We start from the raw sequence: 57,671 nt of genomic DNA, 5'->3' as shown, positions 1-57,671 counted from the left end.
TGTGATCGCATCCAATGTCTGCTTCAGCACGCGTCCGGATCGCGAGAACGTCGCAAAGGCCTTTTGTCCGGCCGAGAGCCGCTCGACGCGCCTCAGCAACTCCTCGTTGGTGAAGGCGTCGGCTGGAATGTCCACCGGCCTCACCAGGAATCCGGCGCGTCGCGCCAACAAGGATGATGCATCGCGGGCAAAATCAACCAGGATGCCGCTGTCGACGGAGGTGTCGCTTGCCTCGGAGCCGACCGGAGACAGCGATGCAAGCCATGGTTCGTCGGCAATGGTCCGATGCGCCGCCGCCAGTGCCTCAAGATCGCAGGCGAACTTGTCGGCGCCCTCCGGCTGGAGTTTCGCGACGGCCTGATGGGCCAGCTGGCCATCATCGCCGTCCTGGTCCGCTACCGCGGCCATCAACTGCAAATCCGCGTGCAGTCGCATCACCGCCGCTGCGTCAGGCAGCTGCGCGATGTCCGGCACTTGGTCATCGAGGTATTCGATGTCTCCGCCAAGCCGCGATCGCGCCGACCGCGCCTGGTCGACCGCGGCGACGATCAGATCGGTCTCGCTCAGAAATCGCAGCGGCCGATCAGTGAACCACGCATAGGCATCGCGATCAGCAATCATGGTTGCCAGCGCGTCGAGCGGCAAATCGGAAGTGCCGGATCGCAGCAGCGTACGGCCGGCGATGTCGGCGACCTCGTCATCGAGACGCGTTATTGCGTGGCTGGTCGCGATGATGTCCTGCTCGAGCCGGTTGACCTGTTCGGCCTGGGCGTGCAGGTCGGTCGTGTCCAGGATCGACAGCAGCCGGCGGACCACGCGCTCAGCGTGCTTCAACGCGTCCTTGTCGGATCCGGTCAGATCGACCGTGAGGTCGCGAACGGCGCGGGGCAGCTTTTCGGAGAGCGCCAAAAGTGCGGGTTTGCTGCGGGACACGACGAGGACCCGCAGGCCAAGCGCGAGATGGTGACAGACCACGTTGGCGATCGCAGCCGTCCGGTCGGGCGCAACTGCGCCCTTTACGACAAGGCCGTCCGATCGCTGGAGCTGGCGCACGATCTCCATCTGGTCGGAGTTGGTCGGCAGCGGAAAGAACAGATCGCCGCGATCTGCCGCGGATTGCTCGGCTGGCGTGGTGGCGATCGGGTCCCCGATCACGTTGGACAGCCGCCGGCGCGTGCCGTCATGGGGGGCGTGATCCACAGCCCCGAGCAAACAGTGCGCCAGCGCAGTGAGCCAGCCCTCGTTCGCCGGCATGTAGTCCAGCGCTCGCTGCAGGCGCTTGATGTCGCGCAGCAGGAGTCCGTTCGAGCGCGGCCGCGCAAAGATCACCCAGCGATCCGAGACGACCAGTTGCTCAGTTTCTTCGGCCGGCGGCAGCGCCGTATCCGGAAGCCCCGGGCAATACAGTCCGTCCGGGTCGAGCTGCGAGCCGATGGTGCTGAGGATAGGCTCGAAGGTGGCGGGCTCGAATGGCGAAAGCTCGACGCCGCGCGCGAGCCGCTGCTCGGCGGTGTGCTCGGCCAGCCTGGCAGCCGATGTGAGCGGTTCGAATGCGCGTAGGTTGACGGTCGCGCCGACCATGCGGGGACGGATCCTGATCTCGGCGTCCGAGCCTCCGCGAACCTCGATCTCGACCAGACGTTCGAGCAGCGGCAGCTCCAGCTCGCGGCCACCGCGACGCCAATGTGATAGGCCGACACCCCACACGATCTCGCAGCTCGCCTCGTTGTGCCCGGGCGCGGTCGCGCGGGCCATGTCGTGCAGCTTTTGGTACAGCGCGATGGTCCGGCGACGTGGACGCTCGGCCGCGGCCCAGGCGGCCCAGGAGCCGGCAAGATAGCGATCCAGACGTTCGACGACATCCGGGCGTTGCTCGAGGTGCAAGCGCACGCTCCAGAGCCCGGCCGACGCCGGCTGCCCGCTGGCCGGCGCGCAATGCTCGGTGCGGGCCTGCGCTGCCGCGATCAGCCGGTCCTTCTCTGCGGTCTGCACCGTGATTGTCACGCGCTGCCGAACCAGCGGACGCCGGTCCGGATCCGGGGAGACGTCGATCCACATCGCCAGATCGGTATCGACCGCCGGTGGGTCGGCCGGAAGCAGACGCTCGACAGCGAGCCAGATGGGGCCATGCGCATCGAAAGTATTGCAGCTAACGCCCGGCAAATCCTCCAGCTCGTGCTGCTGGAAGACGAAGCGATGTCCGCCCGCGAGTCGGTGGTCGGACACGCGATCGACCAATTGCGCGTCATGCAGGATGACTTCGGCCACATGATCGAGGACCTTCTGCAAAGGTCCGATCGTCGGCTGCAGTCGATGGACAGCGTTCATGTTGGCTCTCCGACAATGGCGGCGACGAAACGAAGCAAGCGGGTCACCTCCGCGTCTGGACTCCGGCGTCCATCCCACTTAGCGGCCAACGGCGGCAAGCGCAGCCGCGAGCATCAAAGCAAATGGACGCTCTTTGCGTCAGTGTCTTGGTGTGGCCAGCTGATGTTGTTCGTCCGCCGCTTTCGCGGAAATACTAACAAGCGTCGTGTAGGCCAAACTAATTGTCGGATTATAGGGGCACGCAATGCGGCGTAATGATGAGAGATCCGTATGCGACGTCTTGCCATAGAAAACTGCGTCAACTGATCTGTTATCACTTCGAGAACTGATGCCGTCGGCTGTCGCGAGTCCGTTTAGAATTTCTTTAAAGAGCCGAGGTCTCCATCCGCGCGGCCTGCCTTGATTGGTTGTGGGAGGTATTCGCGTGTGCCGGGACGTTTCCGGGGCGCGTGCAGCATGCGGTGCCTTGCCGCAATCAGCACGGCGTCAGCGTCCGCTTCGTCGCTGAAATCCCGCGCGCCGCCCAAGCGGCGCCGTGGCGAGGCCGCAATTTATCTCGGAGTGCGGCGTTGGCCGGCGATGTATGGCGTCACGCCATTCTGCGCGTTTTGGAGGAGCGAATACAGCTCAACGCTGTGACAACTTCCGTCTCGCGCTCTGAATGAAGATCTGACGACAATTAGCAGAAGCTGAAAGTACTTAGCTCGTTTGCTGCAATTGCCAAGGTCAGCGGGGTTGCTCGCAGTCGCGGTCTGGCGGAGCGGGCGCCGCCCAACTGATGACACGCCAGCATCTTCGACGAGCCCAAGTATCGACATTGCCGGCTTCTAGCGCGAATGGCTCGCACTCGCGCATGGCGTCGATGCTCACGGCGGCGGGTGAAGGGGATGCAAGTCCGCGCATCATCATGGGGAGGTTGGACTGATGATCTTGAATAGCTGCAGCGGGAGACGCGCGGATGATTCCGCGTCCTCACACGACGGCGCTTTGCACATTGGCTGGGGCGGTCGTCCGACCCGCGGTCGCGGCGGATTGCTGCCATCTCTGCTTGCCGCGGTGTCGACACTGGCGTTGAGCGCGGCAGCCGCACAGGCGGCCGACGATCGATCGTCGCAGCCGGCGGACGGGGCGGCGGTCAAGGCGCTGATGGCGAAGATCGAGTCCATGGAGCAGCGCATCAACACGCTTCAGGTCGAGCTCAAGGACGCCAAGGCGAAGAAGACGACCAGCGTCGGACAGTCGGCCTCGCAGGCCTCCAGGAATCCGTCCGGGCCGGTCGCTCTGATTGGTGCGAAGGACGCACATGGGAGCGCCTTGAAGGCGTCGGACAACGCGCAGGCCGCGTCCAAGTCGGTCGGCAACGCCATGGCGCTGGCCGGTTCGAAGGACGTCAAGAATGGGGGATCGACAACGGCCGATGCCGCGCCGCCGTCATCTCCCGCGTCCCGGCTCGCGGCTGCGTTCGCGGACGCCGATCCGAAGCCGAAATTCCTGCCCGCTGCCGATCTGAAGGCGCCTCCGCCGCCCGCCGGGAAGGATCTGTTCGGCGTGGCGCCCTCGCCAGTGCCCGGAATGCGGATCGGCATGTATGGCGAGATCAAGCTGGGCTCGATGCAGAATCCTGCCGCCAACGGCCAGTGGCAGAACGGTTTCGACATGGCGCGTCTGGTCCTGCTGCCGACCTATCAGGTCAACGATTATATCACCTTCAACGCGGAGCTGGAGTGGGAGCACGGCGGCACTGCGTTCGACAATGATGACAAGCTGCATGGCGCGGTCGAAGTCGAGCAGGCCTTCTTCGACGTCAAGTTCAACGATCATTTCACCCTGCGTTCGCCAGGTATCGACCTGATCCCGATCTCGTTTACAAATCTCTATCACGAGCCGACGCTGTTCTACTCGGTGCAGCGGCCGGAGCTTGCCAACGGCCTGATTCCGACGACCTGGTATGCGCCGGCGGCCGGCTTCTACGGCAAGATTGTCGACGGCTTGAATTATCAGTTCCAGATCAGCCAGAGCGCGGAAGATTTCGGCGACGACTTTGCTCATCGGGGTGACAATGGCCACATCAATTCAGGAGGTTATGCGGCTGGCATCAGCGGCTCGGAAGCGCTGGCGCTCTCTCGCGCGCCGATCGGCGACTTCCGGCAGCTGAGCAATGAGCTCGCTTATACCTTGCGTCTGAGCTACACGCCGTCGTTCCTGCCCGGCTTCGCCGGAAGCTCTGCGATCTATTATTCGCCGAACGTTACGCCGCGCGGTGCGTATGCCACGCAGCCTGACGGCACCGAGGTTCCGCTCGGCAAGAACGCGATGACGATCTTCAATACCGAAGCGCGCTACCGGGTGCCGAACACCGGGCTCGAGCTGCGAGCCGAATATGCCCATGTGAACTTCTCCAACCCGGAGAACCTGCGGGCCAATAATGATCTCGACGACACGAACAATGTCGGCAAGAACATGTGGGGCTATTCGGGCGAGATCGCCTATCACTTCAGAGCGCCGAATGATTACGACATTGTGCCGTTCTATCGCTACACACGGCAGAACTTCCAGACATCCGGCATGCTCGGCTCAGATCTGACCAACGGACTCAATAACATCACAGGGAGCGGTGACATGACGTTCCATGACGTCGGCGTCGCCGTGTTCCCCAATCCGAGCCTGGTCTACAAACTGAACTACACCAAGGTCATTGACCGTAGTCCGACCGGTGCGATGTCCGACCGGGTTCTCGCTGGGGTCGGCTGGCTCTGGTAGCCGGCCGCATGAGGAGAGGCCGCTGCCCTCTGGGCGGCGGCTGTCCTCCAGCAGGCGAGCTGAGGATCCAGGACGGAACGAGAGCTGTTCCGCCTCGGAGACTTGTAACTTGGAAGTACTCGGTAGATTGGGTGGGCGGGCGAGTGTTGGCGATTTCTGATGAGGGCCCTGGTTGGCGGCGATGCCGTGCGCTCGCCGCGCTGGTCATAGTGTCGATGGTGCTGGCGGGCTGCAATCCGGCGACGCTCGGGAGCGACAGTCGCGGCGACGACGTGATGGACAAGGTCGGGCGTCTCGACCTCTCGCCGCGCTATCCGCGACAGGTCATGCCGGAGCAGTCGCCGGCGGCGCGCCGTGCGCGGGCGGAGATCTACGGCGGCAATGACGATCCCAGGGACGCACGTGCGGAACTGCCGGCGGCGCCATCGCTTCCGGTGCAGGAGGCCGCAGCCCATTCGCAGGCGATCGGCAACGGCTTCGAGCTGAATTTCGAGAATTCGCCAATCGCGACCGTGGCCAAGGTCGTGCTCGGCGACGTGCTTGGTGTCGGCTACACCATCGATCCGCGGATCCAGGGGACCGTGAGCCTGTCGTCGGTGCGTCCGGTGCCGAAATCGGACGTGGTCTACGTGCTCGAGAACGCCCTGCGGCTGGCCGGGACGGCACTTGTACGTGATAATTCCGGCTATCGCCTGATTCCGCTCGGTGAGGCAGTCGGCGCGGGCAATGTGGATGCGCCCGGTGCTGCGGCCGAGCCCGGCTACGGCATCACGGTGCTTCCGCTGCAATATGTCTCGGCACCGACGCTGCTGAAGCTGCTCGACAGCTTCGCACTCAAGCCCGGCACGGTGCGCGCAGACCCGGGCCGCAACATGTTGTTAATCCAGGGCACCGGCTCCGAGCGACGCACGGCGGTCGATGCCGCGCTGAGCTTCGACGCAGACTGGATGAAAGGTCAATCGGTCGGGATCTTCCCGATCGCCAACGGCAATCCGGAGCCGATCGTCGCCGAGCTCGAGAAGATCATGGACACCGGCGACAGTGGGCTCGGTCAGAACATGGTCAAGTTCCAGACCATCAGCCGGATGAACGCGGTCATGGTCATCAGCCGCAAGCCGGCACTGCTGCGCACCGCCGAGACCTGGATCAAGCGGCTGGATGCCGGCAACACGCTCCGCAACAGCGTTCATGTCTACCGCGTCAAATACGGCGAAGCGCGGCAGATGGCGCGGGTGTTGAACGAGATGTTCACGGGAAATTCGGTCAGCGCCGACGCGTCGTCGACGGATCTCGCTCCGGGATCGGGCGCCGCATCGAGTTCGAGCAGCGAGCGGCTGTCGGCCGCGGGGACGGCGTCGACAGGCAGTCTCTCGGGTCAACAGCCCGGCAACAACGGTCTGGTCGCCAATCGTGGCTTCGGAGGTGGGCCGCCGCCGACCCAGACGAGCCTCGATTCGGCGCCGGAGTCGCGCGCGTCCGCCGGCGGCAGCAAGCCGCTGATGGACGGCGTGCGCATCACGCCCGACGTGGTCAACAACACGCTGCTGATCTATGCCGACCGGGAGAACTACCGCATCATCGAAGCCACCTTGCGACAGTGCGACCGGCCGCAGCTGCAGGTCGCGATTGATGCCACCATCGCCGAAGTGACGCTCAACGACAATCTGAACTACGGCGTGCAGGCCTATCTGACCAGCAAGAATCTTGGCCTGCGGCCAGATCAAGGCTCACTCCTCAACACCACCTCGACATCGGCGCCGGCGACGGTCGCCTCGGCCGCCGGGACGATCACCAACGCCTTCTTGAACCGTGCCTTTCCGGGCTTCAATTTTCTGATCGGGTCGGAATCGCAGCCGAGCGCCATCCTGAGCGCGTTGCACACGGTCACCGACGTCAAGGTGCTGTCCAATCCTTCGCTGGTGGTGATCGACAATCAAGCGGCGACATTGCAGGTCGGCGACCAGGTGCCGGTGTCGACCGGCAGCGCGACGGTGCTGACGACCAACAACACGGTCGTGAATACGATCGACTATCGCAATACCGGGATCATCCTGCGGGTGGCGCCGCGCGTCAACGAGAACGGCAATGTGCGGCTGGAGATCGAGCAGGAGATCAGCAACGTCTCGCCGCAGACCGCGAACAGCCTCACGCCGACGGTGGCGCAGCGCAAGGTCAAGAGCGCGGTCGCGGTCGCCAGCGGTCAGACCGTGCTGCTGGCTGGCCTCATCAGCGAAACCCATCAGGGTACGCGCAACGGTGTGCCCGGCGTCGACCAGATCCCGGTGCTGGGCGATCTGTTCAGCAACAACGATCGCACCCGCGGGCGGACCGAGCTGATCATCTTCATCCGCCCCCAGATCATCCGCGACGGCACCGATGCGCATTACGTCGCCGAGGAGCTGCGCTCCAAGCTGCGTGGCACGATCAGGCCGGTGTCGACGAGCGCCCTTCAGCCGCCGCGGGCCGGCCGATGAGGCGGGTGTCGACTATCGCGCTCGCCGCGCTGGCGCTGACCCTCGGACTTGCGGCGGCCGACGCCCGACCACGCGGAGACGGATGGGCGGCCTTCGCCCGCGGCGATTACGTCAGGGCCGTCGCGCTGCTCGCGCCGATGGCGCAGCGTGGGCACCCGCGCGCGATGACCGCGCTCGGCTACATGTATGAGAACGGCCTTGGCGTTCCGCAATCGTACGATGCCGCAGCCGAACTGTACACAGGAGCCGCCGAAGGCGGTGAGCCGGCGGCCCAGCATCTGCTCGGTCTGAGCTACGACAAGGGCCATGGCGTAAGCCAGGATCACGTGCTGGCCTACAAATGGTTGAGTCTGGCAGCCGCCGCGGCACCCGTTCGGCTCCGCGAGCCATACCTGCGACTCCGCAATGCAGTCGCCATCAAGATGTCGTTCGAGCAGGTGCTCGAAGGGCAGCGTCTGGCGATGGAATGGCATCAGGGACGGTCAGGTCGAACCGGACTGGCCGCGTCGGCGCCAGGTTTGTAGTTGTTCTAATCAGCTTATCTCATAAGCGTCATCTTTGACGCGGAGAACGATGCATTCGCCAAACGGCCCTCCGCAATGAGGTGATCGACAGGATCTGTCACGGGACGCGCCATGAGCTCGACTCCTCCTCCTGGATTTGCCGACGCCGTGCAAGGTGGCCATGCTCCGGTCCGATCCTTCGTGGGATCGGCAGCCGGAGCAGCGCTTGAACGGGGTGGGATGAGATCAACTGAGGTGACCGATCCTGCATCTCCGGGATTTGTCGACGAGATTGCGCGGCAGCTGGGATTGCCGCGCATCGCGCTGGCCGAGCTGTTGGCTGCGAAGCCGCTGGCGGAGCAGTTCTCACGGCGCTTTCTGCGCGAGACGATGGTCTTCCCGTTCCAATCCGCCGATCACAGGCCGTGTCTTGCCGCCGCGGATCCTCGCGACACCGCGACAGTGCGCGCGGCTGAACTGGTCTTCGGCGGCCCGATCGAGCTGGTGGTCGCCTCCGCCGAGGACATCGCGACAGCGCTCAATCGGCTGGCCGGCGATGATGAGGTCCCGGCTCGCACTGAGGCGGCGCAGCCGCAGCTGCGCGAAGACGACATCGAGAGCCTGCGCGACCTGGCCACCGGAGCTCCGGTGGTGCGGGCCGTCAACGACCTGTTCGAACAGGCGGTCGAGCTGCGCGCCAGCGATATCCATGTCGAGGCGATGCGCAGCGGTCTGTCGGTCCGGATGCGTGTCGACGGCTTGCTGAAGCCGGTTCCTGCGCCGTCGGGTGTGCTGCCCCAGGCGGTGATCTCGCGCATCAAGATTGTCGCCGGGCTGAACATCGCCGAACGGCGGCTGCCTCAGGACGGTGCCGCGCGGCTGCGCATCGGCCGTCTCGAACTCGATGTGCGCGTCGCCGTGATGCCGACGCAGCATGGCGAGTCCGCCGTGATCCGGCTGCTGCCGAAGGAACGTGGGCTGCTGTCGATCGAAAAGCTCGGCTTCGCCTCGCACGACGATCAAGCGCTCCGCCGCCTGCTGGCGCTGCCGCACGGCATGATCGTGATCTGCGGCCCGACGGGCAGCGGCAAGACCACGACGCTTGCGACCGCGTTGTCGATGCTCAACGAGCCGACGCGGAAGATCCTCACCATCGAGGATCCTGTTGAATACGAGATCCCGGGCATCAACCAGTCGCAGGTCAAGCCGGCCATCGGGTTGACCTTTGCCTCCGCGCTGCGGTCGTTCGTGCGGCAGGACCCGGACGTCATCATGGTCGGCGAGGTGCGCGACGGCGAGACCGCCCACGTGGCCGTTCATGCCGCGTTGACCGGCCATCTGGTGCTGACGACGCTGCATACCGAGAATGCCGCGGCGGCCGTGCCGCGGCTGCTCGATCTCGGCGTCGAGGATTTCCTGCTGCGCTCGACGCTGCGGGCCGTCATCGCGCAGCGGCTGGTCCGCAGGCTCTGCGTGCGCTGCCGGGCGAAGCGGAGGCTGAGCGCCCAGGATCTCTGTGCGGATCCACGCTATGCCGCCGTCGGCTTCGAGGTCGGCGAGACCGTGTATGAGCCCGCAGGATGCGACAGCTGCGGCGGCTCCGGTTATCGCGGCCGGCTCGGCATCTTCGAAGTGCTCGAGCTCAACCCGGAGATCCGATCGCTGATCCAGGGGACGACCGATGCCAGCGTGATCGACCGTGCCGCCGTTCGTCAGGGCATGACGACGATGCTCGATGACGGGATCGCAAAGTGCCGGGCCGGCGTGACGTCGGTCGCGGAGATCTTGCGCGTGACAACGTTACGGTGAGCCGGTGAGCAGGTTCCGCTATCGCGCACTGACCGAGAACGGTGATGTCGTGCATGGCACGATCTCGGCGGCGACAGCCAAGGATGTGATCGATCGCATCGAGTATCTGCGGCTGCTCCCGATCGAGACGGTGGAGGAGAAGACCGCGAGCCCTGTCACCCGCGATATGCTGGCTTGGTTCGGCGGTCCGACCCAGGCCGATGTCACGACGTTCACGCGCGACCTGGCGCTGCTGCTGAAGGCCGGTGCGCGGCTTGAGGACTCCCTCGAATTGCTGGCCGGCGACGCCGACATCGGGCGGCTGCGTCCGATCGTCAACCGTCTGCGATCGAGCATTCTTGCCGGAGAAAGTCTTGCCGACGCGCTGGCGCATCATCCGTTACAGTTTCCCGCAATGTACCTGGCGCTGGTGCGGGTCGGCGAAGCCTCGGGAAGTCTCGATCACGTGCTCGAGGTCCTCGGCGCAGAGCGGGCGCGCGCGGACGCAATGCGGCGCAAGCTCAGCGATGCGATGCAGTACCCGCTGTTCGTGCTGGCCGCCGCCGCGCTGGTGATGCTGTTCTTCTTCCTGGTCGTGCTGCCCCAGTTCTCGGCCGTGCTGCGCGATTTCGGTGCCAAGACTGACACGACCATTACGACGTTTCTCGACATCTCCGATTTCGTGCGCGGCCATGGCACCGCGCTTGCATCGGCGGCGGCCGCGATTGTCGCTGCGGGTGGTCTGCTGTTCGGCCGGGCCGGTGTCCGTGCCGCCCTGATCGCACAGCTCTGCCGCTTGCCGGGCCTCGCGAAAGTATTCGGGTCGTATCGTACGAGCGTGTTCTGCCGCAATCTGGCGATCCTGCTCGGCAGCGGCCTGACCTTGACCGCGACCTTGCGTATCCTGGTCGACATCATGTCGGCCATCGGCAATGGCGCGGAATGGGGCGCCGCGGCCGACCGCGTGCGTCACGGCGGCAAGCTGTCGGAGGCGCTGGCGGCGACGAGCATCCTGCCGGCCATGGCGACGCGGATGATCCGGATCGGTGAGGAGACCGGGCAGGTGCCGGTCCTGGCTGGCCGCATCGCCGAATTCTATGAGGCGAAGCTGCAGCGCAGCCTCGATCGCATCGTTGGCATTGTCGGTCCTGCGGCCATCATTCTCATCAGCACCGTCGTGGGTGGCCTCATCGTGTCGGTGATGTCCGCGCTGCTGTCGGTCACCCAACTCGTGGGCTAACAGGAATGGACCTTGAGATGAAGCACCCCGAGATCAACAGGACGCCCCGGCCGGCCGGGGCTGCGCGTCACGAGGATCAGCGCGGCTTCACGCTGGTCGAGATGCTGGTCGTCATCGCCATCATCGGAATGATCATGGGGCTGATCGGTCCGCGCGTGCTGTCATCGCTGAACGAATCCCGGGTCAAGACCGCGCGGATTCAGATCCAGAGTTTTTCGAGCGCGCTCGACCTGTTCTATCTCGACACCGGCCGCTATCCGACCACGTCGGAAGGTCTCGCCGCTTTGGTGCGGCCGGTCGCGACGATTCCGGGCTGGGCCGGGCCGTATCTCAAAGGCGGCAATGTCCCGAGCGATCCCTGGAGCCACGCCTACGTCTATCGCTCGCCCGGACAGCAGGTGCCGTACGAGATCCTGTCCTATGGGGCGGACGGGCAGGAGGGGGGCACGGATCTCGCCGCCGACATCTCCTCCTCGACCCCTGTGGGTGTGAGATAGCATGGTCGGCCGCCACGGCCGCGAGGCCGGCTTCACCCTGATCGAGGTGGTTTGCGTGCTCGCGATCGTCGCGCTGCTGGCGGCCGTGCTGCTGCCTGCGGTCTCCGGGCGAACCTCGCGGCCGCGTCTGGAAGCCTATGCGATCGAGGTCGCCGCGTTGCTGAAGGCCGACCGCAACGCCGCCATCCGGCGCGGCGGCGAGGTCACGACGCGGATCGATGCGCAGGCGCGCACGATCCGCTCCGGCACCAACGGACAGGTGGTGCGCCTGCCTGACGACGTGCGGTTCGAGACCGTGCTGCCGCGCAGTTGCGACGACCAGCCCGCGCGCCAGACCATCAGCTTCTTCGGCTCAGGCATGTCTTGTGGTGGTGTGATCACGCTCACGCATAACAATGCCGGCTACGACATTCGCGTCAACTGGCTGACGGGGAGGATCGACGTTGCATCGCATGCTGACCTTGCCAAGCGATAAAGCGAGTGCGGGATTTACCCTGCTTGAGACGCTGGTCGCGCTCGCGATCGTGGCGGTGTCGCTGGTCGCCATCGCTGCCCTGATGGGGTCTTCGGCGCGTGGCAGCCGCAAGCTGGAGCAGCATGTCGCGCTGGTGCAGGCCGGCTACAACGCGCTGTGGCTGGCTTTTCCGTCGCGTTTGCCGCCGCCATCCCGGGCGCAGTCCGGGGAGACGATGGCGCATGCCTGGCGCGCGCAAATGCAGCCCTTCGCGGTCGATCTCGGCGGGGCCGACAATGCGTCCGTCTGGCTGCCGCAGAAGATCCTGGTCCAGGTGCGATCGCCATCAGGCGCCACTATGGAGCTCGAGACGATCCGGCTGTTCCGAAGGCAGGCCGAGCGATGACCAGCAGAGCGGACCATCCACAAGCGGGTTTCACGCTGATCGAAGCTCTCGCGGCGATGGCGCTGATGGGGCTGCTCGTGTCGGCGCTGGCCGCGATCGCGTCACACTGGTTGCCGAACTGGAATCGTGGGCTCAATCGCATCCAGCGCAGCGAGTCCGTGAGCGTCGCACTCGACCGCATCAGCGCCGACATCGCTGCGTCTGAATTCATCAGGCCCGACGGTCAGACCAGGTCCGTCCTGTTCGACGGATCCGAGACGTCGGTCACCTTTGTCCGGATCTCGCTCGGACCGAGAGGAGGCCGCGGCCTCGACCTGGTTCGCGTCGCCGAAGCAGGCGAGGGCGATGGCGCCGTGGTGACGCGAAAGCGTGTAGCATTCGCGCCGGGCCGTTCATCAGACCACGCGTTCGTCGATCCGGTCGTGCTGCTGCAATCGCCCTACCGGGTGTCGTTCGCCTATACCGGCGCCGACCGGAGCTGGACGTCGTCGTGGCGCAACGCCGAGACGCTGCCGGTCGCGGTGCGGGTGACGGTGCGCAACGCCGCCGACCCGACTGCGCCGTCGATCTCGCGCATCGCAGTCATCCATGTTTCGGCACCGGCCGACAGCGTCTGTCGTCCCGCGGACAGCGGTTGCGAGCGGCCGGCGCTGGCGGCCGGCGCCACCGTCGGGCGCGCCGCCGCGCGAGCGGAGCCATGATCATGCGCTGGCTGCCAGAGCTCCCGATCACGGAACGTGATGATCGCGAAGGCGGCTTCGTCCTGGTGGCGGTGCTGTGGATCCTGATCTCACTGGCCGGACTGGCAGGGGCACTGTCGATGTATCTCGTCAGCTCGGCCCAGCGGCTGTCGCTCGATGATGCGCGCCTGCGATCGGCCGCTTTGGCTTCGGCAAGCCTGGAGCTTGCCGCCTACAAGCTCTCCCTCACGTCGAAATCACAACGGCCGTCCGCGGGGGCTTTTTCATTCCGGCTCGATCATGCGCAGGTGTCGGTCGTCTTCCAGTCGGAAGCGTCCCGCCTCGATCTCAATCACGCGTCGAAGCAGATGCTGGCCAACCTCTTCGGGGGGCTCGGTGCGTCCTCCGACAAGGCCGGCGCGTATGCCGAGCGGATCATCGGCTGGCGGACCCCGCTGAGCGAGACCGCTTCGGATGGCGAGCGCGACCTCTACCGGACAGCCGGCGTGGACTACATGCCGCGCAGTGCGCCGTTCGCCAGCAGTGAGGAGCTCCGGCTGGTGCTCGATCTGCCGCCGGCGCTGGTCGACAAGGCGATGCCCTTCGTGACCGTCTTCAACGGCCGGCGCGAGATCGATGCGCTGGAAGCTGCGCCCGAAGTGGTGGCCGCGCTGCCAGGGATGACGGAGGATCTGTTGAAGAGCTTCCTCGCGCAGCGTGCTGGCCTGCGCCGTGACGCTCGATCGCTTGCCTCCGTACTCGGACCGGCCCGGGCCGCGGCGACCTTGGACGTCGGTGATGCGGTCCGGGTGTTGATCACCATCGCCTTCGACGCCGGTCGCCGCTCCGCGGCCGAGGCCGTGATCCTGCTCGGCGAGGGCGATGATCCGTACCAGATCCTGGCCTGGCGCGACGATGCGGGATATCCCGCCATGCTCAGGCCGTCAGGAAAGGCGCTGTGATGAGGATGGCAACGCGCGTGCGCCATGAACTGGCGGCCTGGATCGGCTCTGTCGCGACGATCACCGTCGCCGTGATCGGCCGGCTCCATCTCAAGCCACCCGTCCAGTTGATCGAAACCGAGCGGAACGTCTTCGTGTTGCGGATGATCGCGCGACCCGGCCGATCGATCCTGCCGGACTGTCGCGTTATTCTCTCGGATGGCGAAGCGAGCGTTCCGGTGCTTTCCACGAGTTGGCAGAATCTGCTGCGCGGCTGCCAGATCGAGATCGTGCTGAGGCCAGACCGCTTCCTGTGGAAGCCGCTGGATCTTCCCAGGCGGGCCGTCGAGTTTCTCGATGCCATGATCCGCTCGCAGCTCGATCGGCTGACGCCGTGGACAGCGCAAGAGGCGGTGTTCGGCAGCGCGGCTCCGGTCGAAATATCGGGCGACCGTATCCGGACCATGGTGATCGCCGCGCCAAGAACAAGGTTCGAGCCTCTCATTCGGCTCGCCGAATCCTGGCGAGCCGGATCGGTCGTCTTGTTTGCTGCGCCCGAGGCCGTCCCGACAGCCGACGCTGGCGAGCTCGGCGCGCGCAGCGCAACGAAGCTGACCGAGCAGCATCTGCGCGGGTCGCTTGACGTCGGACGCGTCAGTCGCATGCTGACGGCCGTCCTGACGGTTGCTGCGATCGCGGCGACGCTGTCTCTCGCGGCGGGGAGCATCGCCGGTGAGAAGCTCGAACAGCGGCAACGGCTGCTGTCGCGCAAGATCTCTGAGCGGCGCGCAGCGCTGCGTCTCGATCTGCAGGGCACCGACAGCGCCGCGTTGCGCGGTCTCCAGCATCGTAAGCAGGAGACCGCCGCCGACGTGCTGGCGCTGGATGCCCTGTCGCGGGTGCTTCCGGACAATACCTACGTGACCGAGCTGCGGATGGACAAGGACAAGCTGCAGATTGCGGGGACCAGCCAGGATGCGGCTGCGCTGGTCAGGCTGATCGAGCAGTCAGCCCACTTCAAGCATGCGACATTCTCGGCGCCGACGACACGTTCGGTCGATGGGACCGGCGAGCGTTTTCGCATCGAGGCCGACATCAAGCCGCATTTTGGACCTGGCACATGAGCAGCGCGAAACTCTTGACGAGCACTCCTGCACCACCTTCAGTCGCCGCCCTGGTCTATGCCGGCCTATTGCTTGTGTTGATCGCCGCGACGACGCTACCCATCAAGAGCGTGCTCGATCAGTGGGACGAGGTGGCCGCGCTGACCGGGACACTTCGGCTGCTGGACGCCCACAGCATGGTGCCGGCGCATCAGGATGGGGAGGGGGTTATTCGTATGGAAGGATCCGCCTTCCTCGAAGGCCCCACCGTCACGGTGGCCGGCGCTGTTCTGCTGCAACGCCTGGGTGACGTGGTCACTCGTCACAGCGGCAGCATGTCGTCGTCGCAGCTCGACGTTCAAGGTCCTCGCGCCAATGACGGTCATATCAGCGTCACCGCGAATTTCGAAGTTGCCGAGGTCGCCCTGCAATCCGTGCTTTACGAGCTGGAGGCTGGAATGCCATATCTGTTCGTCGACGAGCTGGTGGTTGAAGGCAATTCGTCCCTGGCGACATCCGGCGGCAAACTACGCGTCACGATCACGGTGTCCGGACAATGGCAGGGCCCGCAATGAGGCGTTTTCTCAAATTTTGCGTCGCTGCCTGCTGTAGCGCCGTTGCTGCGGCCTTGGCGTTCGGCATCGTCGGGTCGGCGGGGCACGATGTCACCGGCTCATTGTCCGCCGCGCCACCCGCACAGATGCGCGACGCACTCTCAACGTCGGGGATACAGGGGCGGAGCGGCAATCCACTGTGGGCCATTCCGCTCTCGCAGCTGTCGGAAACCCGGGAGCGGCCAATCTTCTCACCGTCGCGACGCCCTCCGCCGGCCGATGAGCCGCCGCCGGTCGTCGCTGCTGCACCGGTCGCCCAGGAGCCGAGCCCACTGGAGCGGCCGCAGCTCTCGCTGGTCGGGACTGTCGTCAACGGCGACAGTGGTCTTGCCATCTTCCTTGATCCGGGCGGCGGGAGACCGCTGCGGATCAGGACCGGTGCGGACTATCAGGGCTGGACGCTGAGCCGGGTCGAGGCGCGGTCGGTCACGCTGCAGAAGGGCGACGACCTCGCAATTCTCCATTTCGCTTCGCCGTCCGGGCAACCGGTCAATTCGGTCGCTACGACTGTTGCTGATGTGCCGTCGACACAGACCGCTCCTCCGCTTGCGCAGGCGGGGCCGCCTTTTCTGTCGCCGGAGTCGCGGCTGCTCCGGATGCATCAGCGGCAGCGCTCGGGGCGCCGCCAGCTGTGAGCTATCAATGTTCGTGGATGCCGTAGCGGCTTGGGGCAGAACTCCGCATCGATGTCGATGTCCATGGACGTCGATTTGAACGGTGATCCCACGCGCCGTCAGCGCTTGCACAATCCGCTGGTGAGGACCCATCCCTTGTCGGTGAGAGCGGCGGACACGATGTCGAAATAGAGCCGCTTGTCAGGATCGTCCTCGGACACGAACGAGACCTGACATAGGAAGCGCCCGCTCTCATCGCCCTTGTCGCATGTCGCCTCGACGATCTTCAACCCTTTGTCGTGGCGCACGCCGGATGACGGCGCTTCCTGCTCGTAGGCCTTCTGGATGATGTCGGTGGTTGGCGCGCCACAGGCCACGCCGGTGACGTTGCAAGCCCACGCGAGAACAACAGCAAGCAGCATCCTTGGGTCTCCTTGAAGCGGGTCATGACAGGTTGCCGATAGAGCAAGTCGGCATGCTGCGGCGAGCCTCGTGCGACTATGCGATACGAACTACGTAGACTGATTGTCGGTTTTATGTCGACAGTGTCCGTCCTGCGCACACGGCGCACGGAATATCATCTCGTTAGATCGATTCTTAAAGGCGGGATCGCGATTCTCACAAAACGAAAGAAAGCGTCACAAAGGAGACATCCGACATCCATAGCTCCAAGGAGGGAGGGTGCGAGCGCACCAATTGCTGACGGCTCGGGCGAGACGCTCGCAAGCCGCGTCGGTGCAGCCTGCATCGTGTCGCAAAGATCTTAATCTCGAGCCAAATGGGGATCAGGCATGTTAGTTGGGGGGCTGCACAAGCCAATGACAAGGATACTGACATCGGCAGCCGCGCTGCTGGCCGGATTGATCTTCGCCGGGGCAGCAGCATCCGCTCACGATCTGGCCGAGCCGACGGTATTCAGGAGCAGGCATGGTGTCCTCGACCTGCTGATGATCGCCCGGGCCAAGCCGATCTCGACCATCACCTATGCTCCGCCTACCGGCTCGTCCATGAACCCGACCGGCTGGGTCTATGAGATCTGCCGGCGGCCCGCATCCGGCAATACCTGCCCGGCCGATGCCGCGGTGGCCGATTACGGCGGCGTGCGATTGGCCTTGCAAAAGGGCGACACGCTCAAGATCAGGCTGGTGAATCAGTTGCCGCAGCTCGACGCGGCCAAGGTCAATCACAATGCCGATCCCGGCCAGGCCAATCTGTTCCGTAACCCGACCAACCTGCATACTCACGGATTGATCGTCGAGCCGCGGGCGCCGACGCTGAAGGACCAGACCTTCGGCGACTACGTTTTCGTGCAGATCTTCAACTCGGCCAACGGGATGCCGGTGCCGCAGACGACCCATCAGCACGGCTCCAACAAGATGGACTATGCCGATTATCGGATCGATATTCCGTGGAATCACCCGTCGGGCCAGTTCTGGTTTCATCCGCACATTCACGGAATTTCGCTCAACCAGGTCTCGCAGGGTCTGGCGGGCATCATCTCGGTCGGCGAAGTCTCGGACTATGCGCATGGCGACGCGCGGGACACGCCGTTTCCCGACGCGAGCGTGCGCCATCTGATCCTGAAGGATCTTCAGGTCGCCCCCGGCGGACCGGTTCAGTTCGACAGCGGTCCGGCAAACGTCCAGCCGGGCGAGGTGATCAACCAGCAGGATCCCGGTTTCTGCGCCCAGTTTCCGGCGGACAGCTCCGAGGTGCGGGAAGGGTCCTGCCCAGGCGTCGATACCTCGGCCGATGGCGGCTCGAATTTCTCCGGCGGCAAATGGTTCTTCACCGTGAACGGCCGGACTTTCCCGAAGATCAAGGTGACCGATTCCGACGGCGAAGTCTGGCGGCTGACCAACGCGTCCGGAAGCCTGTCGTACAATCTCCAACTGACGGACGACGAAACGCAAAAGCCGATGATCATTCAGCTGATCTCGGTCGACGGCGTCAGCGTGAACCTGCCCCAGGACACGACCATGGACACCATGGTCCGTCTCGGCGGCGCTCGTTTCCGGGTCGTTCCCTGTCCGGCGCTGCCGACCTCGCGCTTCCACTCGAAGCCGGTTTGCGTCACCCAGATGGTCATGATGCCGAGCTCGCGGACCGAGGTGTTCGTTACCTATCGTGATCCGGCGACGGGCGCGATCGCCAGCCCGGGACGCTCTGCATCCGCGACCTTCAAGATGGCCGGACTGACGATGGGCAGCGGCGACCAGTGGCCGGCGGTCGATCTCGCCAAGGTGCACTTCCACCAGCACGGCTGGCGCAACCACATCGCCTATGGCCTCGACATCAGGGGTGATGCATTGGCCACGATGCAGCCATCGGGCATCCTTGATGCAAAAGTGCCGTATGCGAGCGCCGCGCCGCTGCGCGACGGGTGCCGCCCGCTGCCGCCGGGACATCGTCGCCGGATTTTCTTCGGCCTCGCTGATCTGACCGACGACGGCACGTTCGGTCTCGGCTATGAGGAAGTCGATCAGAACGGCAATCCGGTGCCCGGCACCCAGCTCCCGGTGAGTCAGTTCGATCCATCGCAGAACATCGTCTGTTTGCCGCTCGCAGCCGGACAGCGCCCGGTCCACGAGACCTGGGAGCTGGTGCAGCTCTCGACAGAGAACCACAACTTCCACATCCATCAGACACGGTTCAGAACCGTCAACAGCAAGGCGGGCGAGAACACACCGCTGTCGGTGGCCCTGAACAGGAGCATCGGCGGAGGCATGCTGCAGGACAATGTCCCGCTGGGCGTCGCGACGCCGAATGTTCCGGAGGTCATGGACGCCCAGAGCGGCGTCTGCAGCATCGAGCAGTGGCGGAGCGGCCAGTGCACGTCGAAGCCGGTGGTCGTCGATATTCCGTTCTCGCAGGTCGGCGAGTTCGTCTACCACTGTCACATCCTCGAGCATGAGGACGGAGGCATGATGGCCAAGATCAAGGTCGTGCCGTCGCCTTATGGCGGCAATGCCTGGGAGGCGATGAACCAGATGCCTTGGTAGTCGCAACGCTCTGCTCGTCGCTAGATCGATGCCGCATGCGCGGCATCGACGCGACGAATGCGCTGCGATGTCGTGACGGTGCGTAATCACCGCCGCCCGGGGAAAAGACCGGCTTGCGACAGCGGCACGCTTCCGATGCGGCGTTCGTAGGCTGAACCGCGTTTTTGAATCGATCCAAACTGCTGCAGGCTTGTTTGCATGCCTCTGAAAAGACAGGCCCGTGTGCGGCCAGCCGTGAAGCGCGGGCTTCGTGATACGGCGATGTAAAGCAACATTGTTATTCCCCGGCCGCTCCGGCAAATCGCCAATATCGATGCAGCAATTCGCCGCAATCGGACCACCTACTATGCTGGTGATGACAATCACAACGGTTCGCAGCTGGCCGGTGATGAGAGTCGGAAGGACGCGGTCAGATCGACGTCCAAGCGAGTACGTAATGAGTTTCGGTCCTCGTCCTGACTGATGTTGCAGGCGGGCGCGGAACGTTTGAGCAGAAGCAGGAGCCGCTTCGGCGCTTCTCGATCAGCCAACAGGGGTGGCGTCTCGGGAAGACGCGAGATCAGATCCGAGGGAGGACGTGACATGAATGCAGATTTGAGGTGGACGCGATGAGCGGTTGGCTGAAATGGACGGCGCCCGCTGCAGCCGTCATGTCGATCGCCGCGCCGGCCTACGCCATGCAGTACATGAGCGTCGAAGAGGCGCAGAAGGCCGCGTTTCCAGGAGCGAGCTTCGCCGAGGTTCAAGCAGGGCGGGTGTGGAAGGCGAGCAATGGTGGCTACTTCTACTACGACCATGTCGTCGGCAAGCACCTGCTGATCGACTACACGGTCGCGATCGGACCCGACGGCAAGGTGCGTCGCGTCGAGATCTTGAACTATCGCGAGTCCTATGGCGGCGAGGTGCATGATCCCAACTGGCTCGGCCAGTTCGTTGGCAAGGGCAGCCAGAACGAGCTGCGCATCAACTCGGATATCCGGAACATCTCCGGCGCCACGCTGTCGTCGACCCACCTCACGGAAGGCGTGAAAAAAGTGTTGACCTATCATGCCAGCCATTTCCGCTAGTCTTCGGCGCGCCCGGGCTCTGCTTGGTACGTTCGTCGAGGTCGATATCGCCGACGCGCAGGGGGCCGATGCGGAGAACGCCGCTGAAGCGGCGTTCTCCGCCGTGGTCGATGTGCATCGGCTGATGAGCTTTCACGATCCTGACAGCGACGTGTCTCGTCTCAACCGCGAAGCATCGCGTTACGCCGTGATGGTGCATCCTTGGACCTACGCGGTGCTGCAGACGGCTCTGGACATGAGTCGTGATTCGGACGGCGCCTTTGATATTGGTGTTGCCGGTGTCAGGCCGCCGTCTGCCGGTGCGTCCTCGCAAGCATCTGGCGCGATCGAGCTGCTCGCAGACCACCATGTGCGCTTTCACCATGCCGGCCTCAGAATCGACCTCGGCGGAATCGCAAAGGGATTTGCCGTGGACTGCGCCATCGCGGCGTTGCGCGGGCGAGGGGTGCGCGCAGCGATGGTGAATGCAGGCGGAGATCTCGCGGTGCTGGGGGCCGGCGCCCGAGTTGTCCACATTCGTGATCCGCGCGCGCCGGACCGGCTTCTGTGCGAGGTCGAAGTGAGCAATGGAGCGCTGGCGTCGTCAGCTCGCCGCTTCGATCCGTTCCGATCGGCTGACACGACGGACACCGCGGTCGTCGACCCGGCGACAGGCCGGCCCGCGCAGCGCGTCCACGGCGCCACCGTCCGGGCTCCGACCTGCATGATCGCAGACGCGCTGACCAAGATCGTGATGATCTCTGGCGAAGGGACAGCGGCGCTCCTCACCCGATTCCAGGCGAGCGCGATGCTCGTTGCGGCAGGCGGCGACATTCTCACGACATCGGACTGGCAAGGAGATCTTCAACATGCGGCTTAAAGGCGCGTTTCGGTTTGCTCTCTATGCGGTTTTCGGTCTGCTGTTCGTCAGCGGGGCGTTGTGGATCCTGGCTGATCAGATGAAGACCCGTTCGGAGCTGGACAGCGATGCCTGGCAGCAGGCCGCCGCCCTTCTGCTGAGCACGCATGGCGGAGCTGCCATGGTGACACTGATGTTGCTCGGCGCGCTCGGTCCGATGCATGTCCAGCGCGCTTGGCGCGCCCGCAAGAACCTGGCGACCGGCATCGTGAGTCTCGTGATGTATGGGCTGCTGATCGCGACGGCGTTCGGACTCTATTACGTCGGCTCCGAAGCGCTTCGGCCCTGGATCAGCCTCGTTCACATCGTCTTCGGGCTCGGCGTGCCCGCGGTCATCACCGCTCACATCCTCGTGGGCCGTGCCAGCGTTGCCATCGTGCATCAGCCGGTGCGGGGGCAGCGTGCCACCGCGGCCACGCTGGTGCCCTCCGATGCGCCAGCCGACGGCGATCTGGTGGGCGTCATGAGCAAAGTCGGCTGACGGCGCACGAGCCGGAGCTTGCGCCCCCGAGCGCGATCCGCGGTCTGGCGATGGGGAAGGCAGGGCGCAGGCAGCATTCGGAGGATGTGCTCAGAGACCGTTTGACGTACGGCGGACGGCGACGTCCGTCGGTGACGATGCGGCGTGCGCTTGGCTTGTTCAGCTTAAGAGGTTGCGAGATCGCGTGCAGCCTCCTTGGCTAGGTCACAGACGTCTATCGCCCTGGCCTCAGGTCACCCCGAGGACGATCGGCATGACGTTGAGGGAATTGAGCAGTCCTTGGCCGCGTGCCGCGGAGGTTCGCTGAAATTCTCTCAACAGAGTTGCAGATTTTTCGGAGGAGAAACCGCCGGTTCTGCGCGAACGTCCCTGGGCTGCGGTCCGGACTTTTGGAGGGTCTCGGCGCGGAACGAGCTCGGTGATTGGCCCGTCCACTTCTTGAAGGCCTTTCGAAAATTCGACGTGTCCGAAAATCCGACTCTTGCGCAGATCTGCTCGACAGGCAGCGTCGTCCTTTCGAGGTACTCGATCGCGAGTGTCTTTCTCATATCGTCGATGATCGATTGATAGGTGATGCCGTCCGCAGCCAGGCGCCGGTTCAGCGTCCGCAGCGACATGCCGATTTCAGAAGCGATTTCATCGATGGTCGCAAACCGACCGGGTTGCCTGACCAAGATCGTGCGGATCGACTCGGCCAATTCCGATGCTGGCCGCTGCTCGGACAGGACTTGTTCGCAGAAGCGCTCGCAGACCTTGGCAACCATCGGATTCGCGTTAGGCAGAGGCACGGACAAGGTGGACTCGGCCAGGTGCCACTCCATGGTGTCGGCTCCGAACTCAACAGGGCAGTTGAACATCCTGCCGTATTGGCGCCAATGCGGCGGTGCCGGATAGGGCAGCAACATGCGCAGCGAAGGAACCGGAGCCTCCAGGACGCGACTGAGAAAGGTGAGGTTCGAGCTGCGCCAGAACTCTGCGACAAATGGCAACATGTCACCCAGAGAGGCCGGATCGTGACTCCGTAGCTTGACGACGCCATCCTCGACGCGCGAAGTGATCTGTAGCATCGGACCTGCCTGGCGGAGGTGTCGGAAGCTTAGGTGCAGCGCATCGCCGAAGGTCTTGCTGCTGGCCAAGGCATATCCATAGATGCCGAAATCGCTGATGCGCTGCCTCGCGCCAGCCAAGAGTGCAACATCCGACCGCTTCGCGAGACGTCGCGCATTTCGGTAAATCGACAGTCGCTGCTCGCGCGTGATCAGCGCCGTATAGTCCTCGAAATGCTTCGGAAGAACGCCGGTGCCGCTGAGGACAGCGCGGGCCGGCACACCCTGGTTTTGTAACTCCTCGATCAGGGCCTTCAGGCCGAAGAGGCTGAGGCCGACGGTGTTTCGTTCGCCCAGTCGATTAAGGAAGTTCAGTTTCGGCATGATCGGCACGGGGCGCCCCCTCCAGAGTGGCACTCAATGACCCGCACATTGGCGTTAATTCACCTTGTCGCGGCAGGTCCTGGGTGGCGATGATAGCCAAAAGAAAAGCAGGTGCCTAGCGCCCAGGAGCCGCTTCCGTGTCGCGGCGATGCGCGTCGGTCTGCAGTCGAGGAACGCCCGGGAGCCAAGCATGAACATACGACATCGACTCATCGAGTCCGCCGGTAACCGGTGCGCCAAGCCCGAGGCCCCGGCGCGTTACCGGTTCGGTCGCCTCGCGATATCCATCGCGGATTGACCGCGACGACCATTCTGCGTTCTGGCCTCAGCGATTGAAAGCATACCATGGAACGAACAACATCCGATGGCGCTTCGCCCATCGAGCCGAACCCGCATACCGAATCCGCCAATCCGATTGTCGGCACGCAGATGGAGGGCGCGGTGGCGGTCCTCACGATGCAGTACCCGCCCCACAACCTCTTCGATCTCGCGCTGACGCGCGCGGTCATCGACGCGCTTGCTTGGGCGCGCGGGCAGGGAGCGCGCGCCGTCGTTCTCAACAGCGCCATGCGCCACTTTTCCGCGGGCGCCGATCTGAAAGCCATCGAGAACGGCCTGGGAGAGGACGGGGGACAGTTGCTCCTTGAGTTGCTGGGTGCATTCCGCGAGCACCCGGCGCCGATCATCGCCAGCGTTCATGGCGTGTGCGTCGGAGGTGGCCTGGAAATCGCGCTTGCGTGTGACTTCGTCATCGCTGCCGAATCCTCCAAGCTCGGTTGTGTGGAACCGATCGTCGGATTGCACCCGCTGATGGGGGCAATCCAGCGGATATCGCAGCGTGCGGGCGAATTGCGCGCGAAGGAAATGGCGATGTTTGGCCGGCGTTTCGACGCTCAGACCCTCGAACGCTGGAACATCATCAACCGCGTCGTGCCGGATGCGCGTCTGGCGTCAGCCACGATGGTTCTCGCCCGTGAATTGGCGGCGGGTCCAACCGTTGCACATGCCGCGACGAAAAAGCTGGCTGCCGTGGCAGCAAGTCAGGGTGTGGAGGCGGCGGACAAGGCGATGCTCGAAATACAGAAGGCCGTCTTCGCCTCCAGAGACTTCGCGAATGCCGTGGCCTCCTATCGAGAGCGCGGCCCAGGCTTTGCGATGTTCGAGGGGCGCTGACCATGCGAGGAACTCTTTCCGGCGTCAAAGTCGCGGACTTCTCCCGCGTCCTCGCGGGTCCTCACTGCGCGAAAACTCTGCTGGACCTCGGCGCGGACGTCATCAAAATCGAGCCACCGGCGACCGACTTCTCGCGGATGGCTTATCCCCGCAATGGGGAGACGTCGGGCTACTACGCGCAGCAGAACGCGGGCAAGCGCAACGTTTCGATCAATCTCAATGTTCCCGCAGCGCGTGAGATTGCTCTGCGCCTGTGCGATCAGGCGGACGTGATCGTCGAGAATTTCAGGCCAGGCACGATGGCCGCCTTCGGCCTGGACTATGAGAACATCCGCAAGCGCAATCCTCGCGTCGTCTATGCATCCATTACCGGCTACGGCCAGCAAGGCGTGTGGAGCTCTCGCATGGCCTACGCTCCGACGGTGCATGCGGAGGCAGGCATCACGGCGAACACAGCCAACCAGTTCGGCAAGCCGAACGGATCGCTGCGGACGGACTCCCTTTCGCACGCCGACGTCTATTCGGGCCTTCACGGCGCCATTGCCATCCTCGCCGCGCTCAGGCACCGCGATCTCACGGGTGAGGGTCAGTACATCGACATCGCCATGGCCGCGGTGATGCTCTCGATCAATGAGCGCCTGCATTACGATCTGTCGGATGTCGAGCTCGGCGATGAGACCCCGGTGCTCGGAGCGACCGATTGCCCGTTCTTCGTCGGCCCCGGCGGAGAGACCTTTGTGAGCTCGATGAGCCTGGTCAGCAGTCTCTCCTTCCCGCTCTACCTGATCGCCATGCGCCGCCTCGATCTTATGACAGATCCGCGTTTTGCAACGCCGGAGCTCCGAAAGAAGAATCTCGAGGAGCTTCACGCGCTGGTTCAGGAGTGGATCTGGACCTTCTCCGACATGGCCACGCTCGACGCCCAGCTCGATCTTGCGAAGATCGCGACCGGTCAGGTGCGTCACGTGAAGGAGATTGCGTCCAGCGCCTGGGCTGCCGAGTGGTCCGCCATAGAGAGCGTGTCTGACCGGGTCGGTGGTGAATGGAAGCTGCCCGGACGTCCCTGGCATTTCAGCCAGACGAATGGCGACCGGTCGACGCCGAAGCTTCCTGCATTGCAGGGCGAGCACAACGACGAGGTACTGCTCGAGCTTGGCTTCAGCGCTGAAGAGATCGCGAAGCTTCGCGCCAGCAAGGCTCTCGTCCAGCCGAGCCGCCACGCGAACTGACGAACCGTCTCATGTGATCGGATGATCTGAAAATGCGTTGGTCGACATATGTATCTCCATCCGACAACAAGGATCGGGTGGGGCTGGTGGTGGGAGAGACGATCCATGGGCTCGCGCCCGGGCTCACCCTCATCGAGCTCTTGCGCATGGGGGGCGCGGCCCTTCAAGACTATGCTGCCGCTGCGATCGACAGGCCCAGCGAACTGATCGAGCTCAGTCGCGCGAACCTGCGCGCCCCGGTGCCGACCCCGCCATCGATCCGGGACTTCATGGCGTTCGAGGCTCATGTGAAGACGTCCATGCGGGCCTTGAACCGAGAGCTGCATCCGGACTGGTATCAATTGCCCGTCTTCTATTTCACCAACCCGGCCTCTGCGCGTGGCGCACGTGAAGCTGTGAAGATTTCGCCGGGTTCTCAGGCGTTCGACTACGAGCTTGAAGTCGCCGCCATCATAGGCTCGCCCGGATCCGACATCGCGGTGGAGGATGCTCGCTCACATATCGCGGGTTTCTGCCTGATGGCGGATTGGAGCGCGCGTGACCTGCAGGCGCGGGAGATGCAAATGGGGCTCGGTCCGTCGAAGGGCAAGGACGGAGCGATGAGCTTCGGCCCGTTCATGGTTACGCCGGACGAACTTGAAGAGCGCATCAAGGGGCACAGCCACGATATGGCGCTTTCTGCCTTCGTAAACGATAAGCCCTATAGCAGCGGAAATCTCGCAGACATTTATTGGTCGTTTGCAGAGATGATCAGCTACGCATCGCGAGGCACTCGTCTTGTTACGGGAGACGTGATCGGCTCCGGAACGGTGGGGACGGGATGTATCGTGGAGCTGAGGACGACTTCCGGACCGGAGGCGTATCCGTGGCTCTCTGAAGGCGATCGGGTTCGGCTCTCGGCGGACATTCTGGGCTCCATAGACGTGCGCATCGAACGTGGAACGGAGCCGCTGCCCTTGCGGCGGTGAACACACTGCGCCAAGCGAGAGCAAAGGGGAGGCACGCAGGCATGTCGGAACACGCCATTAAGGTCGTGGTCAATGGCGTCCGTCATCATGGACGCGTGCCATCGCGCAAGTTGCTCGTTCACTATTTGCGGGACGATCTACGTCTCACCAGCGTTCACGTGGGATGTGATAGCACTCAGTGCGGCGCCTGCACGGTCCATGTTGATGGACACGCGGTCAAGTCCTGCACGGTGCTGGCCGTCCAGGCCGACGGCTCGACCCTGGGCACCGTCGAGGGCGTGGCAACCGATGGGGTCCTGCATCCTCTCCAGCAGGCGTTCCAGGACTGCCATGCGCTGCAGTGTGGCTTCTGCACGCCCGGCATGATCATGAGTTCGCTGGACCTGCTCGAACGCTATCCCGATCCGAGCGACGCGCAGGTTCGGGCGTGGCTCAAGGGAAATTTTTGCCGTTGCACCGGATATCAGCACATCATAGAGGCCATTCGTTCAGTCGGACATGGCTCAGGCTCGGTCCCGAACGAGCATGCGGTCACCCGCGAAGGTTCTGCACAGGCACGAGTATGCCATGGCTGCTGACGATGTTCACGCCGTGACCTCTCTGCGCGCGCGGCCCGACGCAGCGATGCCTGCCGGGCCGGACGATGCCGGCCAATTTGGTCGGCCGGCGCGACGTCGCGAGGACCTCCATCATCTGTTGGGCCGGGGCCGGTTCACCGATGACATCGTGGCGAGCGGTGAGGACGCCCTTCATCTGACCATTCTCCGCAGTCCTCACGCGCATGCCAGGATCCGGCGGATCGATGTCGCCCGGGCGAAGGCCATGCCGGGTGTCATCGAGGTGCTCACCGGTGCGGATCTGACTCAAAACGTGGGGCCTCTCAGGGCCAATTGGATCTGGCCGCGAATGCCGTTGCCGGAGCACCGCGCCCTCTCCGAGAAAGTTGCGCGATATGTCGGTGAGGGCGTCGCTCTCGTGGTGGCCACCGACCGATACATTGCCGCCGACGCGCTTGAGGCGATCGATATCGACTACGAAGTTCTTGCTGCAGTCACCGATCCCTACCGCGCCGCCCAGGCGGGTGCCTCTGTCGTTCACCCTGAACTCGATGGAGCATCGATTCGCGGCAACGTCCTGCAACATGTACCTGTTCGCGCAGGAAACTATGCGGCGGCAAGGAGGAAGGCCGACGTCATCGTAACTCAGCGGCTGCGCAACCAGAACCTCGTCCCCGGGGCGATGGAGCCGCGCTCCGTCCACGCGTCCTACGACATGACGACTGATGCTGTGACCATCCATCTGTCGAGCCAGGCGCCGCACATCATGAAGCGGATGTTGGCGCAGGTCCTGAACGTCGATGAGCATCGTCTGCGGGTCATCGCTCCGGACGTCGGTGGAGGGTTCGGCGCGAAGTTGCACCTCTATCCCGAAGACGTTCTGGTCACCGCGATGGCATTCCGCCTGAAGCGGGCGGTGAAGTGGACGTCGACACGGACGGAGGATTTTCTCAGCACCAATCATGGACGTGACCACGTGCAGGAGGTCGAGATCTGCGCCACGAGAGACGGAACGATCACCGGCCTCAAGGCGACGATATGGGGGAACCTCGGTGCATATGTCTCGGGCATGGGGCCCGGCATCCCGGCAGTCAACTGCGGAATGATCCTGACCGGCGTCTATCGGATTCCAAATCTGCACGTCGACACGCATCTGATGCTCACCAACACATCTCGCGTCGACACCTATCGTGGAGCCGGACGTCCCGAAGCGACGTACCTGATCGAGACGATGGTCGACCGGGTGGCTCGACGGCTCGGGTTGGATCCGGTCGAGGTCCGCCGGCGCAACTTCATTCCCCCGTCGGCGTTTCCATATACGATCGCCTCGCATGCCTTTTGCTACGACAGTGGAGACTATCCCAAGAACCTGGATAAGGCGCTGGAGATCGTGGGCTATGCGAGCCAACGCGCAGAGCAGGAGCGGCTTCGGAAGCGCGGCCGATACCTGGGAATCGGACTTGCGACCTACACGGAGTTTACCGGTATCGGTAACGGCAATCTGTTGGCGATGTTCGGCTTCAACTACGGTGGTTGGGAGTACGGTCGTGTTCTGGTTCATCCGACCGGAACGGTCGAAGTTCACACTGGCTCTGCGGACCAGGGGCAGGGCCATGCCACATCCTATGTGCAGATCGTCTGTGATGTGCTCGAGATTCCCGCGCGTCAGTGCAGCGTTGTCGAGGGCGATACGGGCCAGGTCGAATTCGGCCTCGGAACGTTCAATTCGAGGTCCATGGCGGTGGGAGGTGCGGCTCTGCACGAGGCTGCACGACGTCTGCTCGCGAAAGCCAAAAGAATGGCTGCGCATGCTTTGGGTGTGACAGCGGACGACATCGTCTATGCCAAAGGCATTTTCAGCGTGCGCCGCGAAATGTCGCCATTCGCGCAGGGCAGCCGGGTGCTGAGACGAGGCACCCGTGACCTGGTCGGAAAAGTGTACCGCCATCTGCTGGGTGTCCAGCCGGTTCAGGTTGGAGCGGGGCGCGATAAAATCTCCTGGGAGGAGGTGGCTCGGCTCGCGCACTTCCTCACGACATATCCCAACGGGCTGGAGCCTGGCCTGGACGAGCGTGTCTTCCACAGGCCGAAGGACTTCGTGTTTCCGTTCGGCACCTACGCCGCGGTGGTGGAAGTCGATGTGGAAACAGGGGATGTCGATGTTCGCCGTCTCGTCGCCGTCGATGACTGCGGTCGGATCATCAATCCGTTGCTGGCACGCGGACAAGTCCATGGTGGCGCGGCTCAGGGCCTGGGTCAGGCGCTTCTTGAGCAAAGTCTCTACACGGATGACGGTAGGCCGCGAGCAGCGAACTGGATGGGCTATGCGTTTCCTCGCGCCCTGCACATGCCTTATATCGAAGCCGAACACACGGTGACTCCGACGGATCGAAATGCGCTGGGCGTCAAGGGAATTGGCGAATCGGGCAGCATCTGCACGCCTCCGGCCATCGTGAATGCCGTTCTGGACGCGCTCTCTCCGCTCGGGGTCACGCATCTCGACATGCCTCTCCTGCCTGAGCAGGTGCTGAGCGCAATCAGCACGGCCAGGCGTGAACGGTCACGGAGTGTCGACGCCATCGGAAGCGGCGCGGTCGCAACATGATCAGCTGTGAATTCGAGTATTGTAAGCCGGACAGTCTTCCTGCCTTGATGCAGATCTTGACCATGTATCCGGAGGCCACGCTGCTTGCTGGCGGTCACGCGCTGCTGCCTGCGATGAAGTCGCGCGAAATCCGGCCGGAGAGGCTGGTGGATCTTGCAGCGATTCCGGAATTGCGCGGCATCCGCCGCGGTTCCGACGCGATCCAGATCGGGGCCATGGTCACGACAGCCGAGGTCGAGCATTCATCGCTCCTCAAGGAAGCGTTGCCGCTGCTTCCAGATGCAGCGAAGGTCATCAGCGACCCCCTGATCAGGAACCGGGCGACGATCGGAGGATCTCTCGCGCAAGCCGAGCCGTCCGGCGATTGGCCGGCGATTGCACTGGCTGTCGGTGCCATCATTCATCTGACCGGTGTGAACGGAGAACGCGCCGTTCCCATCGACGATTTCTTCCAGATCGAGACGACCCCCGCGGGCAATGGTCTCGCCGTCGGGCGACGCACCGTCGTCGCGAGGTCGGAGGTGATCACCCATGTCTCGATTCCTCTCGTGCAGGGCGAAGTCCGACGCAGCTACCTGAAGCGCATGCATCCAGCGTCCGGCTTCGCTCTGATCGGCGTGGCGGTCGCCTTGCGGCTCGACCAGGACAGACGGTGTGATTGGTGCAGGATTGCGATCACAGGAGCGGCGTCGGCAGCCTTCAGAGCCCTGAAGGCGGAACGATGTCTCGTCGGAACAGCCATCTCAGGCGAGATCATTCGAGAAGCATCGATGCTGGCGGGTGAGGAGAACGTTGAATTCATCGGTGATCCGTTCGGATCGTCGGCATATCGCCGGCAGATGCTGCCCGTCTACCTGCGCCGAGCGCTGAGCACGGCCATCGAGTCGGCCTTAGTCTAACCGTCAAAGGAAGTTGAAGTGACCAGGCAGAGAGTGGATGTGAGCGTAGACGCAGACGGCGTGGCTGAGGTCGTGCTCGCGCGCGACGAAAGGTTGAATGCCCTGGACGACGCCATGTTCGAAGCGCTTGCGGCGGCAATCGGCCGCCTGCAGTCGGATCGCATCGTGCGTGCCGTTGTGCTCCATGGCGAGGGCCGTGGCTTCTGTGCCGGCTTGGACAAGAGCGTGTTTGAGAGAATTCTGGCGCAGGGCACGGGAGCCATGGGCAACCTTCGCGAACGTACACATTGCGATGCGAATTTGTGGCAGCAAGTTGCCTGGGGGTGGCGGAAACTGCCGGTGCCCGTCATCGCCGCGGTTCACGGAATCGCGTTCGGAGGCGGGTTGCAGATCGCGCTTGGCGCGGACATCCGCTACGTCCATTCCGAGGCTCGGCTTTCGGTCGCGGAGGTCAAATGGGGCCTCGTTCCCGACATGTCGGGCTGCATTGCCCTGACGGAGCTCTGCCGCGCAGATGTCGCGCGTGAACTGGTCTTTAGCGGCCGCGTGTTCAGCGGGGAGGAGGCCGGTGAACTCGGGCTTGCCACGCATGTGAGCGATGACCCGCTGAAACATGCGCGAGCGTTCGCGCGGCATGTCAGCACGCTGAGCCCCGACGCCGTTCGCGCAGGCAAGCGCCTCTTGAATGCTGCGGCGCCTGTCGACTCGCGACGGGTTCTGATGCTGGAATCTCTGGAGCAGCAGCAGGTTCTTGGGAGCCCAAATCAGATCGAGGCGATCCGAGCCGGAACGGAGAAGCGCAGCCCCCGGTTCTGTTGAACGGACCGACGCGCTCTTCGCCGCATCTCAATTTGTCGAGACGCGGCGGACAAGGTTGCAACGCGGAAGATTGGCACAAACGAACCCTGCTTGATTGGAAAGTCGAAGTGGAAGCCATGTCCCACGATCGAAAGAGTCCGCTCATCGGCCAGATGATGAGTGATCCGCTGCTGATCTCTGGTATCATCCAACACGCGGACCGTCACTTCGGTGGTAACGAGATCGTCTCGCGAGAGGCGGATGGCTCGCTTCATCGCTACAATTACAGAGATTGTCACCGGCGCGCTCGGCAGATGGCGCATGTGATCAAGCATCTCCAGGTGGAAATGGGCGATCGCGTGGCCACTCTGGCCTGGAATGATTTTCGCCATCTTGAGCTCTACTACGCCGTTTCAGGCTCCGGTGCAGTGGTCCACACGATCAATCCGCGGCTTCACGTCGACCAGATCGCCTACATCGTCAATCATGCCGAGGACAAATGCCTGTTCTTCGATCCGGCATTTCTGCCGCTGGTGGAGGCGGTCGTCGATCGATGCCCGACGGTCAAAGCGTTCATCGCCTTGTCCAGCAGAGAGCGAATGCCGGTCTCGACCGTGATCCCGGACCTGTTGTGCTATGAAGAGCTGATCTCATCCGCCTCCGACGCGTATCGCTGGCCGGTGTTCGACGAGAATGCGGCATCCGGACTCTGCTACACATCCGGCACGACAGGCAATCCCAAGGGCGTACTGTACTCGCATCGTTCCACGGTATTGCACTCTTACGCCTCCGCGATGCGAGATGGATTGGACGTCTCGGCGCGCGAAGTCGTCATGCCCGTGGTGCCGATGTTCCACGTCAACGCATGGGGGCTGCCTTATTCGGCGCTGATGACCGGCGCCAAGCTGGTGTTGCCGGGGGCCGGCCTGGACGGAAAGTCGCTGTACGATCTGTTCGAGAGCGAAGGAGTGACGTTCTCCGCGGGTGTACCGACCATCTGGCTCGGGCTGCTCGGCTATGTCGAGCAGAACAAGCTGCGCTTCTCCACCTTCAAGCGCACCGTCATTGGTGGAGCGGCCTGCCCACCCTCGATGATGAAGGCGTTTCGCCACGAGCATGGTGTCGAGGTCGTCCATGGATGGGGCATGACGGAAATGTCGCCCTTGGGAACCACAGGCACCCTGCAGAATCACCATTTGAACCTTCCCAGCGAGGCCCAAGACGCGATCCTCCAGAAGCAGGGCAATGCCATTTTCGGAGTCGACCTCAAGATCGTCGACGACCATGGGCAGGAACTGCCTTGGGACGGCAAGACCTATGGAAATCTTCTGGTCAAGGGTTCGTGGATCGTCGAGAGCTATTTCAAGAACGAGGGCGGATCGATCCTCGACAATGGCTGGTTTCCGACCGGCGATGTCGCCACCATCACTCACGATGGCTACATGCAGATCACAGATCGCAGCAAGGATGTCATCAAATCCGGCGGCGAGTGGATCGGGACCGTCGAGCTGGAGAACATCGCGATGGATCATCCTGCTGTGCAGCAAGCGGCGTGCATCGGTGTTGCGCATCCCAAGTGGGACGAACGTCCTTTGCTCCTCGTGGTCAAGAGGCCGGGAGCGGCCGTTTCGAAGGACGAGCTGATCGGGTTCTACGCAGGGAAAGTCGCCAAATGGTGGGTGCCGGATGACGTGTGTTTCGTCGAATCGCTCCCGATCGGGGCAACCGGGAAGGTCCTGAAGAACAGACTTCGCGAACAGTTCAAAGATTTTCGGTCGTCCGCAACCTGAGTCGAAGCGACCGTGGCTGGGTCAGCGCCGACTTCGAAATTCGCTGGACTGCCTGTGCGGCTATCGCGCTCGGTGACTACGGTGGCTGGCGCTGCTCGCCGGCACTCCGTGAAACTTTGTCCACGAGAAGATTGCGGAACGCTTCGGCTGCGCCGGACAGCCGCTTGTCTTTGCGGTGAAGTACAAACCAGCGCCGGTAGAGCGGAAATCCCTCGAGCGGAAGGATCACCAGGCGCTTCGTCTCCAGTTCAAGCTCGATCGTCTGGGCCGGCACGATGCCGAGTCCCAGGCCGGCCTGAACCGCCTGTTTGATCGCTTCGTTGGTGCTCAGCTCGCAGCCGGGTCGGTAGGTGACATTGTGCTCGGCGAGGTAGCGCTCCACGGTCGCACGCGTGCCGGATCCGGTCTCGCGCAGCACCAGCGTCTCGTCGGCCAGAGCCGCGAAGCCGATTGGACCTGAGCCGGCGAGCCGATGCCGCGGGGGAGCCACCACCACCAGCGGATTGTCCATGAAATAATGGCTGACCATGTCGGCGCTGTCCGGTGGCTGGCCGGTGATGGCGAGGTCGGTCTGGTTGTCGGTGAGTGCGGCCAACACAGCGTCGCGGTTCACCACGCGCAGGCTGACGCGGACTCCCGGATGGCGCTCGGTGAAGGCCGCGATCACCGGCGGCAGGAAGTAGTTGGCGCTGGACACCACGGCGAGGCGCAGCACGCCGCGCTCGAGACCGCGGAACTGATCCATCGTCGCCTTCAGCTCCGACATCTGCGCCGCGATGCGCTGCGCATGCACCAGCAGCTCGCGACCGGCTTCTGTGAGCTGAAGCTTCTTGCCGATCTGCTCGATCAGCGGCAGTCCGATCTGGTCCTCCAGCTGTTTGCACTGCATCGACACCGCCGGCTGTGTCAGATGCAGTTCGGCGGCAGCGCGCGTGATCGCGCCGTGACGGCCGACGGCTTCGAAGATGCGCAGATGTTGCAGGGTGATGTGCATGACGCGTCTTTGCGGTGCAACGAATGGCAGGACGATAGCACGCGTCGCGCAATCATCAAGAATGCAAATGCCAGCATAAGAACCACTGAATTTTCTTTCGCGGCCATCGATGTTTCTCTGCTCGCAACGAACAGCGACAGGGAGGATGGCATGGCAGAGAAGAGCTATCAGGCCGGGGTCAAGGAATATCGCAAGACCTATTGGACGCCGGATTATGTCCCGCTCGATACTGATCTTCTGGCAGTTTTCAAGATTGTCGCACAGGCCGGCGTGCCGCGCGAGGAAGCTGCTGCCGCCGTCGCAGCCGAGTCGTCGACGGGCACCTGGACCACGGTTTGGACAGATCTGCTGACCGATCTCGACTATTACAAAGGCCGCGCCTATCGCATCGAGCCGGTTCCGGGCGACGACAATGCGTTCTACGCTTTCATCGCTTATCCGATCGACCTGTTCGAGGAAGGCTCGGTCGTGAACGTGCTGACCTCGCTGGTCGGCAACGTTTTCGGTTTCAAGGCGGTGCGCAGCTTGCGCCTGGAGGACATCCGCTTCCCGCTCGCTTATGTGAAGACCTGCGGCGGACCGCCGAACGGCATCCAGCTCGAGCGCGATCGGCTCAACAAATACGGACGCCCGCTGCTCGGCTGCACCATCAAGCCGAAGCTCGGCCTGTCTGCGAAGAATTACGGCCGAGCCGTCTATGAATGTCTGCGCGGTGGCCTCGATTTCACCAAGGACGACGAGAACATCAACAGCCAGCCGTTCATGCGCTGGCAGCATCGCTTCGAGTTTGTGATGGAAGCCGTGCATAAGGCGACGTCGGAGACCGGCGAGCGCAAGGGGCATTATCTCAACGTCACCGCGCCGACTCCGGAGGAGATGTACAAGCGCGCCGAATTCGCCAAATCGCTCGGCGCGCCGATCATCATGCACGACTTCCTCACCGCCGGTTTCACCGCCAATACGGGCCTGGCGAACTGGTGCCGTGAGAACGGCATGCTGCTGCACATCCACCGCGCGATGCACGCCGTGCTCGACCGCAATCCGATGCACGGCATCCATTTCCGCGTCCTGACCAAGTGCCTGCGCCTGTCGGGCGGCGATCACCTGCATTCGGGCACGGTGGTCGGCAAGCTCGAGGGTGACCGCGAGGCGACGATCGGCTGGGTCGACCTGATGCGCGAGCCGTTCGTGCCGGAGAACCGCGCGCGCGGCATCTTCTTCGATCAGGATTGGGGCGCGATGCCCGGCGTGATGCCGGTGGCATCCGGCGGCATCCATGTCTGGCACATGCCGGCGTTGACCGCGATCTTTGGCGACGATGCGTGCTTTCAGTTCGGCGGCGGCACGCTCGGTCATCCTTGGGGCAATGCCGCCGGCGCGCACGCCAATCGCGTGGCGCTGGAAGCCTGCGTCGAGGCACGCAACCAGGGCCGTCCGGTCGAGCGCGAGGGCCGCGAGATCCTCACCGAGGCAGCGCAGCACTCGCCCGAGCTGAAGATCGCGATGGAGACCTGGAAAGAGATCAAGTTCGAGTTCGACGTCGTCGACAAGCTCGACACCGGTCCGATGCTGCGCGTGGTCAACGCCTGACCCGGCAAGCCCCACCTTTGTTCATCGCTGTCTCGATCACGCGTCATTGAAAACGCCAGGGAAGCCCCATGTCCGAAGCCGTCGCCTACAAGTCCGCGGAACGCCGCGGCGAGACCTTCTCCTACCTGCCGCCGATGACCCAGGACCGGCTGCGCAAGAACATCGCCTATCTGATCTCGCAGAACTGGAATCCGGCGATCGAGCACACCGAGCCGGAGAAATCGATGTCGAGCTTCTGGTATCTCTGGAAGCTGCCGATGTTCGGCGAGCGCTCGATCGAGCGCATCCTTGGCGAGCTCGAGGCTTGCCATCGCGCCAATCCCGGCCAGCATGTGCGGTTGATCGGTTACGATAACTACGCGCAGTCGCAGGGCACCGCTTTCATCGTCTACCGCGCCAGCGGACGCTAGAGGTCGCGCATGCCCGCTCCATCCTCATCATCCGGCCGCGCCGCGTCGATGGCGCGCCGCGCGGCCCTCGCCGCCGGCAAGGGCGCCCTGCCGCCCGCCAACCAGCGGGTGCGCGACGGCTTCCGCAGTGCCTCGTTGCCCGAGCTGGGCACTGGTGAAGCCGCACTGCCTGCATCTGTCGCGACAGCGCCGGCAATCGCGACTGCGCCGGCCGCGATCACCAGTACGAGCTTGTCGGGACGATCCCTGGCGATGCAGCGCCGCCGTCTGCTGGCCGGTGGCAAGCAGGCGCTGAAAGCCGGCACCGCGATTTTGACGTCGGCCAGCCAGATCGAGGTCGCGCCGCCGTCACCACCGCGTCCGGGGCGCGAGCGGCCGCGCAGCTACGTGCCGAAGGTGACCGAATCCGACACCCAGGGCGGTCAGCGTGTCACCGGCCGCAGCGTCGGCTATGGCGGTCAGATCACCGGCGATCTGCGCGGCGGCCGGCAGCCGGTGTCGGGGACGGCGTATTTCGCTCCGAATTCCGGCGCAGCCTGCGCCGGAGCTGCGGCCAAGGTCGGGCTGTCGCGCACCGCCGGCGGACTCGTTGTCTCCGGCACGCTGACGCGCAGCGCCGTGGCGATCACCGGCGACGAGCCTGGACGCGGCTTGACGATCACCGGCGAGGTCGAGCAGACGCCCGACGACGATCTGACGCGCCGCCCGGCGCCGATGGCCGCTCGCGGCTTGCGTCAGCGCGTGCGGCCGCCGCGCATCGAAATGACCGAACTGGGTCAACCCATCACCGGCAGCTCGCCTGGCTGCTCGCCGCGCATCACCGGCGACGATGCCGTTGCAGGTGGCCGACAGGTCACCGGCGTGCAGCATCTCAACCGTTCGGGCGTCGCACCCGCAGCCGCCGCGCGATCCAAGGTGGCCGTGGCGCAGAGCTGGGGTGGACAGCGCATCACCGGCTCGGATGTCGAGCATCATTCGCGCGTGACCGGTGACGCGCCGGCCGCCGCCGCGTTGCTGACCGGCAGCCAGTATCAGGGGCCGGCGACGGCGGCGCAGTGGGCGGAGCCCGAGGCTGCCGCGCGCTGGCAGCGCCGCACATCAGCGGCTGCCGTGACTGGCGACACGCCTCGGCCGGACCAAGGCGTCACCGGCACGGCGCGCGGGTCCATGCGTGACATCACCGGCACGCCGTATTACCGCGCCGACAGCCCCGGCACGGCGGCGGACGCTGCGATCTCGGTCGACACCATCGGCCAGCGCTTCTCGATCCGCTCGCCCCAACGTGCCGCGCAACTGCGCGCGGCCGGAACGGCCACGGCAGCGGCAAGCGAGCGCGTCACCGGCGCGTTCGCGGCCGGCGGCAGCAAGGTGACCGGCAATCTCGAATTCGCCGGCCGGCCGCGGCTGCGGCAGGCGGGCGACATGGCCGGACATGGCCGCCTCACGGGTGAAGGCATCAGCCACGGCCATGTCACCGGTGACGCATGGAGCGACCAGTCGCGCGTGACCGGAACCGAAGGTGCCTTCGCCGCCGCACGCAATCCGAGCGAGCGCGGCCCGCGCGCCAAGCCGTTTGCCGGCGCAGGGAAGTTCAAGCAGCAGGCGACGCATGAGGAAGCCAAGCAGCTCGTGACCGGGATGTTCGGCTATTTCTCGAAGACCGGCGCCCGCGTCACGCTATCCGGGGGGGCGCAAAGTTGAGAGGGGCAGCACTCCATGCGGCGCGCCGCGCCGCCGCGACCGGACCACGCCATCGCCCGCCGCCGCGCGGCTGGGACGCATGGTCGGCACGCACCAGTGAGCCAGCGGCGGGACGCCATCCGCTCGCCGACCGCACCGTCAGCCAGGCGCTGCATCGCCGGGCCGACGAGATCGAAGCCGCCTTTGGCGCGATCGCACCGACGCTGCAGGAGCTCGCGCCGCGCCAATTCGCGCCGGAATTTGCCGCGCACGCTGCGGCGACGCTACATGCGCGGTTGCAGCTGGACATTCCGGCCGCCGCGCTGGTGGCGAGCTGGACCGCGCCGCTCGACCTGCGCGCGCTGCATGCGCATTGCGTGCTCGGCACATTCTGCCGCCTGATCGAGCGTGCCTTCGATCGCGGGCTGTCGCACCTCGTCGACGGCGAGCCGGCAGATGCGTTGATCCGCCGCTGGGGCTTCCACGCGATCGACATCACGCCCTGTGCCGACGGCCGGCTGAGCGGTGTGACCGACTACATCCTGCGGGTGCCGCCGAGCATCGTCGCCTTCCGCGAATCCTATGCCGGCGCGATGTTCGACGTCGCGCAGTCCGTGCGGCACTGGGAAAGCGTCGAGCTGCAGCGCTGGCGCACTGGCACGCCGAACGCCGCCGAGGCGCCGACGCGCTTCCTCAAGATCGGCGTCTATCATTTCAGCAGCATCGCGCCGCGGCACGAAGGCTGCGCCGCGCATGGCAGCGACGATGTGCGCGCCGCCGGCGCGCTATTGGAGCGGCTGAACCAGTTCGATCAAGCCATGCGCACGCTGCACGGCGCGCGCTGCGCGGTGGCGACGCTGCTGATCGGCGTCGACACCGACACCGACGCGATCCGCGTGCATGTGCCCGACGCGACCGGGCGGATGGACATCCTGCGCCACGCCGACAGCGCGATCCTGTACGACGCCACCGCGCACCTGCCGCGCGAGCATGCCAAGGACGCGATCCGCGATGCGGTGGCGGCCTGCGCCGGCGTGCCGGCTGACGATGCCGAGACCGAGGGCATGCGCTGGTTCTGCGGCTATCTCCTGAAGAACAATATCGGCCAGGTCGAGGCGGTGCGCGACTGGCACCGCGGCCGCTACGCCGATGCCGGCCATACCGAGCGTCTGATCGTGGTCGGCGATCCCGTCGACGACGTGCAGCTGCGCAACCTCGCATTCCAGGCGCAGATGCGCACCGTGGAGGAGGGCGCCGCCGATCTCGACGTCGGCATTCGCATCCTGCACGCGCATCACGCGCCGCATCGCCTGCCGGTGCCGATTCTGGCGCATATCCGCTTCGACCCGCGCATTCCCGGCGCTGCGGTCACGGCTGAGCAGCAGGCCCGGCGGCTGGCGGCCGCGATCCTGGCGCGGCATGCGGCGCTTGCCGCGCGCGGCGGGCTCAGTGTTGCGGCGGTCGTGCGCGCCGCCGATGGCAGCGCGCTCACCCCGATCGATCTGACGGCGTCGCATGGCGACGCTTCACCGGAGGTCCACCCATGAAGATCTGCCAAGTGGAAGGCACGCTGGTCGCCACTGCGCGCATTCCGGGATTGCTGAACCGGCGGCTGCTCGTGGTCAAGGAGCGCGGCAGCAGCGCCAAGCAGGTCGCCGTCGACCCGGTCGGCTGCAAGCCCGGTGACTGGGTGATTGCCGTCGGCAGCTCGGCCGCGCGCGACGCCGCCGGCAGCAAGGATTTTCCGAGCGACCTGACCATCGTCGGCATCATCGACTATTGGGACGATCCGGCCGGGCGGGCGGCACAGAAGGTGGTCGCCAATGCAGATTAGCCGCGTCGTGCGCGACCTCGTTACCACCAAGCGGGTGTTCTGGCTCGCGTCGAAATCGCTGCGCGTCGTCGAGGACCCCGCCGGCAATCTGGACGTGGTGGTGGATCCGATCGGCACCAAGCCGGGCGATTACGTCATCACCATCGGCTACTCCGCGGCGCGCGCGGCCGCGGGCAACCCGAACATCACGACCGATCTCACCATCGGCGGGATCATCGATGATTGGAGCGAGGAGCGCTGGCGCGACTGACCAGCGCGCGGACGATCGACTGAACCATCAACAGCACAGCAAGCGGAGGAGAGCACTGATGGCGACCGAGAAGATGGGAATTGCCTTGGGCATGATCGAAACGCGCGGCCTGGTGCCGGCGATCGAGGCGGCGGATGCGATGACGAAGGCGTCCGAGGTGCGGCTGATCGGCCGTCAGTTCGTCGGCGGCGGCTATGTCACGGTGATGGTGCGCGGCGAGACCGGTGCGGTCAACGCCGCAGTGCGGGCCGGCGCCGATGCCTGCGAGCGCGTCGGCGATGGCCTGGCCGCGGCGCATATCATCGCCCGCCCGCATATCGAGGTCGAGCACGTGCTGCCGAAGCCCGGCATGACCCGCCTCGAGGACCAGAGCCTGGCGCGCATTCCCGCGGCGGAATAGCGCCGACAGCGTCGCGCGCTTCGCCGCCGCCACGGTGCGTGGCGGACGCGTGCCGATGATGACGCGACGAATTGAATTCCCCTCACAACAAGATCGGACAGGAGAGAGAGAAATGGCAAGCGAGCGGTTCGGAATAGCGCTGGGCATGATCGAGACTCGCGGACTGGTGCCGGCGATCGAGGCGGCGGATGCGATGACGAAGGCCTCCGAGGTGCGGCTGATCGGCCGTCAGTTCGTCGGCGGCGGCTATGTCACGGTGATGGTGCGCGGCGAGACCGGGGCGGTCAATGCCGCGGTGCGGGCCGGTGCCGATGCCTGCGAGCGCGTCGGCGATGGCTTGGCCGCGGCGCATATCATCGCTCGTCCGCACAGCGAGGTCGAGCACATCCTGCCGCTTTATCCGCAAGGCGAGCTGCTGAGCGACGAAGTCGCCGCGCAATGACGCCGACAGCCGCTTGTTGATCACGGAGGCGAGAAATGCAGCCCACCATCGAACTGCCCGAGGCGTGGAAGGCCGTGAGCCAACCGCCATCCTTGTTCTGCCGCTATGAGTTCAAATCCTACGCACAGACCCGCGAGTTCCTCGATGGCCTGGCGGTGCTGTCCGAGGAGACGCGTCTGTTCCCCGATCTCGGCTTCGCCCGCACCTTCGTCAACATCACCCTGCGGGGCCGCGACGGCGCGGCGCCGGGGGTGGCCGAGATCGACTATGCGCGGCGCGCCGCGGTGCTCGCCGCGGCCTGGACCGGGCCATGATCGGCCTGTCGTCCCATCACGCCGCGCAGCGGCCGTGCGCGATGAGCTCGCCGGTGATCGAGGTCGCTGTCGCCGTCGTGCAGGACGATCGTGGCCACGTGCTGCTCGCCGAGCGCACGGCGCGGCAGGTGGCGGCGGGGTTCTGGGAACTGCCCGGCGGCAAGATCGACAGCGGCGAAAGCGCATCCGCCGCCGCGGTGCGCGAGCTCGACGAGGAGACCGGCATCCACGCCACCGCGTTCCGCCCGTGGCTTTGCTACGTGCATGCGTTTCCGACCAAGCGGGTGCGCCTGCATATCTTCCGTGTCGAGCGCTGGCGCGGCACGCCGGTCGGCCGGGAAGGTCAGCGCCTCGCTTGGGTCGACCCGGCTGAACCCGGCGTGGCACCGCTGCTGCCGAGCAATGCCCGCGCGATGTTCGCGCTCGGCCTGCCACAGTTGCTGGCCGTGGTCGATCACGACGATCCGGTGCGCGCCGCCGCCGCGGCCATCGCGGCGTGCGATCGCGGCGCCGGCCTGATCGTCATTCGCGCGCCGCGCTGCGCCCCCGACCAGCGGATCGCGCTGGCGCGGAGGATCATCGCGGCGGTCGCGCCTGCCGGGCCGCGCGTGCTGCTGCAAGGATCTGCGCTCGAAGCGCAGCGCGCCGGCGCGCATGGCGCGTTCGCCTGTTCCGCCACCCTGCGGCGCAGCCCGGCGCGGCCGTCCGTGCGGCTCTGGGGCGTTGCCTGTGACGATGCCAGCGATCGCGCGCTCGCCGCGCAGCGCGGCGCCGATTTTGCGATCGAAGCGCCGCCGCTCTTGCTCGCGGCAAACAACCGGCAGGCAGGTCTGACGATGCTGCGAGCCGACGGCACGGCCGCGGAGCTGCCGCTGTTCAAGCCCGCCGCGACCGCCGCCCGTGACACATCTCGTTTTCCTGCGACAACGGGAGTCCTGACATGATGACCTCTTCGCTCTGGCTTGCAATGTCCGGGCCTGCGGCCCTGCTCGCTGCCTCTCTCTTACCCGCGATCAAGCCGGATCTATCGCAACAGGCCGTGAACCGGATGGCCGCGGTCGCCTCCGGTGTCGCCGGCGCAGCAGCATTCGCCACCGCAATCGGGGTGGCGACCTCGGGCGCGCTGCATACGCCGGCGCTCGCCATCAGCGGCATCGGCTTCGGCCTCTATCTCGACAGCGTCAGCGCGACGATGTTCTGCCTGGTGTCGTTCATCGGCGCCATCGTGCTGCGTTACAGCTTCACCTACATGGATGGCGATCCCGGCCAGATCCGCTTCATCCGCCTGATGTGCCTGACCTTGGCCGCGGTGCTGACGCTGGCGATTTCCGGCAATCTCCTGCAGTTCACCTTGGCCTGGTCGGCCACCAGCCTGGCGCTGCATCGGCTCCTGGTGTTCTACGCCGAGCGGCCGGCGGCGGTGATCGCGGCGCGCAAGAAGTTCCTCGCCAGCCGGCTTGGCGACCTGTTCCTGGTCGCGGCGATGCTCCTGCTCTACGCGGCGTTCGGCAGCCTCGACTATGAGAGCATGTTCTCGGCCGCCCAGGCGATGCGCGGGCAGGGCGCGATACCGCTCGGCGTCCAGATCGCGGCGGTGCTGATGGTCTTCGCCGGCCTGTTGAAGTCGGCCCAGTTCCCGGTGCATGGCTGGCTGATCGAGGTGATGGAGACGCCGACCCCGGTCTCGGCGCTGCTGCATGCGGGCATCATCAATGCCGGCGGCTTCCTGGTGCTGCGCTTCACTGATGTCATCTCGCTGTCGCTGACCTCGATGGATCTGCTCGCGGTGATCGGCGGCTTCACTGCGCTGTTCGGCTCGGTGGTGATGCTGACGCAGACTTCGATCAAGGTCTCGCTGGCCTGGTCGACGATCGCGCAGATGGGATTCATGATGATGGAATGCGGCCTCGGCGCATTCGCCGCCGCGCTCCTGCACATCGTCGCGCACTCGCTCTACAAGGCGCATGCCTTCCTGTCCTCGGGCAGCGTGATCGACATCGCCCGCGCGTCCTGGACGCCGAGCCCCGGCGGCAAGCCGCACCCGTTTCGGCTGATCTTCTCGATCGCCGGCGTGCTGCTGGTGACCTTGCTGTTCAGCCTGCTGACCGGCGCGACGCCGGCCCGCCAGCCCGGCGTGTTCGCGCTCGGCGCGGTGCTGCTGCTCGGCTTGATCCACCTCGTCGCCAACGGCATCGACGAGCGGCCGAATGCCTATGTCGTCGTGCGCACGCTGGCGCTGGCGGCCGTGGTCGCGGCGGCCTATTTCGGCCTGCAGCTCGTCGCCGAGCAGATGTTCGCCGGCGCGCTGCCGAAGACCGAGGCGCTGCGTGGGCCGCTCGGCATCGCCATCGTCTCGCTGATCGTGCTGTCCTTCGCGACCGTCACCTTCCTGCAGGGCATGGTGCCCAAGCATGCGACGGAGCCGCGCTGGCAGGCGCTGTACGTCCACGTCGCCAACGGCTTCTACGTCAACACGATCACCAACCGTCTCGTGCTGCATTACTGGCCCGGGCCGGCGCCGACATCCGTCCCCGTTCGTCTTCCAATCGTGCTGAGGGAACACCCATGAGCGATGTGATCGACCGTGAGGCGCCGGCCGCCGTCCTGGCCCCGACGCCGCTGCTGCGACACGCCATCGAACGCGCCTGCCGCCGTATCGCGCCGGTCTGGCCGCTCAAGAACTTCGTCGCCGTCAACCCGTTCCTGGGCTTCAGCGACCGCAGCTTCCACGCGACCTGCGCGATGCTGCATCGGGTCGCCCGCATCGATACGCTGATGCCGCGGGCGTTCTACCGCGAGGCCATTCGCAACGGCACGATCGAAACGGCGGATCTCGCGGCGGCGCTTGCCGCCGCGCCTGCGGATTGGCGTCTGCCGACCGAAGCCGCGGAGCTGCTCAAGCTCGCTGACAATGACCGGATCGCGCGCAAGCCTCCGGCGGTGGTCGCGACAGTGGCCGAAGTGCTCAACGAGCTCGCGGCCGGCGATCGCCATGTGGCGCGCACCGCCTTCATGACCGACGAGATCTCGCGCTGGTGCGCCGCCTATTTCGACGAGGGCCAATCGGTGTGGCGGATGCCGGCGCGCGGGCTGCGCCCCTATGCGGCCTGGCGCGCCTGGGTGCGCTACGACCGCAATCCGGAGATGATGGGGATCGCGCGTTTCCGCGCGCTGGTCGCCGACATGCCCGACGACTACGTCGCCGCCATCGCCACGGTGATCGAACGGCTCGGCATTCCGGCACGTGCAGTCGAGGACTATCTGCATCAGGCGCTGCTCGAGATCGGCGGCTGGGCTGCCTATGCGCGTTACCTGATGTGGAACCACGAGCTCGCCGGCGACCGCGACGATACGCTGGAGCAGCTGCTGGCGATCCGCGTGGTGTGGGGCTACACGCTGTTTGCGCAACGCACGGATACGGCGTTCCGCGAGGCCTGGCGCCGCGCGATGGAGCAGGCGGCACTGCCGCCGCTCGACGATCAGCTCGGCGGCGATCCTGATTTCTGCATCAACATGGTGCTGCAGGAGGCCTATGAGATCGCGTTTCGACGCCGCCTGCTCGATCGTCTCGCTGGGGCGCCTGCAGCGCGCACGGCCGGCGCGCGGCCGGCGGTGCAGGCCGCGTTCTGCATCGACGTGCGTTCCGAGGTGTACCGGCGGGCGATGGAGTCGGTCGGCGACGGCGTCGAGACGGTGGGATTTGCCGGCTTCTTCGGCTTCCCGATCGAGTTCGTGCCGATCGGTCACGTCACCGGCCGCGCGCATTGCCCGGTGCTGCTGCGGCCGCAATTCACGGTGTGCGAGGCCGTCGGCGGAACATCGGAGGAGGAGGACTCCGAGATCCTGGTCATGCGCCTGCTGCGTCGCCGCGTCAGGAAGGCCTGGAAGTCGTTCAAGCTGTCGGCGGTGTCGTCGTTCATCTATGTCGAGACGGCGGGGCTGCTGTTTGCCGGCAAGATCCTCAGCGACAGCCTTGCAGTGACCCGCACCGTGCACGATCCGAACACCGACGGGCTGGACGACGATCTCATCGGCCGGCTCGGCCCGCGGATCGAGCCGCGCCCGGTCGGCGGGCGCGCCACCGGCTTCGATCCGGCGCAGCGGGTCGCGATGGCCGAGGCGGTGCTCCGGGCGATGTCGATGACCGGACCGTTCGCGCGCCTGGTGATGTTGACGGGCCATGGCAGCACGACGGTGAACAATCCGCATGCGTCAGGATTGGACTGCGGCGCCTGTGGTGGACACACCGGCGAGGCCAATGCGCGGGTCGCGGCGGCCATCCTCAACGATCCCGACGTTCGCGTCGCGCTGCGCCAGCGCGGCATCGACATTCCGGACGACACCGTGTTCCTCGGTTGCCTGCACGACACCACGACCGACGAGATCAGGCTGTTTGACATCGAGCAACTGCCCGCGTCTCATGCCGACGACCTGCGGCGCCTGCGTGCGCTGCTGGCCAAGGCCACCTCGCTGACGCGGCTCGAGCGCGCGGCGCTGCTCGGCATAGCTCGCGGCGCGGCGACGGAGCAGCAGGTGGTAACGCGAAGCCGCGACTGGGCCCAGGTCAGGCCGGAATGGGGCCTGGCCGGCAATGCCAGCTTCATCGCGGCGCCGCGCGCCCGCACCAGGGCAATCGATCTCGGCGGCCGCAGCTTCCTGCACGATTACGACTGGCAGCAGGACAAGGACTTCGGCACGCTGCAGCTGATCATGACCGCGCCGATGGTGGTGGCGAGCTGGATCAACCTTCAATACTATGGCTCGACGGTCAACAATGCCGCGTTCGGCGCCGGCAACAAGGTGCTGCACAATGTCGTCGGCACGCTCGGCGTGCTCGAGGGCAATGCCGGCGATCTCAAGGTCGGGCTGCCCTGGCAGTCCGTGCATGACGGCAGCCGCTTCGTGCACGAGCCGCTGCGCCTGACGGTGCTGATCGAGGCTCCGCTCGAGGCAATCAACGGCGTGATCGCGAAAAATGACATCGTACGTGAACTCGTCGACCATCATTGGCTGCATCTCTACGCGATCTCGCCGCAAGGCCGCGTCTCGCATGCCTATCGTGGCCATCTGCTGTGGCAGCAGCTTGAGGAGCGGTCAGAACCTTGATCGCCGGAGGGCGATGGGCTGATGCCGCCTGAGAGGGCGCGCGGTAGCCGGCTTTGGCCGAAGCAGTGCGACCGGCATCAGCTCGGTTGATGCTTACGCCATATTGTGCAGCCCGGCGTCGACATAGATCGTGTCGCCGGTCATGCCGGAGGCGCCGCCGCCGACGAGGAATGCGACCACCCGGCCGATCTCGGCGATGTCGACCAGGCGGTGTCCCGGGCTGCGGTTCACGGCGGCCTCGATCAGCTCGTCGAAATGGGCGATGCCGCTGGCGGCGCGGGTCTGCAGCGGCCCGGGGGAGACGGCATAGACGCGGATGTTCTTCTCGCCGAGTTCCGCGGCGAGATAACGTACGGCGGCCTGCAGCGAGGCCTTGGCGAGGCCCATGACGTTGTAGTGGTTCACGACCTTGTCGGCGCCGTAATAGCTCATCGTCAGCAGCGCGCCGCCCGCCGCCATCAGCGGCTCGGCGGCACGCGCGAGCTCCAGGAACGAGTAGACCGAGATCCGCATCGCGCGGGCAAAGCCGTCGGCGGAGCAGTCGATCACGCGGCCGTGCAGGTCGGCTTTCGGCGCGAACGCGATCGAATGCACGACGAAATCGAGCCGGCCCCATTCGCGCTTGATGCGCTCGAACACCGCGTCCAGTTCGCCCGGCTGCTCGACGTTCAACGGCAGCAGCAGGCTGGCGCCGATGCGCTCGGCGAGTGGCGCAACGAAGCTGCGGGTGCGGTCGTCCGCATAGGTGAGCGCCACCTCGGCGCCGAAGGCGCGCAGCTTGGCAGCGCAGCCAAAGGCGATCGAGTTCTCATTGGCCACGCCGAGCACGAGGCCGCGCCGCCCCTTCAGCATGTCGCCGATCCGGTCGTCGGGATTCCAGACGATCGGCAGCGGATCGGGCGAGTGAGCGGTGTCCGGCATCGTGCTCTCCTGTCAGGCCACGTCGCGGACCGCGAGGTTCTCCGTGAGCGGATCGGCCGACACCGCGGCCAGCGCCAGCGGCGGCAGGCCGAGCGCCTCGCGCAGCCGCTGCAGGGTGCGGATCGTATTCGGCTCCATGTCCTCGACGCTGCCTGCGATGAACTCGACCACGTCGATGGCGCGGTTGCGGTCGCCGAAGTCGGGCAGCAGCTCGGCCAGCGTCGCGACAGCCGGGTCGGGCTCGAACTCGACGATGATCGATTGCTCGCGGATCAGCGCAGCGCGGCGCTCGGCGCCGAGCGAGGCAAACGGCTCGTCCTTGGTCAAGACCTTGGCGGAGCGCTCCAGCCGGTCGCGGCGCACCGAGCCGCGGGAGTCCGCGAGCAGGATCAGCATCCGGATGACCGCTTCCTCGAAGCCGCCGCGCGCGATGCCGAGCAGGATCGCCTGCACCTCGGGGAGGAAGCGCAGCTCCTTGGGCTCGCGGTGAACCCGCTGGAAGGCGTGGGTCGAGGCGATCGCATCCATCAGCGGCGAGCTGTAGATCGACAGGAACGTGGCCTCGTAGAGGCTGTCGCGGACGTCGCGGAACACGTCGAACGCCTGCACCACGCTCTTCGCCCAGAACTGCTCGAGCGCCAGGAACGGATTCGATGGTCCTGCCTTCGTCCGCGCCGCGCGGGCCTCATCCGCCGCTTTCCGGATGGCGTGGGTCATGGCGTTGTCGCCGCCGAAGCCACGGCGCATCAGGCGTGCCGGATGCGCGTCGCTGATCAGCTTGGCCATCTCGTCGGTCACCATCGACTGCACCAGCGGACGGGCGGTGAGGTCGTACAGCTCTGCGCCGAGCTCGGACAGGCGCGCGACCGCGGCAAAGCCGCGCTCCTCGCTGCGGTCATTGTCGTCGATCGCCAGGATGTCGGAGATCTTGCGCTCATGGAACGACACGTGGAAGCGCGCGGCGATGCCTTCGCCGATCTGCTCGTCGATCGTCATCTCATAGAGACCGGGCGCCAGCGCCTCGATCGTCTTCATCGTCGAGGCGACCTCGGTGTGCTCCTTCTTCGCGATCGAGGACGACACGAAGATGCCGAGATGGCCGACCTTGTCATGCACCATGTAGATGATGCGCTGGCCGCGGATGCGGATCTCGTGCTCGTCGGCATAGGTGTCGACGATCCAGTTCAGCGCCTGCTGCGGCGGCGTGATGTTGTCGCCCCAGCTCGCGAATACGATGATCGGCGAGCGGATCGCCTTGAGATCGAGCTGACGGCCGCGCTCGATGCGCGCCTCGCCGCGCGACAACCGGTTGCCGATGAACAGCTGCTCGACGATCCAGCGGATTTCCTGCTCGTTCATGAAATGGAAGCCGCCCCACCAGCGCTCGAATTCGAGGAAGCTCGCACGGCCCTTCTCCGGATCGGCATAGAGGTCGAAATACTTTCCGAAATAGTTGCGGCCGGGATTGAGCATCTCGAAGTTGGAGACGAGGTGCACGCCGTCGAACTCGCCGCCGCCGAGATCGGACAGCACCAGCGCCGGCAGAATGCCGCCGAGCAGGCCGCCATTATAGCGCATCGGGTTCTCGCCGAGCCGTCCCGACCAAGAGGCGACCGGCGCGCCGTTGACGACCAGCGGTCCGGTGATGTCGGGATTCGCCGCCGCCAGGATCAGGGTCGCCCAGCCGCCCTGGCAATTGCCGACGATGATCGGCTTCGGCGCCTCGGGATGGCGGCGATGGACCTCGGCGATGAACGCCGCCTCGGCGCGCATGACGTCGGCGAGCGTCTGGGTGGGCTCCGGATGCGGCCTGAACACGACAAAATAAACGGGATGCCCGTCATGCAGGGCGACGCCGACCTGGCTGTCCTGCTTGAAGCCGCCGATCCCGGCGCCGTGGCCGGCGCGAGGATCGATGATGACATAGGGACGCTTCCAGTCATAGGTGACCACGCCGGCCGGCGGCAGGATCTTCAGCAGCATGTAGTTGACCGGACGGACGAGGTTGCGGCCATCGAGCGCGACCTCATGGTCGTAGATCAGCACCGGCGGCGTCCCCGCGGCCTCGTGCCGGGCATCGTTGTCGGCGCGCTCGCGCAGCACGTCCAGTGTCAGGACCATGCGCTGGCCGGCGTCGATCCAATAGTCACGCGCCTGGTCGAAAATATGGCCTTGCGTGGCGCTGCTGAACGACCGCGCCAGACCGGCACCCTCGCTGATCAGATCCTGCGCCCGCTTGCCATGCTCGCGGGCGAACTTGTCAAGATGCCGGCTGAGGCTCTGCGAGACGCGTTGCGTCTGAGTCGTGGTGATGCCGGCTGCGCCGAAGCTGCGGGCGAGGGCGGTCGCGGGGCTGTAGGGGGAAGACATTGGCGGTCCCTTCGGTCAGTCTGTCAGGCGCGTGGAGTCCGCGGCGCTGTGAATCAGGCCCAGGATCTCGGCGGTGTGCTCGGCGATCATGCGATCTTCGTCGGTCGGAATGACGAGCACGGCGACGCGAGAGTCCGGCAGGCTCACGGTCTGTGCGTTGCGCGCATTGGCGTCCCGGTCGAGATCGACGCCGAGCCAGCCCATGTCGCCGAGGATCTGCTCGCGCACGCGAAAGGCATGCTCGCCGATGCCGCCGGCGAACACGATGGCATCGACGCCGCCGATGGTCGCGGCGAGCCCCGCGATCTCGCGGCGCACGCGCGCGACGAAATAGTCGATCGCCTCGCGCGCTGCCGGCGCGTGGGATGCCTCGAGCTCGCGCATGTCGTTGGAGAGGCCCGAGAGGCCCTTCAGCCCGGAGTCGTGATACAGGAGATGCGTGATCTCGTCGGGGCTCATGCCCTTCTCGGTGAGGAGATAGAGCACGACGCCGGGATCGAGCTGGCCGCAGCGGGTGCCCATCGGCAGGCCGTCGAGCGCAGTGAAGCCCATGGTGGAGGCGACCGAGCGGCCGTCGCGTAGCGCGCAGACCGAGGCGCCATTGCCGAGATGCGCGATGATGACGCGCCCCGATGCCAGCATTGGCGCCACGCTGCGCAGCCGGCGCGAGACATATTCGTAGGACAGGCCGTGAAAGCCGTAGCGGCGCACGCCCTCGTCATAGAGCCGCCGCGGCAGTCCGAACGTGTCGGCGATGAACGGGTGCTGGCGGTGGAACGCGGTGTCGAAGCAGGCCACCTGCGCCGCGTCCGGAAACGCATGCAGCGCCGCGGCGATCCCGGCGAGATTATGCGGCTGGTGCAGCGGCGCCAGCGGCACAAACTTGCGCAGGCGCAGCAACGTGCCGTCGTCGATCACCACCGGCTCGGCATGATCCGGCCCGCCATGCACCACGCGGTGGCCGACAGCCACGACATGGCAGCCGTCCTCATGCCGGTGCAGCCAATCGACGGCGAGCTCCAACGCAGAGCGGTGATCGACCGCGCCCTTGGACGCATCGATCGGCTGTCGCTCGGCGGGACCGTCGGCCGGAGCGGCCGTGAACGTCGTGTCGTCGCCGATGTCGTCGATATGTCCCCTGGCCAACGGGCGCAGCCCGGCAGTTGCGATCTCATAGGCCGCGAATTTGATCGAGGACGAACCGGCATTGATGGTCAGAATGGCGTCGGTCATCCTCTACTCCGCCGCCTTCGCCTGCGCCGAGCCGGCAAAGGCGCGGCCCTCGCGCCGCCAGTGATTGTAGAGCTGCGCGAGGGCGCAGGAGGCGAGCCGGGCTCGGTCGTTGTCCGCTCGGCTGGTCAGCATGACCGGCACGCGCGCGCCGATCACGAGCCCGGCGGCCTCGGCGCGGGCGATGAAGGTCAGCTCTTTCGCCAGCATGTTGCCGGCCTCGAGGTTCGGTACGATCAGCACGTTGGCATGGCCGGCGACCAGCGAGGCGATGCCCTTGGTCTTCGCAGCTTCCATGTCGATGGCATTGTCCATCGCCAGCGGACCGTCGACGATACCGCCCTTGATCTGGCCGCGCTCGGCCATCTTCGACAGCACGGCGGCGTCGAGCGTGGAGGGAATGTTCGGGTTGATGGTCTCGACCGCGGACAGCACGCCGACGCGCGGCCGGTCGAGTCCGCAGGCGCGCGCCAGATCGATGGCGTTCTGCACGATGTCGACCTTCGCCATCAGGTCGGGCGCGATGTTGATGGCGGCGTCGGAAATGAACAGGATCTCATCCAGCGTCGGCACGTCGAGCGCGAAGACATGGCTGATCCGGCCATTGGTGCGCAGCCCGCCATCCTTCTTCACCACCGCCGCCAGCAGCTCGTCGGAATGGATCGCCCCCTTCATCACCGCATGGGCGTCGCCGGCCAGCACCATCGCCACGGCGCGCGCGGCGGCGGCACGGTGGTCAGTCTCCGGCACCAGCGCCCAGCCGCTGATGTCGGCCTCGATCTCGCGCGCCGCGGCCGAGATGCGATCGGGATCGCCGATCAGCACAGGGTGGATCAGGCCACGTTCGGTTGAGAGCAGGGCGCCGCCGAGCGAGTTGCGGTCTTCAGGACAGACGATGACGGTCTTGAGCGGCGGCAGCTGAGCAGCGAGATCGACCAGCTTGGCGAAATGATCGGCATGATCGACGATCAGCGCCGGCAGCTCGCGCACCGGCGTCTCGATCGACACTGTCGGCGCATCGATCTCGGCAAGCCCCGCGCAGACGAGATCGCCGGCCTGGTCGGTGATCTCGGCGCGAAACAACGCGACCGGCGCCTCGCGCTTCTCGCAGCAGGTCACGGTGATGCGCAGGCGGTCGCCGACATGCACACGTTTCTTGAACTCAAGCGATTGCGAGCGATACAGCGTGCCCGGACCGGGCATGACATTGCCAAGTACGGCCGAGATCAACGATCCGACCCACATCGATGGCGCAATGACCTCTTTCGAACCATGGTTGGCGCTACCATCCGGCAGCATCATCGGATTGGTGTTGCCGGAGACATGGGCGAACAGGATCAGGTCCTGTACCGCGCATGTCCGTTCGATCGCGGCTTTGTCGCCGACCTCCAGCTCCGCCCAGCTCTTGTTGCGTATGGTCTGGGTCATTTCGCGCTCCGTTGCCGAAAGTTTCATCGTATTGCTGCGCCTGCTGATCGACGGAGCGCAAGCGTAGTGCCACATGTTTATTATACGATCTGNTCATTTCGCGCTCCGTTGCCGAAAGTTTCATCGTATTGCTGCGCCTGCTGATCGACGGAGCGCAAGCGTAGTGCCACATGTTTATTATACGATCTGACCGTGACGACTTATTGACCCGTTCATTTGTTATCCGCTCACACTGTTGCGAGCGCATGTCATCCACGCTTCAAATCTTCGTTCCACTATGGGGCTCCAAGTGGAACGGTATGGGGAGCGACATGGCCGAAATCACAGTCAATCAGGCGGTCGGCGACGAACGGCCAATTCAGCCGGCCGGACGGCCGAACCTCGACAAGGGCTTCAACCCGCTGACGATGATCCTCTTCTTCGGCGTCCTCGCCGCAGGATTGCTGTTCGTCGCCTACAGCATCTATGCCGATGTCGACGCCACCGGCGTGAAGGTGACGACATATCTGCCTTACCTGTTGCTGTTCGTCGCGCTGCTGATCGCGCTCGGGTTCGAGTTCGTCAACGGCTTCCATGACACCGCCAATGCGGTGGCCACCGTGATCTACACGCATTCGCTGCCGGCCGAGTTCGCCGTGATGTGGTCCGGCTTCTTCAATTTCCTCGGCGTGCTGCTGTCGAGCGGCGCGGTCGCGTTCGGCATCGTCTCGCTGCTGCCCGTCGAGCTGATCCTGCAGGTGGGATCGAGCGCCGGCTTCGCGATGGTGTTCGCGCTGTTGATTGCCGCCATCGTGTGGAATCTCGGGACCTGGTATTTCGGCCTGCCGGCCTCGTCCTCGCATACGCTGATCGGGTCGATCATTGGCGTCGGCGTGGCGAATGCTCTCCTTCGCGGCCGCGATGGCACGTCCGGCGTCGACTGGAGCAAGGCGACCGAGATCGGTTACGCGCTGCTGCTGTCGCCGCTGGTCGGCTTCATCTGCGCCGCTGCGCTGCTCTATTTGCTCAAATTTCTCGTTCGCAACCCCGCGCTCTACGCCGCTCCGGAAGGCCCGAAGCCGCCGCCGATCTGGATCCGCGGTTTGCTGATCCTGACATGCACCGGCGTCTCCTTTGCCCATGGCTCGAATGACGGCCAGAAGGGCATGGGCCTGATCATGCTGATCCTGATCGGCACGGTGCCGACCGCCTATGCGCTGAACCGCACGCTCCCCGAGGCGCAGATCGCGAAATTCCAGGAGACCTCGCAAGCCGCCTCCAAGGTGATCGCGGCGAAGGCCGCCGGCCACAACGTGATCGGCGATCCACGTCCCGCGGTCACGCTCTACGTCGCGCAGCGCAAGATCAACGAGGGCACCTATCCGTCCCTCGCCATGCTGGTGAAGGACGTCGGCGACCAGGTGCGGACCTACGGCTCGCTCAACAAGGTGCCCGCGGAAGCTGTCGGCAATACCCGTAATGACATGTATCTGACCTCGGAGGCGATCCGCTTCCTGATGAAGGACAAGGAGAACGACCTCAACAAGGAGGAGATCGCTATGCTGAACGCGTACAAGGCCTCGCTCGACAGCGCCACCAAGTTCATTCCGAACTGGGTCAAGATCGCGGTTGCGATCGCGCTCGGCCTGGGCACCATGATCGGCTGGAAGCGCATCGTGGTCACGGTCGGCGAGAAGATCGGCAAGTCGCATCTGACCTATGCGCAGGGCGCCTCCGCCGAGCTGGTCGCCGCCGCCACGATCGGCGCGGCCGATGTGTTCGGCCTGCCGGTGTCGACCACTCACGTGCTGTCGTCTGGCGTCGCCGGCACGATGGCGGCCAACGGCTCCGGCCTGCAGATGGCAACCGTGCGCAACCTGCTGATGGCCTGGGTGCTGACCTTGCCCGCGGCGATCCTGTTGTCGGGCTCGCTCTACGTCATCTTCAGCCGGATCTTCTGACGCAGATGGGGCGGCCCTCGCAGCGGTGACGGCGCCGCCATTGGAGGGGCTGGTGTGGGCCTTCCGCTTCACCGCGGACGGCACACCCCAGCCGCTTGTGCATGACGAGCCGTTCCATCTCGATCAGTACGGATGGTACTGGCTGCATTTCAATCTGGCCGATGCGCGCGCCGCGCAATGGCAAGAACGAGAAAAGACCATGCGCAAATGGAGAGTCCGCTGGTCAGCGGGCACCTTGCATGCGGCAGGTGGGACACGACGTTTGCGGAAGACAGTCAGCGCGCCCGAGCCGCAGATCGCCGAGATCGGTGGGCTCTCTGGCTCTCATGCGCGCCGCATGTCTGTCGCCTTTTTCAGTCGGTCGATGAGCCAACGCCCTGCGGGCCCTGGGGGCGTATCTGTTCGATAGACCGCGGACATCTTGATGTGAGTATCCGATTCTGCCTGTTCGAGCGTCAGCGGCACCAGCTCGCCGTTTTGGAGATCATCCTCAACCACATGATAGGGCATGCCGCCCCATCCAAGTGCTGCCCGCAGGAACGCATGCTTCGCCCCGAGATCCGACAAACGCCAGGTCTTTGACGAATAGACACGCAGATCCTTGCCATCGGTCAGACGCGATCGATCAGTCAGGACGAGCTGAACGTGCTCGCTGAGCACATCCGGAGGAATGGCGCCGGGATGGGTGGCCAAAGGATGCCGTGGAGAGGCGACCATAAGGTAGCGAAGGCCGAGCAGGGCTTCATCGCGAAGTTCGGGATGGTTGGTCAGCAGAGGGCCTCGGATGCCGAACGAGCACCGCCGTTCGAGGACTGGCTCGATGACCCCTCCCATGCTCTCGACAGAAACTCGCAACGATGTGGTCGGAAACTCCTGCTGAAAGGCGCTCACCGCCTCCGTCAGGACAGCGGTTGGAAATAGCACATTGGACGCAACGCTCAGCTCGGGCTCAAGTCCACCAGCTAGTCCGCGCGCGCGCGCCTTCAGCTTGGCCAGATCCTCCGCGACCGCGCGGGCGTCCGCAAGGAGAGCCCGGCCCGCTGCGGTGAGGACGGGATAGCGCGCGCTGCGATCGAACAGCTGAATGCCGAGCTGGGTTTCGAGATTGGCGAGGTTCTGGCTGACGACTGACTGAGCACGCCCGAGCTTGCGTCCGGCAGCAGAGAAGCTGCCGGTCTCAGCGGCGGTCACGAACGTCGTCAGTTGGTCGAGGGAGATTCCATCGAGCACGATATATCGTCCAAACAGATAAATAACATCGGTTTATATTGGCTTTTCAGATCGATGGCAAGTTCTCATGGTCGGGCGGCTTGGCGGAGCGTCCGCCAAATGGAGGAACCATGAAGCTTCTTCACATCGATTCGAGCATCGCCGGCGTAGGGTCCGTGACGCGGGAGTTGTCGGCCGAGATCGTCGCCTTGCTGAAGGGAGCCGACAAATCTTGGAACGTGATCTACCGCGACCTTGTGGCCGAACCGTTATCGCATCTGACGGGAGGCTATCTGGCCGCGCTGCAGGGTGCGCCGGCCGATCAGGCAGTGCAGGCCGACGTCGGCGCGGGTCTGGCGGTCATGGAAGATTTTCTAGCAGCCGATGTCATCGTGATCGGCGCGCCAATGTACAATTTCGGCGTTCCGTCGCAGCTCAAGGCCTGGATCGATCGGCTGGCAGTCCCGGGCAAGACATTCAGCTACGGAGAGCATGGCCCGGTCGGGCTCTGCAAGGGCAAGAAGGTCATCGTCGCCTCGGCGCGGGGCGGCATCTTCAGCGCAGGGTCTCCCCTTGCTGCGCTCGATCATCAGGAGAGCTACCTGCTGAGCTTCTTCGGCTTTCTCGGCATCGCCGAGATCTCGTTCGTGCGAGCTGAAGGTGTCGCTCTGGGGCCGGTTGTACGCGCCAAGGCCATTGCTGCCGCCAAGGAGCACGCCGCCAAGCTCGCGGCTTGAGAACCTTCGCATCAGTCGATCGAAAGGACCGAGATGGCCGTGCTCTTCTCTTCCATCGTCGCCGCGCAGGAGCGAGGCTCCAGCCGATCCTCCTTTTCAGCTCAGGCCCTGGATCTCGCTCCGTTGGGAGATCTGAAGTCTTCGGTGCTGGTCTGTGACGATTTCAGGGTGAGCGGACGGCCGTTTCCGCTGCACCCTCACGCTGGATTTGTGGCCGCGACTTATGTCTTCCCCGATTCGGCGGGTCGTTTGCGCAGCAGGGACTCGCTCGGCAACGATATCGTGGTCGGCGCGGGAGGTCTGGTCTGGACTCATGCTGGAAGCGGCATAGTGCATCACGAGACTCCCGCCGATACAGGCGAACTGCACGGCCTGCAGCTGTTCGTCAATCTGACGTCGCCGAACAAGTCGAGTGCGCCCAAGACGATGACGCTGTCGGGCAGCGAAGTGCCCGAGTGGACGAATGCCGCCGGAGATCGCGTCCGTGTGGTGGTCGGATGTTACGAGCATCTGACGTCGCCGATGGTGCCCATCGAGCCGTTCACGCTTCTCGACGTGGAGCTCCGACGACATCTTACGTTCGATCATCCGCAGGGTCACGTGACACTCATCTATGTCGCAACTGGCGATCTTGCCGTCAGCAGCGAAGGTGGCGCGCGGCATTTGGCCCAGCGGCAGGCGATTGCCATGCATGGCGATGGTGCGCGCTTAAGCTTTGCAGCTGATGAGCTGGCTCACCTCGTCGTGATGTCCGCCCCTGAGATCCGTGAGCCGGTCCTCATCGATGGGCCGTTCATCATGAGTAGCGCAGAGCAGATCGCCGCGGCACGGGTGCGCTACAGGAGCGGGGGCATGGGCCAGCTTCCGCCGTCGTGACGGCGGGACCACTGTAAATCGCCAACGAGAGAAGCAAATTCTCCTCTTCAGAGACTAAGCCGTGCGGGGACCCCGCGCCGTCGTAACAGGGAGTTTTTCCAGATGTATGCAGTAACCGGGGCGACCGGGCACTTGGGACGCAAAGTTGTCGCACGCCTGCGTGAGTTCGTCCCGTCGTCCGAGATCGTCGCCGTCGTTCGTGATGCGCGCAAGGCGGCCGATCTTGGCGTTGGCATCCGGACAGCCGACTACGCCGACCCCCGCGCTCTGGAAGGCGCCCTCGCGGGCATTGAAAGACTTCTTCTAATCTCGTCGAGCTCATTCGGCACTCGCCAGGCTGAGCATGCCAATGTGATTGCTGCCGCAAAGACGGCGGGTGTTGGACATCTTGTCTATACCAGCCTGCTCCATGCCGACCGATGGGAACCTAGCTTCGCCAAGGATCATACCGAGACGGAGAAGTGGATTGCGGAATCTGGGCTCGTTCACACGATCCTGCGCAATGGTTGGTACTGGGAGAACCACACCACAAATCTGAACGTGGCGCTCGGGTACGGTCAGTTGATCGGAAGCGCCGGCACGGCATTAATCTCCTGGGCGTCGCGAAAGGATTTCGCGGACGCAGCTGTCACGGTCCTGAC

50 protein-coding genes (2 of these 50 running past the window's edge) are annotated in these 57,671 nt (G+C 64.9%); 41 read left to right on the top strand and 9 right to left on the bottom strand.

Annotated features, from left to right (window positions below):
• Positions 1-2,328, bottom strand: the 5' portion of a protein-coding gene (locus HL671_RS15430) for a DEAD/DEAH box helicase family protein (RefSeq protein ID WP_172236883.1). Its footprint begins 2,715 nt before the window's first position; the window shows 2,328 of its 5,043 coding nt (coding positions 1-2,328); it begins with the start codon at positions 2,326-2,328; its stop codon lies off the left edge, out of view.
• 924 nt (positions 2,329-3,252) lie between these two features.
• Between HL671_RS15430 and HL671_RS15425 the strand changes: the two genes are divergently transcribed.
• The 13 genes from HL671_RS15425 to HL671_RS15365 all read left to right on the top strand — a co-directional run bounded on the left by HL671_RS15425 (position 3,253) and on the right by HL671_RS15365 (position 16,423).
• Positions 3,253-5,088 carry a porin family protein gene (locus tag HL671_RS15425; RefSeq protein WP_210263909.1) on the top strand — a complete coding sequence of 612 codons (1,836 nt, stop codon included), beginning with the start codon at positions 3,253-3,255 and terminating at the stop codon, positions 5,086-5,088.
• A 131-nt stretch (positions 5,089-5,219) separates the two neighbouring features.
• The gene (gene gspD, locus HL671_RS15420) at positions 5,220-7,562 is read left to right on the top strand and encodes a type II secretion system secretin GspD (protein ID WP_172236882.1); all 2,343 of its coding nucleotides are present in this window, start codon (positions 5,220-5,222) and stop codon (positions 7,560-7,562) included.
• Complete coding sequence (locus tag HL671_RS15415; RefSeq protein WP_172236881.1) at positions 7,559-8,086, top strand: tetratricopeptide repeat protein; 528 nt, start codon at positions 7,559-7,561, stop codon at positions 8,084-8,086. The genes gspD and HL671_RS15415 overlap by 4 nt, the downstream gene beginning before the upstream one ends.
• A gap of 111 nt (positions 8,087-8,197) precedes the next feature.
• Positions 8,198-9,874: a GspE/PulE family protein gene (locus HL671_RS15410; RefSeq protein ID WP_172236880.1), complete on the top strand. Its 1,677-nt coding sequence runs from the start codon at positions 8,198-8,200 to the stop codon at positions 9,872-9,874.
• 49 nt (positions 9,875-9,923) lie between these two features.
• Positions 9,924-11,093 (top strand): type II secretion system F family protein, encoded by a 1,170-nt coding sequence (locus HL671_RS15405; RefSeq protein ID WP_172236904.1) that lies wholly within the window; start codon positions 9,924-9,926, stop codon positions 11,091-11,093.
• 17 nt (positions 11,094-11,110) lie between these two features.
• Positions 11,111-11,590: a type II secretion system major pseudopilin GspG gene (gene gspG / locus HL671_RS15400; protein ID WP_041750586.1), complete on the top strand. Its 480-nt coding sequence runs from the start codon at positions 11,111-11,113 to the stop codon at positions 11,588-11,590.
• A gap of 1 nt (position 11,591) precedes the next feature.
• A complete protein-coding gene (locus tag HL671_RS15395; RefSeq protein ID WP_041750587.1) occupies positions 11,592-12,065 on the top strand; it encodes a GspH/FimT family pseudopilin in 474 nt (157 codons plus the stop codon).
• Positions 12,043-12,450 carry a type IV pilus modification PilV family protein gene (locus tag HL671_RS15390; protein WP_041750588.1) on the top strand — a complete coding sequence of 136 codons (408 nt, stop codon included), beginning with the start codon at positions 12,043-12,045 and terminating at the stop codon, positions 12,448-12,450. Before HL671_RS15395 ends, HL671_RS15390 begins: the two co-directional genes overlap by 23 nt.
• The gene (locus HL671_RS15385) at positions 12,447-13,151 is read left to right on the top strand and encodes a PulJ/GspJ family protein (RefSeq protein ID WP_172236879.1); all 705 of its coding nucleotides are present in this window, start codon (positions 12,447-12,449) and stop codon (positions 13,149-13,151) included. Before HL671_RS15390 ends, HL671_RS15385 begins: the two co-directional genes overlap by 4 nt.
• On the top strand, positions 13,148-14,092 hold the full coding sequence (locus HL671_RS15380; protein WP_172236878.1) for a type II secretion system minor pseudopilin: 945 nt from the start codon (positions 13,148-13,150) through the stop codon (positions 14,090-14,092). The genes HL671_RS15385 and HL671_RS15380 overlap by 4 nt, the downstream gene beginning before the upstream one ends.
• Positions 14,092-15,195 carry a PilN domain-containing protein gene (locus tag HL671_RS15375; protein ID WP_246579514.1) on the top strand — a complete coding sequence of 368 codons (1,104 nt, stop codon included), beginning with the start codon at positions 14,092-14,094 and terminating at the stop codon, positions 15,193-15,195. Before HL671_RS15380 ends, HL671_RS15375 begins: the two co-directional genes overlap by 1 nt.
• Positions 15,192-15,749: a type II secretion system protein GspM gene (gene gspM, locus HL671_RS15370; protein ID WP_172236877.1), complete on the top strand. Its 558-nt coding sequence runs from the start codon at positions 15,192-15,194 to the stop codon at positions 15,747-15,749. Before HL671_RS15375 ends, gspM begins: the two co-directional genes overlap by 4 nt.
• A 53-nt stretch (positions 15,750-15,802) precedes the next feature.
• Positions 15,803-16,423: a hypothetical protein gene (locus HL671_RS15365; RefSeq protein WP_312010725.1), complete on the top strand. Its 621-nt coding sequence runs from the start codon at positions 15,803-15,805 to the stop codon at positions 16,421-16,423.
• Between the two features lie 98 nt (positions 16,424-16,521).
• Here the strand turns inward: HL671_RS15365 and HL671_RS15360 are convergent, their stop codons facing one another.
• Positions 16,522-16,824: a hypothetical protein gene (locus HL671_RS15360; protein WP_172236875.1), complete on the bottom strand. Its 303-nt coding sequence runs from the start codon at positions 16,822-16,824 to the stop codon at positions 16,522-16,524.
• Positions 16,825-17,409: 585 nt separating this feature from the next.
• On the opposite strand from HL671_RS15360, the gene HL671_RS15355 reads away from it, so the two are divergent.
• The 4 genes from HL671_RS15355 (at position 17,410) to HL671_RS15340 (ending at position 21,850) form a co-directional block, all read left to right on the top strand.
• A complete protein-coding gene (locus tag HL671_RS15355) occupies positions 17,410-19,404 on the top strand; it encodes a multicopper oxidase domain-containing protein (RefSeq protein WP_172236902.1) in 1,995 nt (664 codons plus the stop codon).
• A 608-nt stretch (positions 19,405-20,012) separates the two neighbouring features.
• Positions 20,013-20,471, top strand: coding sequence for an FMN-binding protein (locus HL671_RS15350; protein ID WP_172236874.1), 459 nt, complete (start codon positions 20,013-20,015; stop codon positions 20,469-20,471).
• A complete protein-coding gene (locus HL671_RS15345) occupies positions 20,452-21,330 on the top strand; it encodes an FAD:protein FMN transferase (protein WP_172236873.1) in 879 nt (292 codons plus the stop codon). The genes HL671_RS15350 and HL671_RS15345 overlap by 20 nt, the downstream gene beginning before the upstream one ends.
• On the top strand, positions 21,320-21,850 hold the full coding sequence (locus HL671_RS15340) for a hypothetical protein (RefSeq protein ID WP_172236872.1): 531 nt from the start codon (positions 21,320-21,322) through the stop codon (positions 21,848-21,850). Before HL671_RS15345 ends, HL671_RS15340 begins: the two co-directional genes overlap by 11 nt.
• A gap of 314 nt (positions 21,851-22,164) precedes the next feature.
• On the opposite strand, the gene HL671_RS15335 is transcribed toward HL671_RS15340, so the two are convergent.
• Positions 22,165-23,280, bottom strand: coding sequence for an AraC family transcriptional regulator (locus tag HL671_RS15335; protein WP_041751404.1), 1,116 nt, complete (start codon positions 23,278-23,280; stop codon positions 22,165-22,167).
• 345 nt (positions 23,281-23,625) lie between these two features.
• Between HL671_RS15335 and HL671_RS15330 the strand changes: the two genes are divergently transcribed.
• The 8 genes from HL671_RS15330 (at position 23,626) to HL671_RS15295 (ending at position 33,299) form a co-directional block, all read left to right on the top strand.
• Positions 23,626-24,453 carry an enoyl-CoA hydratase/isomerase family protein gene (locus HL671_RS15330; RefSeq protein WP_012042802.1) on the top strand — a complete coding sequence of 276 codons (828 nt, stop codon included), beginning with the start codon at positions 23,626-23,628 and terminating at the stop codon, positions 24,451-24,453.
• A gap of 2 nt (positions 24,454-24,455) precedes the next feature.
• On the top strand, positions 24,456-25,682 hold the full coding sequence (locus tag HL671_RS15325) for a CaiB/BaiF CoA transferase family protein (RefSeq protein ID WP_172236871.1): 1,227 nt from the start codon (positions 24,456-24,458) through the stop codon (positions 25,680-25,682).
• Positions 25,683-25,714: 32 nt separating this feature from the next.
• The gene (locus HL671_RS15320; RefSeq protein WP_172236870.1) at positions 25,715-26,650 is read left to right on the top strand and encodes a fumarylacetoacetate hydrolase family protein; all 936 of its coding nucleotides are present in this window, start codon (positions 25,715-25,717) and stop codon (positions 26,648-26,650) included.
• Positions 26,651-26,691: 41 nt separating this feature from the next.
• Complete coding sequence (locus tag HL671_RS15315) at positions 26,692-27,228, top strand: (2Fe-2S)-binding protein (RefSeq protein ID WP_172236869.1); 537 nt, start codon at positions 26,692-26,694, stop codon at positions 27,226-27,228.
• On the top strand, positions 27,218-29,812 hold the full coding sequence (locus HL671_RS15310) for a xanthine dehydrogenase family protein molybdopterin-binding subunit (RefSeq protein ID WP_172236868.1): 2,595 nt from the start codon (positions 27,218-27,220) through the stop codon (positions 29,810-29,812). Before HL671_RS15315 ends, HL671_RS15310 begins: the two co-directional genes overlap by 11 nt.
• Positions 29,809-30,711: an FAD binding domain-containing protein gene (locus HL671_RS15305; protein ID WP_012042807.1), complete on the top strand. Its 903-nt coding sequence runs from the start codon at positions 29,809-29,811 to the stop codon at positions 30,709-30,711. The genes HL671_RS15310 and HL671_RS15305 overlap by 4 nt, the downstream gene beginning before the upstream one ends.
• 18 nt (positions 30,712-30,729) lie before the next feature.
• On the top strand, positions 30,730-31,530 hold the full coding sequence (locus HL671_RS15300; RefSeq protein WP_012042808.1) for a crotonase/enoyl-CoA hydratase family protein: 801 nt from the start codon (positions 30,730-30,732) through the stop codon (positions 31,528-31,530).
• A gap of 116 nt (positions 31,531-31,646) precedes the next feature.
• Positions 31,647-33,299 carry a 3-(methylthio)propionyl-CoA ligase gene (locus HL671_RS15295; protein WP_041750591.1) on the top strand — a complete coding sequence of 551 codons (1,653 nt, stop codon included), beginning with the start codon at positions 31,647-31,649 and terminating at the stop codon, positions 33,297-33,299.
• Positions 33,300-33,375: 76 nt separating this feature from the next.
• On the opposite strand, the gene HL671_RS15290 is transcribed toward HL671_RS15295, so the two are convergent.
• Positions 33,376-34,293: a LysR family transcriptional regulator gene (locus HL671_RS15290; RefSeq protein ID WP_012042811.1), complete on the bottom strand. Its 918-nt coding sequence runs from the start codon at positions 34,291-34,293 to the stop codon at positions 33,376-33,378.
• 150 nt (positions 34,294-34,443) lie between these two features.
• Between HL671_RS15290 and HL671_RS15285 the strand changes: the two genes are divergently transcribed.
• From HL671_RS15285 to HL671_RS15230, 12 genes are all read left to right on the top strand, one after another.
• Complete coding sequence (locus HL671_RS15285) at positions 34,444-35,883, top strand: form I ribulose bisphosphate carboxylase large subunit (RefSeq protein ID WP_012042812.1); 1,440 nt, start codon at positions 34,444-34,446, stop codon at positions 35,881-35,883.
• Positions 35,884-35,951: 68 nt separating this feature from the next.
• Positions 35,952-36,293, top strand: a complete 342-nt coding sequence (locus HL671_RS15280) for a ribulose bisphosphate carboxylase small subunit (protein WP_012042813.1) — start codon at positions 35,952-35,954, stop codon at positions 36,291-36,293.
• 9 nt (positions 36,294-36,302) lie between these two features.
• On the top strand, positions 36,303-37,994 hold the full coding sequence (locus HL671_RS15275; protein WP_246579512.1) for a CsoS2 family carboxysome shell protein: 1,692 nt from the start codon (positions 36,303-36,305) through the stop codon (positions 37,992-37,994).
• On the top strand, positions 37,991-39,520 hold the full coding sequence (locus HL671_RS15270; RefSeq protein WP_172236866.1) for a carboxysome shell carbonic anhydrase: 1,530 nt from the start codon (positions 37,991-37,993) through the stop codon (positions 39,518-39,520). The genes HL671_RS15275 and HL671_RS15270 overlap by 4 nt, the downstream gene beginning before the upstream one ends.
• Positions 39,517-39,807 carry a carboxysome peptide A gene (locus HL671_RS15265; RefSeq protein WP_008961424.1) on the top strand — a complete coding sequence of 97 codons (291 nt, stop codon included), beginning with the start codon at positions 39,517-39,519 and terminating at the stop codon, positions 39,805-39,807. The genes HL671_RS15270 and HL671_RS15265 overlap by 4 nt, the downstream gene beginning before the upstream one ends.
• A complete protein-coding gene (locus HL671_RS15260) occupies positions 39,797-40,057 on the top strand; it encodes a carboxysome peptide B (RefSeq protein WP_172236865.1) in 261 nt (86 codons plus the stop codon). The genes HL671_RS15265 and HL671_RS15260 overlap by 11 nt, the downstream gene beginning before the upstream one ends.
• A 91-nt stretch (positions 40,058-40,148) precedes the next feature.
• On the top strand, positions 40,149-40,457 hold the full coding sequence (locus tag HL671_RS15255; RefSeq protein WP_283813086.1) for a BMC domain-containing protein: 309 nt from the start codon (positions 40,149-40,151) through the stop codon (positions 40,455-40,457).
• A 145-nt stretch (positions 40,458-40,602) separates the two neighbouring features.
• On the top strand, positions 40,603-40,899 hold the full coding sequence (locus HL671_RS15250; protein ID WP_011925335.1) for a BMC domain-containing protein: 297 nt from the start codon (positions 40,603-40,605) through the stop codon (positions 40,897-40,899).
• Between the two features lie 35 nt (positions 40,900-40,934).
• Positions 40,935-41,213, top strand: a complete 279-nt coding sequence (locus tag HL671_RS15245) for a 4a-hydroxytetrahydrobiopterin dehydratase (protein WP_172236864.1) — start codon at positions 40,935-40,937, stop codon at positions 41,211-41,213.
• Positions 41,210-42,157, top strand: a complete 948-nt coding sequence (locus tag HL671_RS15240) for an NUDIX domain-containing protein (protein ID WP_172236863.1) — start codon at positions 41,210-41,212, stop codon at positions 42,155-42,157. Before HL671_RS15245 ends, HL671_RS15240 begins: the two co-directional genes overlap by 4 nt.
• The gene (locus HL671_RS15235) at positions 42,154-43,782 is read left to right on the top strand and encodes an NADH-quinone oxidoreductase subunit L (protein WP_172236862.1); all 1,629 of its coding nucleotides are present in this window, start codon (positions 42,154-42,156) and stop codon (positions 43,780-43,782) included. Before HL671_RS15240 ends, HL671_RS15235 begins: the two co-directional genes overlap by 4 nt.
• A complete protein-coding gene (locus tag HL671_RS15230; RefSeq protein ID WP_210263907.1) occupies positions 43,779-46,319 on the top strand; it encodes a YbcC family protein in 2,541 nt (846 codons plus the stop codon). The genes HL671_RS15235 and HL671_RS15230 overlap by 4 nt, the downstream gene beginning before the upstream one ends.
• Positions 46,320-46,412: 93 nt before the next feature.
• Here the strand turns inward: HL671_RS15230 and fabI are convergent, their stop codons facing one another.
• The 4 genes from fabI to HL671_RS15210 are packed head-to-tail and all read right to left on the bottom strand — an operon-like array spanning position 46,413 to position 52,268.
• The gene (gene fabI / locus HL671_RS15225; protein WP_012042821.1) at positions 46,413-47,240 is read right to left on the bottom strand and encodes an enoyl-ACP reductase FabI; all 828 of its coding nucleotides are present in this window, start codon (positions 47,238-47,240) and stop codon (positions 46,413-46,415) included.
• Positions 47,241-47,252: 12 nt separating this feature from the next.
• Entirely contained in the window at positions 47,253-49,610 is a 2,358-nt protein-coding gene (locus HL671_RS15220) for a DUF3141 domain-containing protein (protein WP_012042822.1), read from the bottom strand.
• A gap of 15 nt (positions 49,611-49,625) precedes the next feature.
• Complete coding sequence (locus tag HL671_RS15215) at positions 49,626-50,843, bottom strand: acetate/propionate family kinase (RefSeq protein ID WP_172236861.1); 1,218 nt, start codon at positions 50,841-50,843, stop codon at positions 49,626-49,628.
• Between the two features lie 3 nt (positions 50,844-50,846).
• Positions 50,847-52,268 (bottom strand): bifunctional enoyl-CoA hydratase/phosphate acetyltransferase, encoded by a 1,422-nt coding sequence (locus HL671_RS15210; protein WP_172236860.1) that lies wholly within the window; start codon positions 52,266-52,268, stop codon positions 50,847-50,849.
• Between the two features lie 311 nt (positions 52,269-52,579).
• Between HL671_RS15210 and HL671_RS15205 the strand changes: the two genes are divergently transcribed.
• Entirely contained in the window at positions 52,580-54,208 is a 1,629-nt protein-coding gene (locus tag HL671_RS15205; RefSeq protein ID WP_172236859.1) for an inorganic phosphate transporter, read from the top strand.
• 324 nt (positions 54,209-54,532) lie between these two features.
• Here the strand turns inward: HL671_RS15205 and HL671_RS15200 are convergent, their stop codons facing one another.
• Complete coding sequence (locus HL671_RS15200) at positions 54,533-55,438, bottom strand: LysR family transcriptional regulator (protein WP_172236858.1); 906 nt, start codon at positions 55,436-55,438, stop codon at positions 54,533-54,535.
• A 110-nt stretch (positions 55,439-55,548) separates the two neighbouring features.
• On the opposite strand from HL671_RS15200, the gene HL671_RS15195 reads away from it, so the two are divergent.
• The 3 genes from HL671_RS15195 to HL671_RS15185 form a co-directional block, all read left to right on the top strand.
• Positions 55,549-56,154, top strand: a complete 606-nt coding sequence (locus tag HL671_RS15195) for an FMN-dependent NADH-azoreductase (protein WP_172236857.1) — start codon at positions 55,549-55,551, stop codon at positions 56,152-56,154.
• A gap of 33 nt (positions 56,155-56,187) precedes the next feature.
• Positions 56,188-57,030: a pirin family protein gene (locus HL671_RS15190; protein ID WP_012042830.1), complete on the top strand. Its 843-nt coding sequence runs from the start codon at positions 56,188-56,190 to the stop codon at positions 57,028-57,030.
• 102 nt (positions 57,031-57,132) lie between these two features.
• On the top strand, positions 57,133-57,671 hold the 5' portion of the coding sequence (locus HL671_RS15185) for an SDR family oxidoreductase (RefSeq protein ID WP_012042831.1). The gene runs 310 nt beyond the window's last position; only the first 539 of its 849 coding nucleotides appear in the window; it begins with the start codon at positions 57,133-57,135; its stop codon lies beyond the right edge, outside the window.

Source organism: Bradyrhizobium denitrificans (assembly GCF_013179005.1).
Lineage (GTDB): Bacteria > Pseudomonadota > Alphaproteobacteria > Rhizobiales > Xanthobacteraceae > Bradyrhizobium > Bradyrhizobium denitrificans.
The sequence above is the reverse complement of the archived record's forward strand: the minus strand, read 5'-3'. Positions and strand labels throughout refer to the sequence as shown.

What these genes read in the sequence shown, in the direction of transcription:
- HL671_RS15250 (WP_011925335.1), top strand. Translation starts at nt 40,603, where the DNA reads ATGATCGAGACTCGCGGACTGGTGCCGGCGATCGAGGCGGCGGATGCG.
- HL671_RS15240 (WP_172236863.1), top strand. Translation starts at nt 41,210, where the DNA reads ATGATCGGCCTGTCGTCCCATCACGCCGCGCAGCGGCCGTGCGCGATG.
- HL671_RS15205 (WP_172236859.1), top strand. Translation starts at nt 52,580, where the DNA reads ATGGCCGAAATCACAGTCAATCAGGCGGTCGGCGACGAACGGCCAATT.
- HL671_RS15335 (WP_041751404.1), bottom strand. Translation starts at nt 23,280, where the DNA reads ATGCCGAAACTGAACTTCCTTAATCGACTGGGCGAACGAAACACCGTC.
- HL671_RS15255 (WP_283813086.1), top strand. Translation starts at nt 40,149, where the DNA reads ATGATCGAAACGCGCGGCCTGGTGCCGGCGATCGAGGCGGCGGATGCG.
- gspG (WP_041750586.1), top strand. Translation starts at nt 11,111, where the DNA reads ATGAAGCACCCCGAGATCAACAGGACGCCCCGGCCGGCCGGGGCTGCG.
- HL671_RS15245 (WP_172236864.1), top strand. Translation starts at nt 40,935, where the DNA reads ATGCAGCCCACCATCGAACTGCCCGAGGCGTGGAAGGCCGTGAGCCAA.
- HL671_RS15230 (WP_210263907.1), top strand. Translation starts at nt 43,779, where the DNA reads ATGAGCGATGTGATCGACCGTGAGGCGCCGGCCGCCGTCCTGGCCCCG.
- HL671_RS15425 (WP_210263909.1), top strand. Translation starts at nt 3,253, where the DNA reads ATGATCTTGAATAGCTGCAGCGGGAGACGCGCGGATGATTCCGCGTCC.
- HL671_RS15395 (WP_041750587.1), top strand. Translation starts at nt 11,592, where the DNA reads ATGGTCGGCCGCCACGGCCGCGAGGCCGGCTTCACCCTGATCGAGGTG.
- HL671_RS15385 (WP_172236879.1), top strand. Translation starts at nt 12,447, where the DNA reads ATGACCAGCAGAGCGGACCATCCACAAGCGGGTTTCACGCTGATCGAA.
- HL671_RS15215 (WP_172236861.1), bottom strand. Translation starts at nt 50,843, where the DNA reads ATGACCGACGCCATTCTGACCATCAATGCCGGTTCGTCCTCGATCAAA.
- HL671_RS15290 (WP_012042811.1), bottom strand. Translation starts at nt 34,293, where the DNA reads ATGCACATCACCCTGCAACATCTGCGCATCTTCGAAGCCGTCGGCCGT.
- HL671_RS15220 (WP_012042822.1), bottom strand. Translation starts at nt 49,610, where the DNA reads ATGTCTTCCCCCTACAGCCCCGCGACCGCCCTCGCCCGCAGCTTCGGC.
- HL671_RS15330 (WP_012042802.1), top strand. Translation starts at nt 23,626, where the DNA reads ATGGAACGAACAACATCCGATGGCGCTTCGCCCATCGAGCCGAACCCG.
- HL671_RS15320 (WP_172236870.1), top strand. Translation starts at nt 25,715, where the DNA reads ATGCGTTGGTCGACATATGTATCTCCATCCGACAACAAGGATCGGGTG.
- HL671_RS15305 (WP_012042807.1), top strand. Translation starts at nt 29,809, where the DNA reads ATGATCAGCTGTGAATTCGAGTATTGTAAGCCGGACAGTCTTCCTGCC.
- HL671_RS15380 (WP_172236878.1), top strand. Translation starts at nt 13,148, where the DNA reads ATGATCATGCGCTGGCTGCCAGAGCTCCCGATCACGGAACGTGATGAT.
- HL671_RS15190 (WP_012042830.1), top strand. Translation starts at nt 56,188, where the DNA reads ATGGCCGTGCTCTTCTCTTCCATCGTCGCCGCGCAGGAGCGAGGCTCC.
- HL671_RS15340 (WP_172236872.1), top strand. Translation starts at nt 21,320, where the DNA reads ATGCGGCTTAAAGGCGCGTTTCGGTTTGCTCTCTATGCGGTTTTCGGT.
- HL671_RS15310 (WP_172236868.1), top strand. Translation starts at nt 27,218, where the DNA reads ATGGCTGCTGACGATGTTCACGCCGTGACCTCTCTGCGCGCGCGGCCC.
- HL671_RS15375 (WP_246579514.1), top strand. Translation starts at nt 14,092, where the DNA reads ATGAGGATGGCAACGCGCGTGCGCCATGAACTGGCGGCCTGGATCGGC.
- HL671_RS15325 (WP_172236871.1), top strand. Translation starts at nt 24,456, where the DNA reads ATGCGAGGAACTCTTTCCGGCGTCAAAGTCGCGGACTTCTCCCGCGTC.
- HL671_RS15275 (WP_246579512.1), top strand. Translation starts at nt 36,303, where the DNA reads ATGCCCGCTCCATCCTCATCATCCGGCCGCGCCGCGTCGATGGCGCGC.
- HL671_RS15280 (WP_012042813.1), top strand. Translation starts at nt 35,952, where the DNA reads ATGTCCGAAGCCGTCGCCTACAAGTCCGCGGAACGCCGCGGCGAGACC.
- HL671_RS15390 (WP_041750588.1), top strand. Translation starts at nt 12,043, where the DNA reads ATGCTGACCTTGCCAAGCGATAAAGCGAGTGCGGGATTTACCCTGCTT.
- HL671_RS15355 (WP_172236902.1), top strand. Translation starts at nt 17,410, where the DNA reads ATGAACCCGACCGGCTGGGTCTATGAGATCTGCCGGCGGCCCGCATCC.
- HL671_RS15285 (WP_012042812.1), top strand. Translation starts at nt 34,444, where the DNA reads ATGGCAGAGAAGAGCTATCAGGCCGGGGTCAAGGAATATCGCAAGACC.
- HL671_RS15260 (WP_172236865.1), top strand. Translation starts at nt 39,797, where the DNA reads ATGCAGATTAGCCGCGTCGTGCGCGACCTCGTTACCACCAAGCGGGTG.
- HL671_RS15350 (WP_172236874.1), top strand. Translation starts at nt 20,013, where the DNA reads ATGAGCGGTTGGCTGAAATGGACGGCGCCCGCTGCAGCCGTCATGTCG.
- HL671_RS15265 (WP_008961424.1), top strand. Translation starts at nt 39,517, where the DNA reads ATGAAGATCTGCCAAGTGGAAGGCACGCTGGTCGCCACTGCGCGCATT.
- HL671_RS15410 (WP_172236880.1), top strand. Translation starts at nt 8,198, where the DNA reads ATGAGCTCGACTCCTCCTCCTGGATTTGCCGACGCCGTGCAAGGTGGC.
- HL671_RS15415 (WP_172236881.1), top strand. Translation starts at nt 7,559, where the DNA reads ATGAGGCGGGTGTCGACTATCGCGCTCGCCGCGCTGGCGCTGACCCTC.
- HL671_RS15210 (WP_172236860.1), bottom strand. Translation starts at nt 52,268, where the DNA reads ATGACCCAGACCATACGCAACAAGAGCTGGGCGGAGCTGGAGGTCGGC.
- HL671_RS15345 (WP_172236873.1), top strand. Translation starts at nt 20,452, where the DNA reads ATGCCAGCCATTTCCGCTAGTCTTCGGCGCGCCCGGGCTCTGCTTGGT.
- fabI (WP_012042821.1), bottom strand. Translation starts at nt 47,240, where the DNA reads ATGCCGGACACCGCTCACTCGCCCGATCCGCTGCCGATCGTCTGGAAT.
- HL671_RS15360 (WP_172236875.1), bottom strand. Translation starts at nt 16,824, where the DNA reads ATGCTGCTTGCTGTTGTTCTCGCGTGGGCTTGCAACGTCACCGGCGTG.
- HL671_RS15315 (WP_172236869.1), top strand. Translation starts at nt 26,692, where the DNA reads ATGTCGGAACACGCCATTAAGGTCGTGGTCAATGGCGTCCGTCATCAT.
- HL671_RS15195 (WP_172236857.1), top strand. Translation starts at nt 55,549, where the DNA reads ATGAAGCTTCTTCACATCGATTCGAGCATCGCCGGCGTAGGGTCCGTG.
- gspM (WP_172236877.1), top strand. Translation starts at nt 15,192, where the DNA reads ATGAGCAGCGCGAAACTCTTGACGAGCACTCCTGCACCACCTTCAGTC.
- HL671_RS15235 (WP_172236862.1), top strand. Translation starts at nt 42,154, where the DNA reads ATGATGACCTCTTCGCTCTGGCTTGCAATGTCCGGGCCTGCGGCCCTG.
- HL671_RS15295 (WP_041750591.1), top strand. Translation starts at nt 31,647, where the DNA reads ATGTCCCACGATCGAAAGAGTCCGCTCATCGGCCAGATGATGAGTGAT.